Annotated in this window: 51 protein-coding genes and 1 tRNA gene (2 of these 52 running past the window's edge); 24 read left to right on the top strand and 28 right to left on the bottom strand. The window is 70.4% G+C overall.

All coding sequences use genetic code 11. The features are described from left to right. Positions 1-294: the final stretch of an ATP-binding protein gene (locus tag LWJ43_RS17520; protein ID WP_277333177.1), read on the top strand. The gene continues 702 nt to the left of window position 1, outside the view; the window shows 294 of its 996 coding nt (coding positions 703-996); its start codon lies off the left edge, out of view; it ends in the stop codon at positions 292-294. Positions 295-314: 20 nt separating this feature from the next. On the opposite strand, the gene LWJ43_RS17515 is transcribed toward LWJ43_RS17520, so the two are convergent. Further along, on the bottom strand, positions 315-1,628 hold the full coding sequence (locus LWJ43_RS17515; protein WP_277333176.1) for a polysaccharide deacetylase family protein: 1,314 nt from the start codon (positions 1,626-1,628) through the stop codon (positions 315-317). Between the two features lie 297 nt (positions 1,629-1,925). Between LWJ43_RS17515 and LWJ43_RS17510 the strand changes: the two genes are divergently transcribed. From LWJ43_RS17510 to LWJ43_RS17485, 6 genes are all read left to right on the top strand, one after another. After that, positions 1,926-4,442, top strand: coding sequence for a SulP family inorganic anion transporter (locus LWJ43_RS17510; RefSeq protein WP_277333175.1), 2,517 nt, complete (start codon positions 1,926-1,928; stop codon positions 4,440-4,442). A 242-nt stretch (positions 4,443-4,684) separates the two neighbouring features. Next, complete coding sequence (acs, locus tag LWJ43_RS17505) at positions 4,685-6,643, top strand: acetate--CoA ligase (protein ID WP_277333174.1); 1,959 nt, start codon at positions 4,685-4,687, stop codon at positions 6,641-6,643. Between the two features lie 440 nt (positions 6,644-7,083). Further along, on the top strand, positions 7,084-8,523 hold the full coding sequence (gene nhaA, locus LWJ43_RS17500) for a Na+/H+ antiporter NhaA (RefSeq protein ID WP_277333173.1): 1,440 nt from the start codon (positions 7,084-7,086) through the stop codon (positions 8,521-8,523). 39 nt (positions 8,524-8,562) lie between these two features. After that, the gene (locus tag LWJ43_RS17495; RefSeq protein WP_277333172.1) at positions 8,563-9,093 is read left to right on the top strand and encodes a phage holin family protein; all 531 of its coding nucleotides are present in this window, start codon (positions 8,563-8,565) and stop codon (positions 9,091-9,093) included. Continuing rightward, a complete protein-coding gene (locus LWJ43_RS17490) occupies positions 9,090-10,067 on the top strand; it encodes an alpha/beta fold hydrolase (protein WP_277333171.1) in 978 nt (325 codons plus the stop codon). Before LWJ43_RS17495 ends, LWJ43_RS17490 begins: the two co-directional genes overlap by 4 nt. 105 nt (positions 10,068-10,172) lie before the next feature. Continuing rightward, entirely contained in the window at positions 10,173-10,376 is a 204-nt protein-coding gene (locus tag LWJ43_RS17485) for a hypothetical protein (RefSeq protein WP_277333170.1), read from the top strand. 407 nt (positions 10,377-10,783) lie between these two features. On the opposite strand, the gene LWJ43_RS17480 is transcribed toward LWJ43_RS17485, so the two are convergent. The 3 genes from LWJ43_RS17480 to nth form a co-directional block, all read right to left on the bottom strand. Further along, positions 10,784-11,989: a MarP family serine protease gene (locus LWJ43_RS17480; RefSeq protein ID WP_277333169.1), complete on the bottom strand. Its 1,206-nt coding sequence runs from the start codon at positions 11,987-11,989 to the stop codon at positions 10,784-10,786. Between the two features lie 91 nt (positions 11,990-12,080). Next, on the bottom strand, positions 12,081-12,818 hold the full coding sequence (locus LWJ43_RS17475; RefSeq protein WP_277333168.1) for an NUDIX hydrolase: 738 nt from the start codon (positions 12,816-12,818) through the stop codon (positions 12,081-12,083). Positions 12,819-12,916: 98 nt separating this feature from the next. Then, on the bottom strand, positions 12,917-13,810 hold the full coding sequence (gene nth / locus LWJ43_RS17470) for an endonuclease III (protein ID WP_277335912.1): 894 nt from the start codon (positions 13,808-13,810) through the stop codon (positions 12,917-12,919). Between the two features lie 253 nt (positions 13,811-14,063). Between nth and LWJ43_RS17465 the strand changes: the two genes are divergently transcribed. Further along, complete coding sequence (locus LWJ43_RS17465; RefSeq protein WP_014046869.1) at positions 14,064-14,738, top strand: Crp/Fnr family transcriptional regulator; 675 nt, start codon at positions 14,064-14,066, stop codon at positions 14,736-14,738. Positions 14,739-14,846: 108 nt separating this feature from the next. Here LWJ43_RS17465 and LWJ43_RS17460 read toward each other — a convergent pair whose 3' ends face one another. The 4 genes from LWJ43_RS17460 to LWJ43_RS17445 all read right to left on the bottom strand — a co-directional run bounded on the left by LWJ43_RS17460 (position 14,847) and on the right by LWJ43_RS17445 (position 17,371). Then, positions 14,847-15,677 carry an MBL fold metallo-hydrolase gene (locus LWJ43_RS17460; protein WP_277333167.1) on the bottom strand — a complete coding sequence of 277 codons (831 nt, stop codon included), beginning with the start codon at positions 15,675-15,677 and terminating at the stop codon, positions 14,847-14,849. After that, entirely contained in the window at positions 15,674-16,624 is a 951-nt protein-coding gene (locus tag LWJ43_RS17455) for an NUDIX hydrolase (RefSeq protein WP_277333166.1), read from the bottom strand. Before LWJ43_RS17455 ends, LWJ43_RS17460 begins: the two co-directional genes overlap by 4 nt. A 118-nt stretch (positions 16,625-16,742) precedes the next feature. After that, positions 16,743-17,213, bottom strand: a complete 471-nt coding sequence (locus LWJ43_RS17450; protein ID WP_277333165.1) for a RidA family protein — start codon at positions 17,211-17,213, stop codon at positions 16,743-16,745. Continuing rightward, a complete protein-coding gene (locus tag LWJ43_RS17445; RefSeq protein ID WP_019992579.1) occupies positions 17,213-17,371 on the bottom strand; it encodes a DUF4177 domain-containing protein in 159 nt (52 codons plus the stop codon). The genes LWJ43_RS17450 and LWJ43_RS17445 overlap by 1 nt, the downstream gene beginning before the upstream one ends. Before the next feature lie 72 nt (positions 17,372-17,443). On the opposite strand from LWJ43_RS17445, the gene LWJ43_RS17440 reads away from it, so the two are divergent. Continuing rightward, entirely contained in the window at positions 17,444-18,469 is a 1,026-nt protein-coding gene (locus LWJ43_RS17440) for an ArsA family ATPase (protein WP_277333164.1), read from the top strand. After that, entirely contained in the window at positions 18,466-19,911 is a 1,446-nt protein-coding gene (locus LWJ43_RS17435; RefSeq protein WP_277333163.1) for an ArsA family ATPase, read from the top strand. Before LWJ43_RS17440 ends, LWJ43_RS17435 begins: the two co-directional genes overlap by 4 nt. Before the next feature lie 40 nt (positions 19,912-19,951). Here LWJ43_RS17435 and LWJ43_RS17430 read toward each other — a convergent pair whose 3' ends face one another. Then, a complete protein-coding gene (locus LWJ43_RS17430) occupies positions 19,952-20,317 on the bottom strand; it encodes a WhiB family transcriptional regulator (protein ID WP_277333162.1) in 366 nt (121 codons plus the stop codon). A gap of 397 nt (positions 20,318-20,714) precedes the next feature. Between LWJ43_RS17430 and LWJ43_RS17425 the strand changes: the two genes are divergently transcribed. Further along, on the top strand, positions 20,715-22,949 hold the full coding sequence (locus LWJ43_RS17425; protein ID WP_277333161.1) for a transglycosylase domain-containing protein: 2,235 nt from the start codon (positions 20,715-20,717) through the stop codon (positions 22,947-22,949). Between the two features lie 85 nt (positions 22,950-23,034). Here LWJ43_RS17425 and LWJ43_RS17420 read toward each other — a convergent pair whose 3' ends face one another. After that, a complete protein-coding gene (locus LWJ43_RS17420) occupies positions 23,035-23,499 on the bottom strand; it encodes a GatB/YqeY domain-containing protein (RefSeq protein ID WP_277333160.1) in 465 nt (154 codons plus the stop codon). A gap of 79 nt (positions 23,500-23,578) precedes the next feature. Between LWJ43_RS17420 and LWJ43_RS17415 the strand changes: the two genes are divergently transcribed. Continuing rightward, positions 23,579-24,517, top strand: a complete 939-nt coding sequence (locus tag LWJ43_RS17415) for a metallophosphoesterase (protein WP_277333159.1) — start codon at positions 23,579-23,581, stop codon at positions 24,515-24,517. Positions 24,518-24,637: 120 nt separating this feature from the next. Beyond that, positions 24,638-24,711: transfer RNA gene (locus tag LWJ43_RS17410), tRNA-Pro, on the top strand. A 320-nt stretch (positions 24,712-25,031) separates the two neighbouring features. On the opposite strand, the gene LWJ43_RS17405 is transcribed toward LWJ43_RS17410, so the two are convergent. Further along, a complete protein-coding gene (locus LWJ43_RS17405) occupies positions 25,032-25,589 on the bottom strand; it encodes an NAD(P)H-dependent oxidoreductase (RefSeq protein WP_277333158.1) in 558 nt (185 codons plus the stop codon). Between the two features lie 116 nt (positions 25,590-25,705). Between LWJ43_RS17405 and LWJ43_RS17400 the strand changes: the two genes are divergently transcribed. After that, the gene (locus LWJ43_RS17400; RefSeq protein WP_277333157.1) at positions 25,706-26,359 is read left to right on the top strand and encodes a TetR/AcrR family transcriptional regulator; all 654 of its coding nucleotides are present in this window, start codon (positions 25,706-25,708) and stop codon (positions 26,357-26,359) included. On the opposite strand, the gene LWJ43_RS17395 is transcribed toward LWJ43_RS17400, so the two are convergent. Next, a complete protein-coding gene (locus tag LWJ43_RS17395; RefSeq protein WP_277333156.1) occupies positions 26,334-27,644 on the bottom strand; it encodes a damage-control phosphatase ARMT1 family protein in 1,311 nt (436 codons plus the stop codon). The two genes, LWJ43_RS17400 and LWJ43_RS17395, sit on opposite strands and share 26 nt — an antisense overlap. 178 nt (positions 27,645-27,822) lie before the next feature. On the opposite strand from LWJ43_RS17395, the gene htpG reads away from it, so the two are divergent. Then, positions 27,823-29,736, top strand: coding sequence for a molecular chaperone HtpG (gene htpG, locus LWJ43_RS17390; RefSeq protein WP_277333155.1), 1,914 nt, complete (start codon positions 27,823-27,825; stop codon positions 29,734-29,736). Positions 29,737-30,095: 359 nt separating this feature from the next. Next, positions 30,096-30,890 (top strand): SGNH/GDSL hydrolase family protein, encoded by a 795-nt coding sequence (locus tag LWJ43_RS17385; RefSeq protein WP_277333154.1) that lies wholly within the window; start codon positions 30,096-30,098, stop codon positions 30,888-30,890. A gap of 159 nt (positions 30,891-31,049) precedes the next feature. Here LWJ43_RS17385 and LWJ43_RS17380 read toward each other — a convergent pair whose 3' ends face one another. Together LWJ43_RS17380 and LWJ43_RS17375 are read right to left on the bottom strand one after the other, a co-directional pair. Then, complete coding sequence (locus LWJ43_RS17380; protein ID WP_277333153.1) at positions 31,050-31,469, bottom strand: nuclear transport factor 2 family protein; 420 nt, start codon at positions 31,467-31,469, stop codon at positions 31,050-31,052. A 52-nt stretch (positions 31,470-31,521) separates the two neighbouring features. Then, positions 31,522-32,358 carry a class I SAM-dependent methyltransferase gene (locus tag LWJ43_RS17375; protein WP_277333152.1) on the bottom strand — a complete coding sequence of 279 codons (837 nt, stop codon included), beginning with the start codon at positions 32,356-32,358 and terminating at the stop codon, positions 31,522-31,524. Positions 32,359-32,447: 89 nt separating this feature from the next. On the opposite strand from LWJ43_RS17375, the gene LWJ43_RS17370 reads away from it, so the two are divergent. After that, positions 32,448-34,352 carry a S9 family peptidase gene (locus tag LWJ43_RS17370; RefSeq protein WP_277333151.1) on the top strand — a complete coding sequence of 635 codons (1,905 nt, stop codon included), beginning with the start codon at positions 32,448-32,450 and terminating at the stop codon, positions 34,350-34,352. 62 nt (positions 34,353-34,414) lie between these two features. Then, entirely contained in the window at positions 34,415-35,194 is a 780-nt protein-coding gene (locus LWJ43_RS17365) for an SURF1 family protein (RefSeq protein ID WP_277333150.1), read from the top strand. Positions 35,195-35,553: 359 nt separating this feature from the next. Here LWJ43_RS17365 and LWJ43_RS17360 read toward each other — a convergent pair whose 3' ends face one another. The 7 genes from LWJ43_RS17360 to LWJ43_RS17330 form a co-directional block, all read right to left on the bottom strand. Next, the gene (locus LWJ43_RS17360) at positions 35,554-37,053 is read right to left on the bottom strand and encodes a hypothetical protein (protein WP_277333149.1); all 1,500 of its coding nucleotides are present in this window, start codon (positions 37,051-37,053) and stop codon (positions 35,554-35,556) included. Next, on the bottom strand, positions 37,050-37,625 hold the full coding sequence (locus LWJ43_RS17355) for a SigE family RNA polymerase sigma factor (protein WP_277335911.1): 576 nt from the start codon (positions 37,623-37,625) through the stop codon (positions 37,050-37,052). The genes LWJ43_RS17360 and LWJ43_RS17355 overlap by 4 nt, the downstream gene beginning before the upstream one ends. A gap of 359 nt (positions 37,626-37,984) precedes the next feature. Continuing rightward, positions 37,985-39,049 (bottom strand): aspartate-semialdehyde dehydrogenase, encoded by a 1,065-nt coding sequence (locus tag LWJ43_RS17350; protein WP_277333148.1) that lies wholly within the window; start codon positions 39,047-39,049, stop codon positions 37,985-37,987. Continuing rightward, the gene (locus tag LWJ43_RS17345) at positions 39,046-40,317 is read right to left on the bottom strand and encodes an aspartate kinase (RefSeq protein WP_277333147.1); all 1,272 of its coding nucleotides are present in this window, start codon (positions 40,315-40,317) and stop codon (positions 39,046-39,048) included. Before LWJ43_RS17345 ends, LWJ43_RS17350 begins: the two co-directional genes overlap by 4 nt. A 370-nt stretch (positions 40,318-40,687) precedes the next feature. After that, on the bottom strand, positions 40,688-41,347 hold the full coding sequence (locus tag LWJ43_RS17340) for a DUF5063 domain-containing protein (protein ID WP_277333146.1): 660 nt from the start codon (positions 41,345-41,347) through the stop codon (positions 40,688-40,690). A gap of 83 nt (positions 41,348-41,430) precedes the next feature. After that, positions 41,431-42,030: a recombination mediator RecR gene (gene recR, locus LWJ43_RS17335; RefSeq protein WP_099173476.1), complete on the bottom strand. Its 600-nt coding sequence runs from the start codon at positions 42,028-42,030 to the stop codon at positions 41,431-41,433. Between the two features lie 61 nt (positions 42,031-42,091). After that, entirely contained in the window at positions 42,092-42,430 is a 339-nt protein-coding gene (locus LWJ43_RS17330; RefSeq protein ID WP_277333145.1) for a YbaB/EbfC family nucleoid-associated protein, read from the bottom strand. A gap of 359 nt (positions 42,431-42,789) precedes the next feature. On the opposite strand from LWJ43_RS17330, the gene LWJ43_RS17325 reads away from it, so the two are divergent. Further along, a complete protein-coding gene (locus tag LWJ43_RS17325; RefSeq protein WP_277333144.1) occupies positions 42,790-43,575 on the top strand; it encodes an SLATT domain-containing protein in 786 nt (261 codons plus the stop codon). Positions 43,576-43,693: 118 nt separating this feature from the next. On the opposite strand, the gene LWJ43_RS17320 is transcribed toward LWJ43_RS17325, so the two are convergent. From LWJ43_RS17320 to LWJ43_RS17310, 3 genes are all read right to left on the bottom strand, one after another. After that, positions 43,694-44,344 (bottom strand): hypothetical protein, encoded by a 651-nt coding sequence (locus LWJ43_RS17320; protein WP_277333143.1) that lies wholly within the window; start codon positions 44,342-44,344, stop codon positions 43,694-43,696. A gap of 100 nt (positions 44,345-44,444) precedes the next feature. Continuing rightward, positions 44,445-45,158, bottom strand: coding sequence for a GntR family transcriptional regulator (locus tag LWJ43_RS17315; RefSeq protein WP_277333142.1), 714 nt, complete (start codon positions 45,156-45,158; stop codon positions 44,445-44,447). A gap of 91 nt (positions 45,159-45,249) precedes the next feature. Then, complete coding sequence (locus tag LWJ43_RS17310; protein ID WP_277333141.1) at positions 45,250-46,623, bottom strand: aspartate aminotransferase family protein; 1,374 nt, start codon at positions 46,621-46,623, stop codon at positions 45,250-45,252. A 174-nt stretch (positions 46,624-46,797) separates the two neighbouring features. On the opposite strand from LWJ43_RS17310, the gene LWJ43_RS17305 reads away from it, so the two are divergent. From LWJ43_RS17305 to LWJ43_RS17295, 3 genes are all read left to right on the top strand, one after another. Beyond that, on the top strand, positions 46,798-47,421 hold the full coding sequence (locus tag LWJ43_RS17305) for a DJ-1/PfpI family protein (protein WP_277333140.1): 624 nt from the start codon (positions 46,798-46,800) through the stop codon (positions 47,419-47,421). After that, positions 47,418-47,894, top strand: coding sequence for a MarR family winged helix-turn-helix transcriptional regulator (locus LWJ43_RS17300; protein WP_277333139.1), 477 nt, complete (start codon positions 47,418-47,420; stop codon positions 47,892-47,894). Before LWJ43_RS17305 ends, LWJ43_RS17300 begins: the two co-directional genes overlap by 4 nt. 100 nt (positions 47,895-47,994) lie before the next feature. Beyond that, positions 47,995-49,755, top strand: coding sequence for a serine/threonine-protein kinase (locus LWJ43_RS17295; RefSeq protein ID WP_277333138.1), 1,761 nt, complete (start codon positions 47,995-47,997; stop codon positions 49,753-49,755). Between the two features lie 27 nt (positions 49,756-49,782). Here the strand turns inward: LWJ43_RS17295 and LWJ43_RS17290 are convergent, their stop codons facing one another. Continuing rightward, entirely contained in the window at positions 49,783-51,243 is a 1,461-nt protein-coding gene (locus LWJ43_RS17290) for a helix-turn-helix domain-containing protein (protein WP_277335910.1), read from the bottom strand. A gap of 365 nt (positions 51,244-51,608) precedes the next feature. Here LWJ43_RS17290 and dnaN point away from each other — a divergent pair, with 365 nt between their 5' ends. After that, positions 51,609-52,727: a DNA polymerase III subunit beta gene (gene dnaN / locus LWJ43_RS17285; protein WP_277333137.1), complete on the top strand. Its 1,119-nt coding sequence runs from the start codon at positions 51,609-51,611 to the stop codon at positions 52,725-52,727. A 25-nt stretch (positions 52,728-52,752) separates the two neighbouring features. On the opposite strand, the gene LWJ43_RS17280 is transcribed toward dnaN, so the two are convergent. Then, positions 52,753-53,244 carry a hypothetical protein gene (locus LWJ43_RS17280; RefSeq protein ID WP_277333136.1) on the bottom strand — a complete coding sequence of 164 codons (492 nt, stop codon included), beginning with the start codon at positions 53,242-53,244 and terminating at the stop codon, positions 52,753-52,755. Positions 53,245-53,394: 150 nt separating this feature from the next. Then, positions 53,395-54,279 (bottom strand): glycoside hydrolase family 19 protein, encoded by an 885-nt coding sequence (locus LWJ43_RS17275; protein ID WP_277333135.1) that lies wholly within the window; start codon positions 54,277-54,279, stop codon positions 53,395-53,397. Positions 54,280-54,544: 265 nt separating this feature from the next. On the opposite strand from LWJ43_RS17275, the gene LWJ43_RS17270 reads away from it, so the two are divergent. Next, complete coding sequence (locus LWJ43_RS17270) at positions 54,545-56,077, top strand: substrate-binding domain-containing protein (RefSeq protein ID WP_277333134.1); 1,533 nt, start codon at positions 54,545-54,547, stop codon at positions 56,075-56,077. Positions 56,078-56,231: 154 nt separating this feature from the next. Here LWJ43_RS17270 and LWJ43_RS17265 read toward each other — a convergent pair whose 3' ends face one another. After that, positions 56,232-56,262, bottom strand: the final stretch of a protein-coding gene (locus LWJ43_RS17265) for an adenylosuccinate synthase (RefSeq protein ID WP_277333133.1). It continues 1,253 nt past the right edge of the window; only the last 31 of its 1,284 coding nucleotides appear in the window; the start codon falls outside the window, past its right edge; the stop codon is at positions 56,232-56,234.

Here is a 56,262-nt window from a genome sequence, read left to right as displayed (position 1 = left end):
GTCGGAGTCGGCCAGTCCGACTGGGTCAGGACGATGGAGAAGGGCCGTCCGGCTCCGTTCGAGCTGCTCGAGGCGGACAACCGGATGGCACTGCAAGCTCTGCAGAACGCCGCGGAGGATTCGTACGAGATGCGCGACTGGGAGCGTTACACCCGGCAGATGGTCCACTTCCATCTGAAGAACGCGGAGAGCTGGGGCAACGAGAAGACGGGCGCCGACCTGGCTGCCCAGGTCGACCCCGCCTTCGTCCTCCATGAACACCTCTCGGAGTCGAGCACCACGCAGCCGGCCTGAGCGATGCCGCAGGCCTGCCCCTAGTCCGCGTTCCCGCCGGCCGGCTGGTCCGCCGGCTTGGCGGGCACGGGGCTGCCCGCAGGCGTCTCAGCCGGGGCGGGACCCGCCAGGAACGCGGGCCAGCCCGGCTTCGGCGCCTGCCCCACCTTCAGCGTCCCGAGCTTGTCGAGGGTCGCGGGGTCCTGGGCGTCCAGCCAGTCGGCCAGGCGGCGGAAGGAGACGCATTGCACGTCCCGCTGGGTGCAGACCGTCTTGATCGTCTCCTCGATCGCGCGCATGTAAGTGCCACCGTTCCAGGATTCGAAGTGGTTGCCGATGATCAGCGGGGCTCGGTTCCCGTTGTAGGCACGGCTGAACGCCTGAAGCAGACCGTCCCGCATCTGGTTGCCCCAGTACTCGTGCTTGCCCGGGTCGCCCTGCGTCGTACCGGACTGGTTGAACATGAAGTTGTAGTCCATCGAGAGCGTCTCGAAGGCTCGTCCTGGTACCGGGACGAGTTGCAGGGGGAGATCCCAGATCCCGTCCTTCTTCATAGGCCAGACCTGATTGCCGACGCCACTGGAGTCATAGCGGAACCCCATGGTCCGCGCTGCCGCGACCATGTTCTTCTGCCCCTCCAGGCACGGGGTGCGGGCCCCGATCAGCTCCTTGTCGTAGTCGAAGGGGAGAGGCGCCTCACCCTTGAGGGCCGGGGCGTTGGTCTTCCAGCCCTTCACGAACGACTTCGCCTGGCTGATCTCGCTCTTCCACTCCTCCACCGACCAGGTGCCGACGCCCCCGTCCGGTCCGCAGAAGTGCCCGTTGAAGTGGGTGCCGATCTCGTTACCGTCCTGCCACGCGGAACGTAGCTCCGTGAGCGTGTGGCGGATTCCCTCGGTGTCGTTGAAACCGATGTCGGAGCGACCCGCCGAATGCTGGGGCGGTTCGTAGAGCCCCTTCTTCTCCTCGGGAAGGAGGTACACGCCACTGAGGAAGTACGTCATCGTGGCGTCGTACTTCTTCGCGACCGCACGGAAGTGCGAGAACAGCTTCTGACTGTCCTCGCCCGCGCCGTCCCACGAGAACACGACGAACTGCGGGGGCTTCTGGCCGGGCTTGAGGCGCTTGGCCACAGGAAGTTTCGGCTGTGCCCCAGTGAAGGCGGTGGAGCCGTCACCGATGAGGTTGACCGGCCCCTTCGGCGCCGCGGCAGGAGAGTTTCCCTCCGCGCCGGGCGCCGACTTCTCGCCGGCTCCGGGTGTGGCCCCGGTACCGGAGCCCGAGCAACCGGCCAGGCCGGCGACCAGAGCCGCGACCGCGGCACCCAGTGCGATCCGTTTCGTGGCGGCCATCATCCGTCCACCCTCTTCCTTGCAGGATTCGTGCGTTGAAGTGCCGACGCGGCGCCGTCAACCTCACACGCAGCCCGACGGATTCAGCACGACAAGCCGAATGAAAAGCTGATTATTCACTTGAAGGGGTGACGAGCTGGGCCATTTGCTCGAAAGCATGGACACCTTTCTTTACTCTCCATTACGATTCATTTACGGAGAGTTGGAAATCCCGCCGCTGTACCCCACCGCTGCACGCCGTACTGAACGGCCGCCGTCACTCACATTCCGCGACCGCGCTGCCCCGGAGGAGACGGGAACATGTCTGCCTGCGTCCCTACTCGCAACAACCACTCGTCCCGTAGTTCGCGCCCTTCGCGCGCCTCGGGAATCAAGCGTCCTCACAGTCCGCCACCACCGCCCCGCCACGGGCGCTTCCGCGTCTCGGGCGCGGATCTGTCCGCATCGATCACGGTCTTCCTGATCGCTGTTCCCATGTCGCTGGGTCTCGCCGTCGCCATGGACGCCCCGCTCGCCGCCGGCCTCGTCTCCGCGGCCATCGGCGGAATCGTCGCAGGGCTATTGGGCGGAACGCCGCTCCAGGTCAGCGGCCCGTCCGCCGGACTGACCGTAGTCACAGCCGAGTTGATCCAGATCTACGGCTGGCGCACCACGTGCGCGATCACCGTCGGGGCCGGACTTCTGCAGATTCTGCTGGGTTCACTGAGAGCAGCCCGTAGCGCACTCGCCGTCAGTCCGGCCATCGTGCACGGCACACTCGCGGGTATCGGCGTGGCCATCGCCCTCGCCCAGCTGCACATCGTGCTCGGCGGGGCACCGCAGAGCTCAGCCCTCGACAACGCCCTCTCGCTGCCCTCGCACCTGGCGCAGTCCGAGCCCGCTGCCCTCTTCATCGGGGCACTCACGATCCTCCTTCTCATCGTGTGGCCACGCCTGCCCGGACGGATCGGAAGATCGCTGGGCAGAATTCCCGCCGCGCTCGCCGCAGTGGTCATCGCCACGGCTGTGGCAGCTGCGGCGACACCCGGAATCGCCCGCGTGGACCTTCCTTCATGGCGCGCGCACGCACTGCCCGAGCTGCCACAGGGCCCGGTGACCGCACTGGCGACAGCGGTCTTCACGGTCATGCTCGTCGCCAGCCTCGAATCACTGCTCGCCGCGGTCTCCGTGGACAAGCTCGCTGCGGACCGGTCGACGGCAACACCCAAGGACGGAGCGCCACCTCCCGCACCGGTCAGACGATCCGACCTCGACCGGGAGCTACGGGCCCAGGGTGTCGCGAACGCGGTGTCGGGGCTGGCCGGAGGACTTGCCGTGTCCGGCGGCGCCGTGCGCAGTTCGGCGAACGTGCGGGCGGGCGCGGAGACCCGGGCCTCGACCGTGCTGCACGGAGTCTGGGTGCTGCTGGCTGCCTTGTTGCTGGTCACGGCCCTTGAGTGGATTCCCCTGGCCGCGCTCGCCGCCCTGGTGATGGTGGTCGGCATACAGATGGTCAGCTTCGCCCACATCCGCAAGGTCCACAGACACCGGGAGTTCCTGGTGTACGGCGCGACCATCAGCGGCGTGATCCTCGCCGGGGTGCTCGAGGGCGTGGCGATCGGCATCGTCGTGGCGGTCGCCGTCGCCCTGCACCGGCTGGCCCGCACCAGGATCACCGTGACGGAAGACGACGGCCGCTACCTGGTGACCGCTCGGGGGCAGCTGACCTTCCTGGCCGTCCCCCGGCTCAGCCGTCTGCTCGGAAGGCTCCCCCACGGAGTGGACGCCGTGGTCGAGTTGGACGGCTTCTTCATGGACCACGCGGCGTACGAGACCATCCAGGACTGGTGCACGGCGCAGACCGCGATGGGGGGCCACATCGAGTTCACCGGGCGCTCCGGCGGCCGGATCGCCGAACCGGCGTCGGCGGCCCATTCCTGCTGCCGTCCGTGGACACCATGGCGTAACCATCACTGCCACGACGGCGGACAGGGCGCCACGACAACCGCGGTCGCGGCCGCCGCCACCACGCATATCGTCTCGATGACCTCCCCCGCCGCTCCCCCCACAGGCTCGTCGAGCCGCCGGCACGGGGCCCACCGGCTTCTCAACGGACTCAGTTCCTTCCAGCGCACCACCGCCCCGCTCGTCCGTGAGGAGCTGGCCCGGCTGGCCGTCGAAGGGCAACGGCCCTCCCAGCTTTTCCTCACCTGCGCCGACTCCCGTCTGGTCACCAGCATGATCACCGCGAGCGGCCCGGGCGATCTCTTCACCGTGCGCAATGTCGGCAATCTGGTGCCACCGCCGGACGCCGAGGGCTCCACGGGCAAGGACGATTCCGTGGCCGCCGCGATCGAGTACGCGGTGGACGTGCTGGAAGTCGAATCCATCACCATCTGTGGGCACTCCGGATGCGGTGCCATGCAGGCCCTGTTGGGGGCAGGACCGGAGATGCCCCGGACGCCTCTGTGGCGCTGGCTGCGGCACGGGCTGCCGAGTCTGGAGCGCATGCGTTCCCGGCACCACTCCTGGGCGCGCATCGCCGGCCGTCTGCCCACCGACGCGGTGGAGCAGCTCTGTCTGACCAATGTGGTCCAGCAGTTGGAACACCTGCGTGCTCATGAGGCGGTCGCACGCAGACTGGCGGCAGGCACCCTGCAACTGCACGGCATGTACTTCCATGTCGGCGAGGCTCAGGCCTACCTGATGACTGAGGGCGCCAGTTCAGGAACGGGGCCCGATGAGGTCTTCGCTCGAGTCGCACCCGGCGCGGTGTGGGGTGCGGAGTCCGACGCGGGCGCACGGGAAACCGCACACGGCACCACGGTAGGTGCCTGAACCACTCACTCATTCAGTCCGTGAGACCTTGTGGTCCCGCCTTCGCACCGCGTAGCGCTGCTCGCGGAAGCGGGACCCGCCAGCCCCTGCGGGGCACAGGTCTAAACCAATTCCCGGCAGACACTTGTCACCTGGCCCGCAGCCTGATGAGCTGTCCTCCGGGACACAACGGACACCCTGGGAATGGGAGATGTCGTGAGCAACGAAAGTCTGGCCAATCTGCTCAAGGAGGAGACCGCAGCATGAGCGAGCCTTCCTCTCTCTCCAATCTGCTCAAGGAGGAGCGGCGGTTCGCACCGCCTGCCGATCTGGCCGCGAACGCCAACGTGACAGTGGAGGCGTACGAGCAGGCCGAGGCGGACAGGCTGGGCTTCTGGGCCGAGCAGGCCCGCCGCCTCACCTGGGTCACCGAGCCGACGGAGACGCTCGACTGGAGCAATCCGCCCTTCGCGAAGTGGTTCGCCGACGGCAAACTCAACGTCGCGTACAACTGCGTGGACCGTCACGTCGAGGCGGGCAACGGCGACCGGGTCGCGATCCATTTCGAGGGCGAGCCCGGCGACAGCCGCGCGATCACTTACGCGGAGCTGAAGGACGAGGTCTCCCGCGCGGCGAACGCGCTCACCGAACTCGGTGTGGGCAAGGGTGACCGGGTCGCGGTCTACCTGCCGATGATCCCTGAGGCCGCCGTGGCCATGCTGGCCTGCGCCCGCATCGGCGCAGCTCATTCGGTGGTCTTCGGCGGCTTCTCCGCGGATGCCATCGCCGCCCGTATCCAGGACGCCGACGCCAAGGTCGTCATCACGGCCGACGGCGGTTACCGCCGAGGGAAGCCCTCGGCGCTGAAGCCCGCCGTGGACGACGCCGTCTCCCGCATCGACACCGTCGAACATGTCCTCGTGGTCCGGCGCACCGGTCAGGACACCGCGTGGTCCGAGGGTCGGGACGTCTGGTGGCACGAGATCACCGGCAGGCAGTCGGCCGAGCACACTCCCGAGGCCTTCGACGCGGAGCAGCCCCTCTTCATCCTGTACACCTCGGGGACGACGGGTAAGCCCAAGGGAATCCTGCACACCTCCGGGGGTTACCTCACCCAGGCGGCGTACACCCACCACGCGGTCTTCGACCTCAAGCCCGAGACCGACGTGTACTGGTGCACCGCCGACATCGGCTGGGTGACCGGACACTCGTACATCGTCTACGGCCCGCTGGCCAACGGCGCGACGCAGGTCATGTACGAGGGCACGCCGGACACGCCCCACCAGGGACGCTTCTGGGAGATCGTCCAGAAGTACGGCGTCACGATCCTCTACACCGCGCCGACCGCGATCCGTACGTTCATGAAGTGGGGGGACGACATCCCCGCGAAGTTCGACCTGTCGTCCCTGCGTGTCCTGGGTTCGGTCGGCGAGCCGATCAATCCGGAGGCCTGGATCTGGTACCGCAAGAACATCGGTGCCGACGCCTGTCCGATCGTGGACACCTGGTGGCAGACCGAGACCGGCGCCATGATGATCTCGCCCCTCCCCGGTGTCACGGCGACCAAGCCCGGTTCGGCCCAGCGGGCCCTGCCCGGCATCTCCGCCACCGTGGTCGACGACGAGGCCAACGAGGTGCCGAACGGCGGGGGCGGCTATCTCGTCCTGACGGAGCCGTGGCCGTCGATGCTCCGCACCATCTGGGGGGACGACCAGCGCTTCATCGACACCTACTGGTCCCGCTTCGAGGGCAAGTACTTCGCGGGTGACGGTGCCAAGAAGGACGAGGACGGTGACATCTGGCTGCTCGGCCGGGTCGACGACGTCATGCTCGTGTCCGGGCACAACATCTCGACCACCGAGGTGGAGTCGGCGCTCGTGTCGCACCCCTCGGTCGCCGAGGCTGCCGTGGTCGGCGCCAACGACGAGACCACAGGTCAGGCCATCGTGGCCTTCGTGATCCTGCGTGGCACCGCCACAGCGTCCGAGGAACTGGTCGCCGAGCTGCGTAATCACGTCGGCACCACGCTCGGGCCGATCGCAAAGCCCAGGCGCGTCCTGCCGGTGGCCGAACTGCCGAAAACCCGGTCCGGCAAGATCATGCGCCGCCTGCTGCGGGACGTCGCCGAGAACCGCGAGCTGGGCGATGTCACGACGCTCACCGATTCCTCGGTCATGGCCCTCATCCAGACACAGCTGCCCTCCGCTTCGTCCGAGGACTAGAGCGGGAGAAGCGGGCAGGGCCGGCGAGAACGGTCCGGCCGGAAGGGCCGGCACAACAACGGTCGGGCCGGAAGTGCCGGCCCGGACGGTCGGGCAGAGCGTCCGCCCGCCCGTACGTCTTTGAGGGGCACCCGGAGCAATCCGGGTGCCCCTTCCCGGCCCTCATGGGCCGGGTACCCCTGGAACCGTTCGGAGGGCGGGTCGTCCGGGGAGGGGCAGAGGCAGACGATCTCCCGGAGTTCACCGCCGGGCGGTGGACAGCGGATCCGGATACGTTTCGGTACCCCGGGTACAGTGGTGATCTCGTCAGGCTGCGTGCGTCGGCAGGAAAACGTGCGCGCGGGTGCGTAAGCGCCGGTATACCGGGCGAGGACTCAGCGACAACGACATAGAAGTCTCCACAGGGGCGCCGGGAAGTCTGGTCGGCATGTGTATCCGCCATGCCGCCACTGCCGTCATCCCACCCGGAGGTCTCCCTCGTGGCCCCGCCCGTCACCCCTTCCGGCCGCCGCACCCTGCTCGGCCGTCTCTCTCTCCCCGAACGCAACTACGTCGCCGATGCCCTGCGCACGGAGACGGTGGGCGGCGTCATCCTGCTGGTGGCTGCAGTCGCCGCACTGGTCTGGGCCAACACCTTCGGCGCCGCGTACACCTCCGTCAGCGATCTCCACTTCGGCCCCGAGGCGCTGGGACTGCATCTCTCGGTGTCCCACTGGGCGGCGGACGGACTGCTCGCCGTGTTCTTCTTCGTGGCGGGCGTCGAGCTCAAGCGTGAACTGGTCGCCGGGGAACTCCGTGACCCTCGGGCCGCTGCCCTGCCCGTCGCGGCGGCGCTCTGCGGAATGGCCGTCCCCGCCGTCGTCTACACGGTGACCACGGTGCTGGGTGACGGGGCCCTGGCCGGCTGGGCCGTGCCCACCGCCACGGACATCGCGTTCGCGCTCGCCGTCCTCGCGGTCATCGGGACCTCGCTTCCTGCGGCGCTGCGCGCCTTCCTGCTGACGCTCGCAGTCGTCGACGACCTCTTCGCCATCCTCGTCATCGCGGTCTTCTTCACCGAGAGCATCGACTTCCTGGCGCTCGGCGGTGCGTTCCTCGGCCTGGCCGTGTTCTACGTGCTGCTGCGCACCGGCGTGCGGGGTTGGTGGATCTACCTACCGCTCGCCCTGGCCATCTGGGCGCTGATGTACAACAGCGGGGTCCACGCGACGATCGCGGGGGTCGCGATGGGACTCATGCTGCGCTGCACCCGGCGCGAGGGAGAGGCACGATCCCCCGGGGAACACATCGAGCACCTGGTGCGCCCGCTGTCGGCAGGTGTCGCCGTTCCGCTGTTCGCCCTCTTCTCCGCCGGTGTCACCCTCAAGGGCGATGCCCTGGCAGGCGTCTTCACCAGGCCCGAAACGCTCGGGGTGGTCCTCGGTCTGGTCGTGGGCAAGACTGTCGGCGTCTTCGGCGGTACCTGGCTCGTCACCCGCTTCACCAAGGCCGAGCTGAACAAGGACCTCGCCTGGGCGGATGTCTTCGCGGTGGCCACACTGGCCGGTATCGGCTTCACCGTTTCGCTGCTCATCGGGGAGCTGGCTTTCGCCGGCGACGAGGACATGATCAACGAGGTCAAGGCCGCGGTCCTCATCGGATCCCTGATTGCGGCCGTACTCTCCGGTGTACTACTCAAACTGCGGGTACGCAGATACAGAGCGCTGTACGAAGCCGAGGAACTCGACGCGGACGAATCGGGAGTACCCGACGTCTACGAACAGGACGACCCGGAGTACCACCTACGCATGGCCGCGATCCACGAACGCAAGGCGGCCGAGCACCGCCGCCTTGCCGAACGGGCGGGGGCAGCGAGCAGCAAGCCGGACAGTCCGGCATGATCTGACATCGGATGTACGGAAGAGGAGAGGGAGTCAGGGATGAGCGACCCCGGCAACTACGCGGGCAGCACCGACCGTAGTCTCGGACAGCTGTTCGCTTCGGCAACCGCTGAGATGTCCGCGCTGGTGCACGACGAGATCGCGCTGGCCAAGGCCGAGGTGCGTCAGGACGTCAAGCGCGGCGTGATCGGCAGCGTGGCGTTCATCGTCACGGGTGTGCTGATCCTGTTCGCGATCCCCGTGCTGAGTTTCGCCGCAGCTTACGGAATCCACAATCTCGGGCTCGGTCTCGCCTGGTCGTTCCTGATCGTGGGGGGTGCGTTCATCCTGCTGGGCGTACTGCTCGCCCTCTTCGGGCTCGCCAAGTTCAAGAAGGTCAAGCCGCCGGAGAAGTCCATCGCCTCGGCCAAGCAGACCGCGGCGGTCCTGCAGGGCGTCAAGCCGCACCCCCGCCCCGCCGTCGGCGCGCGCGCGATCGAGCAGGCACAGGGCAGCACCCTCTCCGACCGGGCCATCGAGAACCGTCCTGCCCAGGACAAGGCGCTCCCTGTGACACGCTCGTCCGCATGACCGACCCCGATTTCAGCACATCCGGTCCGGTGGGGCCGCTGGGACCGGCCGCCGGCTCCGGCGGTCCCGTCCGCATCGACGGACCCTGGACCCACCGCGATGTGGCGGCCAACGGCGCGCGTTTCCACATCGCCGAGATGGGCGACGGGCCTCTGGTGCTGTTGCTGCACGGTTTCCCACAGTTCTGGTGGACCTGGCGCCACCAGCTGACCGCTCTGGCCGACGCCGGTTACCGCGCGGTCGCGATGGACCTCCGCGGAGTCGGCGGCAGCGACCGTACGCCCCGGGGTTACGACCCCGCGAACCTGGCGCTCGACGTCACCGGCGTGATCCGCTCGCTCGGCGAGCCGGACGCGGCACTCGTGGGGCACGACATGGGCGGCTATCTCGCCTGGACGGCTGCCGTGATGCGGCCGAAGCTGGTGCGCCGGCTCGTGGTGTCGTCGATGCCGCATCCGCGCCGCTGGCGTTCCTCGATGCTCTCCGACCTCGCCCAGTCCCGGGCGGGCTCGCACATCTGGGGCTTCCAACGCCCCTGGGTCCCGGAGCGTCAGCTCGTCGCGGACGACGCGGCATCGGTCGCCCGGATGATCCGTGACTGGTCGGGACCACGCACGCAGGAGTTCCCCGACGACGCGACGGTGGACGTCTACCGCCGCGCGATGTGCATCCCGTCGACGGCGCACTGCTCGATCGAGCCGTACCGGTGGATGGTGCGTTCCCTGGCCCGTCCCGACGGCGTCCAGTTCAACCGGCGGATGAAACGCCCCGTGCGCGTACCGACGCTGCATCTCCACGGCTCGCTCGACCCGGCCGTCCGGACCCGCAGTTCCGCGGGGTCCGGCGAGTACGTCGAAGCACCGTACCGATGGCGACTTTTCGACGGTCTGGGGCACTTCCCCCACGAGGAGGATCCGGTCGGCTTCTCGACCGAACTCATCAACTGGCTCAAGGACCCTGAGCCCGACCGGTAGTCGAGCGGCACACGCGTCTGACGAACAGCCAATTGCCTGCCGCATAAGCCAATTGGCTGACTCACGCACGATTACCGACCTTGGGTCGGGGGCAGACGTCGGGGTATGGGCTGGACGCGCGACTTCAATGACGCAGCACGCAACCGCCGCTCGACCGCTCCTGCCGGTCCGAGCATTCACGAGGGGGGCGGCTCCCTGAGCCGGGTGCACGATGTGAGCGAATTCCATGATCTCCGGCTGGGCATCCCGCGCATTCTCCACCGCCGGGCCCGCTGGGTCTCGGCGCGCCTGCGCCATCCCCGTGGATGACACAGGGGCGGGCGGACGACACTCCACACGCCGGGAACCGGACCTTCGAGGCCCGGGGCCCGGCTCCTACACTCCGTGAACCTGCCTGCACGCGACACGGGTACGGCAGCGGCGGGCGGTGGCCCGGTGCCACTGGTCCCCGCCTGACAGCCACTTCGCACCACAGCCGCGCCGCACGGCAGTTGCGGCCCTCCGGCATCGCGGCCACCTGACAGTCAACGCCACAGGGCAGCCTCGCGCCTCACCCAGCGGACGTCACAACCGCTGCCCGCCGACGGCATTCCGCCGGCCCGCCCACGCCGTGCGCGGCCGCCCACGCCGTGCGCGGCCGTGCGCGGCCGTGCGCGGCCGTGCGCGGCCGTCGGCAAGAGCCTGGGTCACCGCCGGGAGGGGCCGGACGCAGGGCCTCAGAGAGCGCAGCCCTGGCTGTCGACCTCCTGCACCGAGGACTTGCCCAGGTCGATGTCCTCGCGGATCTCGTCGGCCGTCAGCGCGTAACCCGTGTCGGGGTCGTCGAGCGACTTGGCGAACACCACTCCGTAGACCTTTCCGTCCGGAGTGAGCAGCGGGCCACCGGAGTTGCCCTGCCGGACGGTAGCGAACAGCGAGTACACGTCACGCCGCACGGTGCCCCGGTGGTAGATGTCCGGGCCGTTGGCATCGATGCGGCCCCGGATGCGCGCGGAGCGGACGTCGTAGGCGCCGTTCTCCGGGAAACCCGCGACGATGGCGCTGTCGCCGCTCTCCGCGTCCTTGTCGGCGTCGGTGAACCGCAGCGGCTGGGCGTCCAGATCCGGCACGTCCAGTACGGCGATGTCCCGCTGCCAGTCGTAGAGGACGACCTTGGCGTCGTACAGCCGGCCCTCGCCGCCGATCTGGACGGTGGGCTCGTCGACGCCGCCGACCACGTGGGCATTGGTCATCACCCGACGGTCGGAGAAGACGAAGCCGGTTCCTTCGAGGACCTTGCCGCAGCCCGGAGCCATGCCGACGACCTTGACGATGGACTTCTTGGCACGGGTGGCGACGGGGCTTCCGGCCAGCGCCGGGTCAGGGGGGTCGACCTCGGTGATGGGCTCGTTGGCGAAGGGGCTGAAGACCTGCGGAAAGCCGTTCTGGGCCAGGACGGAGGAGAAGTCCGTGAACCAGTTGGAGGCCTGGGCGGGCATCACCCGGGACACCCCGAGGAGTACGGAGGAACTGCGGACCTCCTTGCCCAGCGTCGGCAGCGACGTACCGGCCAGCGCCGAGCCGATCAGCCAGGCGACCAGGAGCATGGCCACCACGTTGACCAGGGAGCCGCCCGTGGCGTCCAGCGCACGCGCCGGCGACCACGTGATGTACCGGCGGAGCTTGTTGCCTAGGTGGGTGGTGAACGCCTGGCCCACGGAGGCGCACACGATCACGATCACGACCGCGACGATGGCGGCGGTGGAGGAGACTTCGGATCCGTCGGTCGCCTGGTCCCAGATGGTCGGCAGCAGGTAGACGGCGACGAGGCCACCGCCCACGAAGCCGATCACGGACAGGATGCCGACGACGAAGCCCTGGCGGTACCCGATGACCGCGAACCACACAGCGCCGACGAGCAGCAGGATGTCCAGCACGTTCACCGTCTATAGCCTCGCAGATTCGTCACCTGGCCCGTCCGGTTCGACGGGGTCCGGGCCAGGCCCGGAACAGCGCAGCACGGGAGTCAGCCTGTCATGCGCGCCAGTCGAGCGGCACCTGCCTGGTCCTGTCCCAGGGGCGTTCCCACCCGGCGTAGTGCACAATCCTGTCGATCACACCGGCTGTGAATCCCCAGACCAGTGCGGATTCGACCAGGAACGCGGGGCCTTGGTGGCCGCTCGGATGGACTGCCGTGGCGCGGTTGGCCGGATTCGTGAGATCCGCCACGGGGGCGGTGAAGACCCGGGCCGTCTCGGCAGGGTCGACGGCGCCCACCGGGCTCGGCGTCCGCCACCAGCCGAGGACGGGTGTGACCACGAAGCCGCTCACCGGGATGTAGAGCCTGGGCAGCACCCCGAACAGCTGGACTCCGCTCGGGTCGAGTCCCGTCTCCTCCTCGGCCTCCCGCAGGGCGGCCCTGAGCGGTCCGGTGGTCCTGTGGTCGCCGTCCTCGGGGTCGAGGGAGCCCCCGGGGAAGGACGGCTGGCCGGCATGGGAGCGCAGGGAACCGGAACGCTCCATCAGGAGCAGCTCGGGACCGCGCTCGCCCTCACCGAAGAGGATCAGGACGGCGGACTGGCGCCCGGCACCGCTCTCGGGCGGCAGGAACCGGCTGAGCTGCTGCGCCTTCACGGTCCGCGACGCCCGGGCGACTGGCTCGAGCCAGCCGGGCAGGCCGTCGGCGGACACGGTGAGCGCGCTGTCGTGGGGCTCGCCCGTCCCGTTGGTGGCCGCGTCCGCCGCGGCCCGTGTGCTCTGTGCGTGCGTCATGGGCACCCCCGTCGTTCCAACGCCTGTCGTCGTCCATTTCGTTCCGCAGGGTCCCGCCCTCCTCGCCGGGAAGGGCGACACCCTCGCGGAACGGTCCCTCACCCGGCCAGCGGCGGGGCGGGACTGCCCGGGTAGTCCGGGGGCGGGCTGAGACGCTGCCCCGGGTAACCGCCCATCTCGTACTTCAGGAGCTTCTTCGCCTTCTCGGGGTCCGTCTCGCCCTCCCCGTAGGAGGGGCAGAGGGCGGCGATCGGACAGGCGCCGCAGGCGGGCTTGCGGGAGTGACAGATGCGGCGTCCGTGGAAGACGACGCGGTGGGAGAGCATCGTCCACTCACTCTTCGGGAAGATCGCGGCGATCTCGGCCTCGACCTTCTCCGGGTCCTCCTGCTCGGTCCACTTCCAGCGGCGGACCAGACGTCCGAAGTGCGTGTCCACCGTGATGCCGGGCACGCCGAACGCGTTACCGAGGACGACGTTGGCCGTCTTGCGCCCTACACCCGGCAGTTTCACGAGGTCCTCCAGCCTGCCGGGGACCTCCCCGCCGAAGTCGTCCCTCAGCGCGGCCGACAGCCCCATGAGGGACCGCGCCTTGGCCCGGAAGAAGCCGGTCGGCCGGATGATCTCCTCGATCTCCTCGGGGACGGCGGCGGCCATGTCCTCGGGCGTCGGACAGACGGCGAAGAGCGCCGGGGTGGTCTGGTTGACCCTCAGATCGGTGGTCTGCGCGGAAAGGACGGTGGCCACCAGGAGTTCGAAGGGATTGCGGAAATCCAGCTCGGGGTGGGCGTACGGATAGACCTCGGCGAGCTCACGGTTGATCCTGCGGGCGCGGCGGACCATCGCGAGGTGCGACTCCTGCTTCGCGGGTCTGCCCGACTGCTTCGTCGGCTCGGCCGACTGCTTGGAGCGTTTGCCCGCCGCTGCTCCTGACACTGCCACTGGCGAGCGTTTTGCGGCTTTTTTCTTACTACGTGCACCCTGTTCGCCCATAGCGGAATTCCCGTCTTCCGACACCCCATCAGCCCCCTCGGCCTGCACTCTCACCGGCGTTCCGGACACCCGGCCAGCCTAGAGCCAGGGGCTGACATCCGCCCCGGTCACCGTGCATCCACGCCCGATCGGCCCCCTGCCGTAGGGTCCGGCACGCCCGTGCGTCAAACTGGTTTGTGATCGATCGCACTGTTTTACCGTCCGGCATCATGGAAACGACGCTTCCCTGAACAGGCCGACAAGGAGAGAACTCGTGGACGACGTTCTGCGGCGCGCCCCGCTTTTCGCGGCGCTCGATGACGAGCAGGCCGCGGAGCTCCGCGCCTCGATGAGTGAGGTGACCCTCGCACGCGGCGACGCGCTGTTCCACGAGGGGGACCCGGGCGACCGCCTGTACGTGGTCACCGAGGGCAAGGTGAAGCTCCACCGCACGTCCCCCGACGGGCGGGAGAACATGCTGGCCGTCCTCGGCCCCGGCGAGCTGATCGGGGAGCTGTCGCTCTTCGACCCGGGCCCGCGCACCGCGACCGCGACCGCGCTGACCGAGGTCAAGCTCCTCGGCCTCGGTCACGGAGACCTGCAGCCCTGGCTGAACGCGCGCCCCGAGGTCGCCACCGCGCTGCTGCGCGCCGTCGCCCGGCGCCTGCGCAAGACGAACGACCAGATGTCCGACCTGGTCTTCTCCGATGTGCCGGGCCGTGTCGCCCGGGCGCTCCTCGACCTGTCGCGCCGCTTCGGTGTGCAGTCGGAGGAGGGAATCCACGTCGTGCACGACCTGACCCAGGAAGAGCTGGCCCAGCTGGTCGGCGCCTCCCGCGAAACGGTCAACAAGGCGCTCGCGGACTTCGCCGGCCGGGGTTGGCTGCGGCTCGAGGCGCGTGCCGTGATCCTGCTGGACGTGGAGCGGCTGGCCAAGCGCTCCCGCTGACCCCTGCACCGAGCGACCTCGACCGGCCGCCCGGCGGGCTCAGTCGTCGAAGAGGCCCCACCGTCCGGTGGGGCCTCTCGCGTGTGCCCCGGGCCGTACGGGACCGGATCAGATCAAGCCGTGCTCGGTCAGGTACTCCATCTGGGCCCTCACCGACAGCTCCGCCGCAGGCCAGAGGGAGCGGTCCACATCGGCGTACACCGCCGCCACGACCTCGGCGGGCGTCCGGTGTCCCGCCTCCACCGCGGTCTCGACCTGGGCCAGGCGGTTGGCGCGGTGGGCGAGGTAGAACTCGACGGCGCCCTGTGCGTCCTCCAGCACCGGTCCGTGCCCCGGGAGCACTGTGTGGACCCCGTCGTCGACCGTCAGCGAACGCAGTCGCCGCAGGGTGTCCAGGTAGTCACCGAGGCGGCCGTCCGGATGGGCGACGACGGTGGTGCCGCGCCCCAGGATCGTGTCGCCCGTCAGCACGGCCCGGTCGGCGGGCAGGTGGAAGGAGAGCGAGTCAGCGGTGTGCCCCGGGGTGGGGACGACCCGGAGTTCGAGCCCGCCCGTGGTGATCACGTCGCCGGCCGTGAGCCCCTCGTCGCCCAGGCGCAGCGCCACGTCCAGGGCGCGCACCTTCGTACGCGTGAGCTCGGCGAAGCGTGACGCGCCCTCCGCGTGGTCGGGGTGCCCGTGCGTAAGCAGGGTGAGGCCGACCCGCCGGCCCGTCTTCTCCACGGTCTCGACGACGGCCCGCAGATGTGAGTCGTCGAGCGGCCCCGGGTCGATCACGACCGCGAGGCCGGAGCCCGGTTCCGCGACGATCCAGGTGTTCGTGCCGTCCAGCGTCATCGCCGAGGCGTTGGGCGCCAGGACGTTGCACGTACGGGCGGTGGCCGGCCCGGAGAGGACCCCGCCGCGGGGCTGTCCGGGCAGTGCGGCCGCGTCGCTCATGCGTGGCTCCCGTCCGTGCCGTCACCCGCGGGAGGAACGGTGCCGTCACCCGCGGGGGGACCGGTGCCGTCACCGGCCGTGGGGACGTGTTTGGTGAACTCGTCGTGCCCGGGCCAGCTCAGCACCAGCTCGTCACCCTCCATACGGGCCTCTGCCAGCACGGGGGCGAGGCTCTGGGAATCCGCCGCCTTCAACGCCTCCGCGGCCGTCCCGTACGGCCTCAGCGCCCGCAGGGTGGCAACGGTGGGCGGCATCATCAGCAGTTCGCCCCTGTCATAGCCGTCGGCGGCGTCGCCGGGCCGGATCCACACCGTCCGGTCGGCCTCGGTGGACACGTTCCGGGTGCGCTGCCCCTCAGGGAGCACGGCCACGAAGAACCAGGTGTCGTAGCGCCGTGGTTCGAACGCCGGGGTGATCCAGCGCGCCCAGGCGGCCAGCAGATCGGAGCGCAGCACCAGGCCCCGGCGGTCCAGGAAACCCGCGAAGGACAGGTCACGGGCGACGAGCGCCTCCCGGTCGGCCTCCCAGTCGGCGCCCGTGGTGTCGCTCACGACGCTGTCGGCGCTCGGCCCGGCCAGCAGGACGCCGGCCTCCTCGTACGTCTCACGGACCGCGGCACAGACGACGGCCTGCGCCTCGGCGGGCGTACCGACTCCGAGGCGGCCGGCCCAGGTCTCCAGGGACGGACCGGCCCAGCCCACCAGGTGGTCGTCGTCGCGCGGGTCCACCCCGCCACCCGGATAGGCGTACGCGCCGCCGGCAAAGGCCATGGAGGTCCGCCGACGCAGCATGTGGACGGCGGGGCCCCCGGTTCCCGGCTCCGACGGGTCGTCCCGGAGCAGCATCACCGTGGCCGCGCGCCTGGGGGTCACGGCCGTCAGCTCGCCGCTGTCGAGGGCCCGGATCCGGGCGGGCCATTCCGGTGGGTACCACTGACCGTTGGGCATGGCCGGAGGCTATCCGGAACCGCGCCGATGTTCGAGGGTCCCCTCCGGGCGATGCCTGCCCCTTACACGCATGATCCCGCCCGGTCGCGGGACCAGGCGGGATCGGGAAGGGACGGGATCAGGCGTCGACGAGCTCCACCTGGACCTCGATCTCCACCGGTGCGTCGAGCGGCAGCACCGCGACGCCCACGGCGCTGCGCGCGTGCACACCCTTGTCGCCCAGGACGGCACCCAGCAGCTCGCTCGCACCGTTGACGACACCGGGCTGCCCGGTGAAGTCGGAGGCGGAGGCGACGAAGCCCACGACCTTCACGACGCGGGCGATCCGGTCCAGGTCACCGGCGACCGACTTCACCGCCGCCAGTGCGTTCAGCGCGCAGGTCCTGGCGAGCTCCTTGGCCTCGTCCGCCGTCACCTCCGCACCGACCTTGCCGGTCACCGCGAGTTTGCCGTCCACCATCGGGAGCTGGCCGGAGGTGTAGACGTACACCCCGGACCGCACAGCCGGCTGGTACGAGGCCAGCGGCGGCACGACGTCCGGGAGCGTCAGGCCGAGCTCGGCGAGCTTCGCCTCGACGGCGCCCGCCACTACGGCTTCTCCCGCTTCAGGTAGGCCACGAGCTGCTCGGGGTTGTTCGGGCCGGGAACGACCTGGACCAGCTCCCAGCCGTCCTCGCCCCAGGTGTCCAGAATCTGCTTGGTCGCGTGCACGAGAAGGGGCACGGTCGCGTATTCCCACTTGGTCATGCAGCCGACTGTAATGCCTGGCACACACGGCCTCGTGCGTAGCCTGCCTGCCGACTGGTTAGGCTCGAAGACGTGAGCAGGTTCCAGGTCGTCAGCGGCAAGGGCGGGACCGGTAAGACCACGGTCGCCGCCGCACTCGCGCTCGCCCTCGCGACCGAGGGCAGGCGCACACTCCTCGTGGAGGTCGAGGGCAGGCAGGGCATCGCCCAGCTCTTCGAGTCCGATCCCCTCCCCTACGAGGAACGCAGGATCGCCGTGGCCCCCGGCGGCGGCGAGGTCCACGCCCTGGCGATCGACGCCGAGCGCGCCCTCCTGGACTACCTCCAGATGTTCTACAAGCTGGGCAGTGCGGGCCGGGCGCTGAAGAAGCTCGGCGCGATCGACTTCGCGACCACCATCGCCCCTGGTGTCCGGGACGTCCTGCTGACCGGCAAGGCGTGCGAGGCCGTACGCCGCAAGGACAAGCAGGGCAGGTTCGTCTACGACTACGTGATCATGGACGCGCCCCCCACCGGCCGCATCACCCGCTTCCTCAACGTGAACGACGAGGTGGCGGGCCTGGCCCGGATCGGCCCGATACACAATCAGGCGCAGGCCGTGATGCGGGTGCTCAAGTCCCCCGAGACCGCGGTCCACCTGGTGACGCTGCTGGAGGAGATGCCGGTCCAGGAGACCGCCGACGGCATCGCCGAGCTGCGCGCCGCCGAACTGCCCGTGGGCCGGGTCGTGGTGAACATGGTCCGGCCCCACCTGCTGGACGAGGACGCGTTGCGTACCGCGTCGGGGGGCCGCCGCAAGGAAATCGCGAAGACGCTCACCCGGGCCGGGGTGACGGGTTCCGCGGCGCTGGTGCGCCCGCTGGTCGAGCAGGCCGCCGAGCACGCCCAGCGGGTCGGCCTCGAGCGTGAGCAGCGCGCGGTGCTGACGGGACTGGGCCTGCCCCTCGCCGAGCTCCCCCTGATCAGCGAGGGCGTGACTCCGGCAGCGCTGAACGATCTGGCGGAGGAGTTCCGCAAACAGGGTGTCGGCGACGAGACCGCGGACGCGGCAGGGCAGAGCGGGAAGCGACGCGGCTCCGGACGAAGGGTGGGTCCATGACACCGATCACTGGCGTCGCGCCGGGGCTGGAGACCGACGCGCTCCTGGACGACCCCGGGATCCGCATCGTCGTGTGCTGCGGATCCGGTGGCGTGGGCAAGACCACGACCGCGGCGGCCCTCGGGGTACGGGCGGCCGAGCGGGGCCGCAAGGTCGTCGTCCTGACCATCGACCCTGCCCGCCGGCTCGCCCAGTCCATGGGCATCGACCGGTTGGACAACGTCCCGCGGCGGGTCGACGGCATCGCGGGCGAGGGTGAGCTGCACGCCATGATGCTCGACATGAAGCGCACCTTCGACGAGACCGTCGAGGCGCACACGGATGCGGAGCGCGCCCGCGCGATCCTGGAGAACCCCTTCTACCAGTCGCTGTCGGCCGGGTTCGCGGGCACGCAGGAATACATGGCGATGGAGAAGCTCGGGCAGCTGCGGGCCCGCGACGAGTGGGACCTGATCGTGGTCGACACCCCGCCGTCCCGCTCCGCACTGGACTTCCTGGACGCGCCAAAACGTCTCGGCTCCTTCCTGGACGGGAAGTTCATCCGGCTGCTGATCGCCCCGGCGAAGATCGGCGGGCGGGCCGGGATGAAGTTCCTGAACGTCGGGATGTCGATGATGACGGGGACGCTCGGGAAGCTGCTCGGCGGTCAGTTCCTGCGCGACGTGCAGACCTTCGTCGCCGCGATGGACTCCATGTTCGGCGGATTCCGCACCCGGGCCGACGCCACGTACAAGCTGCTGCAGGCGCCCGGCACGGCGTTCCTCGTGGTGGCGACGCCGGAGCGGGACGCACTGCGCGAAGCCGCGTACTTCGTGGAGCGGCTGGCCGCCGAGGAGATGCCGCTGGCCGGTCTGGTCCTCAACCGGGTGCACGGCAGTGAGGCCTCACGGCTCTCCGAGGAGCGGGCGCTGGCGGCAGCAGAAAATCTTGAAGCCGTCGGCATTGTGGATCAGGCCGCAGGGAAGGCTGGCCTTGGTGACCCGGCGGGCCCGGTGACCGCCACCCCCTCCGAAGCCCCGGAGTCGCGGCTCTCCCCCGAGCGCGGCAACGATCCCGCACCGCACGAACCCCCACAGCAGGAGCCGCCCTCGCACGACCGGACGTCGCGCAGCCCCGAGCCGCAGAGCCGTGGCCGGAGGTCGACCACCCCTTCCGCGCCACTCACGCACACGGAGGCGGACAGGCTCGACACACCCACCGCGGACGACGTGTCCGCCGAAGTGTCCGTCGAGCAGCTGACCGCAGGTCTGTTGCGACTGCACGCCGAGCGTATGCAGGTCGTCGCGCGCGAGCAGCACACGCGCGACCGCTTCACCGCGCACCACCCGGAGGTCCCGGTGACCGAGGTGGCCGCGCTGCCCGGTGACGTGCACGACCTCTCAGGCCTCAGGGCCATCGGGGAGCTGCTCGCGACCGGTTCCGCCCCGGCCGGAGCTGCGTAGGGCCGCGCCGGGGCGTCCCCTACGGGCCGCCCACGAGGCATCACCCCACGGCGGCGAACGTCTCGTGCAGTTCGTCGTCGTGCAGACCGCCGCCGTCCAGGCCCACTGCTGCGGGCAGCATGCCCGTGGACCGCTCGTACTCACTTCGCGCGGTCTCCAGCAGGCGACGCCAGGACGTCACGGTGGGCCGTCGACGCAGCAGCGCCCGGCGTTCCCGCTCCGTCATCCCGCCCCACACGCCGAACTCGACGCGGTTGTCCAGCGCGTCTGCCAGGCACTCGGTACGCACCGGGCATCCGGTGCACACCGCCTTGGCCCTGTTCTGCGCTGCCCCTTGTACGAACAATTCATCCGGATCGGTAGTGCGGCAGGCTGCCTGCGCACTCCAGTCGGTTACCCAGCCCATGCCGGCGCCGTCCTCTCCCGAATCGAGGCTCCCCCACGGCGGCAGCGGCATATTCACCGTTGCCAGTTGAGGACGTTACGGAAGGTGGCGACAGCACAACACCCCCTTCGGGCCCAATCTTGAATGGCCCGAACGGACTATGCGTACGCGGCAGATCACCCAGAGGAGTGACGCAGGGACATGCGTGATCATCCCGACGGAATCCGGGCAGAAACCCCAAGTCGCAACGGACATTCAATGACACATGAGGCGAATTCGGGGCGCCTCGACGCTTGGCTGAATTCCATTGAGGGCCATGCAGGGGGGTTGATGCACAAACGGACTGCTGTGACAGTTGAGAGCAGCTTAGGCCAAGGCCTGTACGTGTGTCCGGCGAATGAGAACGTAGGCTGCCCCCATGCCAAAGAAGCGCTCAGGCGGGGGTCTGACGACGACCCAGCAGGCCGCCAAGTTCCTCGGTGTCGCCGCGCTCTCCGGAGCTGTGCTGGCAGGCATCGCGCTGCCGGCCGCCGGCGCACTCGGGCTCGCGGCCAAGGGGACCGTCGAGGGATTCGACGAGATCCCCTCCAACCTCAAGACTCCGCCGCTGAGCCAGCGGACCACGATCCTGGACAACGAGGGCGGCGCGATCGCCACGGTGTACTCGCGTGACCGCACCGTCGTACCGCTCAAGGACATCTCGCCGTACATGCAGGACGCGATCGTCGCGATCGAGGACTCGCGCTTCTACGAGCACGGCGCGGTCGACCTCAAGGGCATCCTGCGCGCGATGAACCGCAACGTGCAGGAGGGCGGCGCCGCTCAGGGCGCGTCGACGCTCACCCAGCAGTATGTGAAGAACGTCTTCGTCGAGGAGGCGGGCGACGACCCGGAAAAGGTCGCCGAGGCCACCCAGCAGACCATCGGCCGCAAGGTCCGGGAGCTGAAGTACGCGATCCAGGTCGAGGAAGAGCTCGGCAAGAAGAAGATCCTGGAGAACTACCTCAACATCACTTTCTTCGGACAGCAGGCCTACGGTGTCGAGGCGGCCTCGCAGCGCTACTTCTCCAAGCACGCCAAGGACCTGAAGCTGGAGGAGGCCGCCATGCTGGCCGGCCTCGTCCAGTCGCCGACCCGCTACGACCCGGTCAACGACGCGGAGGAGGCGACCAAGCGCCGCAACACCGTGCTGACCCGCATGGCCGCCGTCGGCACCATCTCCCAGGGGGAGGCCGACAAGGCCATCGCCGCCCCCATCGAGCTGAAGGTCAGCAAGCCGAAGAACGGCTGCATCACGGCCGTCAGCGGTGCCGGGTTCTTCTGCGACTACGTGCGCAAGACCATCCTGTCCGACACCGCCTTCGGGAAGACCGCGGAGGACCGGACCAAGCTGTGGAACCTCGGCGGTCTGACCATCAAGACCACCCTGTCGCCGCGCGCCCAGAAGGCCGCCAACGAGGCGGCCACCTCGAAGGTCGACAAGGACGACAAGGTCGCCGCGTCGGTGGTCCAGGTCGAGCCCGGCACCGGCAAGATCCTCTCGATGGGCCAGTCCCGCCCGTACGGCCTCGACCAGACGCAGCACGAGACGGTGCTCAACCTCGCCGTCAGCAACAAGTTGGGTGGCAGCACCTACGGCTTCCAGGTCGGTTCGACCTTCAAGCCGATCACGGCCGCGGCGGCACTGGAGAAGGGCATCAACCCGGCGCAGAGCTACAGCTCCGACTGGAAGATCTCGGTGCCGATGAACTCCTACCGCAACTGCGCGGGATCGCCCGTCGGGAGCGGGAACTGGGACCTCCAGAACGAGCTGGAGTCCGAGAAGGGCGCCTTCGACATGACGGGCGCGCTCGGCAAGTCGATCAACACCTACTTCGCCAAACTGGAGCAGCAGGCCGGTCTGTGCGAGACGGTCACCATGGCGAAGAAGCTCGGCTACGAGCGCGGTGACGGCAAGCCTCTCTCGGACAGCCACCCGTCGATCACCCTGGGCGGCACGGAGAGCACCCCGCTCGGCATGGCCTCCACGTACGCGGCGTTCGCCAACCGCGGCACGTTCTGCACGCCGATCGCCATCGAGGCCATCAAGGACGCGAACGGCAAGAAGGTCGACGTACCCGAGTCCTCGTGCTCGCGGGCGATGAGCGAGAAGACGGCCGACACGATCAACCAGATGCTCAAGGGCGTCGTCGAGGACGGCACCGGCACCCAGGCCGGCCTGACGGACCGCGACAACGCGGGCAAGACCGGTACGACCAACGACCGCGTGGACGCCTGGTTCGTCGGCTACACGCCGAACCTGTCCACGGCCGTGTGGGTGGGTGCTGACGTCGGCAAGAAGGTGCCGATGTACAACATCACCATCGGTGGCCAGTACTACGACAAGGTCTGCGGCGGCTGTCTCCCCGGTCCGATCTGGAAGACCGCGATGACCGGCGCGCTGGACGCCTCGGAGACCCCCTCCTTCAACCCCGTCTCGGTGCCGCGCGCCAAGGAGAAGGAGAAGGAGAAGGACAAGGGCCGCGGGGGCGACAACGGTGGCGGCAACGGTGGCGGCAACGACTCCGGCGCCGACCCCGCCGGCGGCATCACCATCCCGCCCGGCTTCATCGGCGGGAACGACGGCGGCAGGAACGGCCGCAACGGTCCCTGACGGTCCGGCGCGTACGACCACGTCATGAAAAGGAGGAGGGGCACCCCGGTCCGGGGCGCCCCTCCTCCTTCGTGTGTGCGGTCCCTCAGCCGGCGAGCAGCTTCTTCACCGTGGCGGCCACCCGGCCGCCGTCGGCGAGGCCGGCCACCTTCGGGTTGACGATCTTCATGACGGCGCCCATCGCACGCGGCCCCTCGGCACCCGCGCTCCTCGCCTCCTGGACGGCCTGCGCGACGATCACGTCCAGCTCGTCGTCGGTGAGCTGCTTGGGCAGGTACGCGTCCAGCAGTTCGCCCTCGGCCCGCTCGCGCTCGGCCTGCTCCGTCCGGCCGCCCTGCGAGAAGGCCTCGGCCGCCTCGCGGCGCTTCTTCGCCTCCTTGGCGATCACCTTCTGGACCTCGTCGTCGGAGAGCTCGCGCGACGTCTTGCCGCTGACCTCTTCCTTGGTGATCGCGGTCAGGGTGAGCCGGAGGGTGGACGAGGTGAGCTCGTCACGCGCCTTCATGGCCGTGGTGAGGTCTTCCTTGAGCTTGGACTTGAGCGTGGTCATGCGGAGATTGTGACAGGTACGGGGTACCCGCCGCTTTCCTGTTTTCGTCCCACCGCACCGTTTCTGCGACGATGGGGCCATGCGCGCACGCTACGGAGTACCCCTGAAAGTCACGGCAGTCGGCGCAGCGGTCGGTGCCGCCGGCCTCGTGTACGCGGCCGGATTCGAAGCACGCTCGTTCCGCCTCCGCCGGATCACGATTCCTGTACTCCCGCACGGGGCACGCCCGTTGCGCGTTCTCCAGGTCTCGGACATCCACATGGTGAGCGGCCAGCGCAAGAAGCGCGCCTGGCTGCAGTCGCTGGCGGGCCTGCGCCCGGACTTCGTGGTGAACACGGGCGACAACCTCTCCGACCCGGAGGCCGTGCCGGAGCTGCTCGACGCGCTCGGCCCGCTGATGGGGTTCCCCGGGGTCTACGTCTTCGGTTCGAACGACTACTACGGGCCGAAGCTCCGCAACCCGGTCCGCTACCTCCTGGAGAAGACGCAGGGCAAGCACGGGCTCAACGGGAACGCCCCGGCTGTCGACGTCGTCCACAACCCGTGGGAGCCGATGCGGGACGCGTTCGACGAAGCCGGCTGGCTCAACCTCTCCAACACCCGGGGCCAGCTCAAGGCGGACGGACTCGAGATCGCCTTCACCGGCCTGGACGACCCCCACATCAAGCGGGACCGCTACACCGAGGTCGCCGGCGGGCCCGAGACCGGTGCGGACCTTTCCATCGGCGTGGTCCACGCCCCGTACCTGCGCTCCCTGGACGCCTTCACGGCGGACGGTTACCCGCTGATCCTGGCCGGTCACACCCACGGCGGCCAGCTCTGCATCCCCTTCTACGGCGCTCTGGTCACCAACTGCGACCTGGACACGGACCGTGTGAAGGGCCTCTCCGGCCACACGGTCGGCGAGCGGCGCTCCTACCTCCACGTCTCGGCGGGCTGCGGCACCAACCGCTACACCCCGGTCCGCTTCGCCTGCCCGCCCGAGGCGACGCTGCTGACGCTGACGCCGCGGGACTGAGTCATCCACTCCGCGCCCGCCCCAGGTCTGCCACGGCTCCGCCCCGGAACGAAATCCGGATTTCGCCTCCGGGCGCGGGTGGGCTAAAGTAATCGATGTCGCCGGGAGACCGGTGGGCATCGGGGTGTAGCGCAGCTTGGCAGCGCGCTTCGTTCGGGACGAAGAGGTCGTGGGTTCAAATCCCGCCACCCCGACAGCTGAAACACCAGGTCAGAGGCCAGGTCCTAAATTCAGGACCTGGCCTCTGTCGTGCTCGGGGCCGAACCGGGGGCGAAGGCCTTCGATCAAGCCTCACTGTCGCCGCGCCTGGCGCGGCGCCCAGGCCGTCGATCCGGCGCGCTCGGGTCTGCCCGTGATCCGCAGCAGCAGACCTGACGGGCCACAGGGTCCCGCGGCAGGTCGTCTCCCGCTGTGAACGCACGTGTGCCCGGCCACTCTCCGAGAAGAGGGGCCGGGCACGCGGAATTCTCGGGCAGCGGCGCGGAATCCTCGGCGCAACACCGCCGGAGGTCGATCAGGCGGCCACCGTGGTGCCCTCGGCGACCTGGCGGAGCACCTCGGTCAGCGAGGTGACGACCTCGGCGTCGTCCGCCGGGTGGAGCTCGGCGAAGCGGGTCACGGAGCCGGGGATGGAGAGCTTGGCGTCCGCGAGGACCGCTCCACCGGCGATGCCCGCGGCCTTACGCGCCTCGTCCTGGGCCCACACGCCACCGAACTGGCCGAAGGCGGTACCGACCACGGCGACCGGCTTCGCGGTGAGCGCGCCGGCACCGTACGGGCGGGACAGCCAGTCGATGGCGTTCTTCAGCACGGCCGGCATGGTGCCGTTGTACTCGGGCGAGAACAGCAGGAACGCGTCGGACCGGCCGGCCACGGCACGCAGCTCGGCGGCCGCAGCCGGGACGCCACCCTCGACGTCGATGTCCTCGTTGTAGAACGGGACGTCGGCGAGGCCCTCGTACAGCTCGACCTCGACGCCCTCGGGCGCGTGCTTGACGGCGGCCTCGGCGAGCTGACGGTTGTGGGAGCCGGCGCGGAGGCTGCCGACGAGGGCGAGGATGCGTACAGACATGGGGGAAGCTCCCGGGAGACGGAGACTGCAGAAGTAAGCGGACCATGGTCCGTTTAAAGTTGTACCACCTAACCGGACCGCGGTCCACTTATGCCGTCCGGGGCTACCCTGAAGCCATGACCGACCCCCTTTCCCCGCCGCCCGGGCCCCCCGACCCGGGCGAGGCGCGAACGAGTCTCACGCTCGCCGCCGCCGGCGGACCGGAGATGCTGCGAGCGGATGCGGCGCGCAATCGAGCGCTCCTGCTGGACGCCGCCTCCCGCCTTCTGGCGGACTGCGGGGCGTCGGATCTGACCATGGAATCGGTGGCCGCCGCCGCCGGGGTCGGCAAGGGCACCGTCTTCCGACGCTTCAAGGACCGCACCGGCCTGCTCATCGCCCTGCTCGACCACCGCGAGTCCCTGCTGCAGGCCGCTTTCCTCTCCGGGCCGCCTCCCTTGGGCCCGGACGCCCCCGCAGCCGAGCGGCTGCATGCCTTCGGCCCCGCCGTGATGCGCCACGAACGCGATCACCACGAGCTGATCCTGGCCTCCCGCACCGATCCGTTGCGCACCTACACCGTCCCCGCACAACGGCTGAGGATCAGTCACGTCACCCTGCTGCTGCGTCAGGCGCGTGCGACCGGTGAGCCGGACCTGCTCGCGCACACGCTGCTCGGATCGATCGACGCCCCCCTCGTCCACCACCTGACGTGCGAACGCGGTACGCCGGTCGATCGGCTGGAGCGGGGCTGGCACGACCTTCTCACCCGGTACGGGGTGGAGTGCTGAGGGCGGACTCCCGGGGCCGCACCTGGATCAGTGCGTGCGTGCCGCTGGTGCGCCACGCACGGCCGGAACGCTCCAGCCCGTCCAGGGTCCGCGTGTCCAGGCCCACGACGACATCGGACTTCAGCGTCCGCAGCGCCGCGACGGCTCCCGGGAAGTAGGCCGTGAGGGCCTCGAACGACGCGGTCCCGGGCCACTGCCGGTCACCCACCAGGCGCCGGTAGTTGAGGTCGCCCTTCAGGATGGTCAACGCTGCCGATCCGAGCTCCGCCCGGAGGTCGTCGGGCATCCGCTCGTACGGAAACGGGGCGCAGAAGAACGCGTGGGCGCGCACGTCGAGCCGTCCGGCGCCCATGGCCTCCCGGATCCGCCCGCCGATCGCGCCCGCCTCCCCGGGAGCCCTGCCCAGCCGTCGCACGCAGTCGACGACATCGGCCGTCATCGCGTCGGAGACGTAGTACGGGCCGGGTTTCACGTGGAGCACCACCCGGTCGGCCTGGTCGTGCTCGAGCAGGTGGTCGATGAGGACGAGATCGGGGATCAGCTCGCGTCCGGTGTTGTCGGCGATGACGGCGACGGTGGCGTGGGCCCCCGGCGGCAGGAGTGACCACAGCAGCGCGCTGTCGTCGGCGACGACACCGGCATCGGACTCGCCGGGCGCGGTGCCGCCCGCCGGACCGCCCTCGCCCGGCGGGCCACTGTCACTCGTCGGCTTGGCTTCCTCCGCCGGGCCGCCTTCAGCCGTCGGGCCGCGGAAGCCGAGGTCGGCGCGGTTGCCCCAGAGCGAGGCCCGGAGAAGCGCCGTCGCCCTCTCTGCCGCGGGTACGGCGACGAGATCGTCCAGGGCCCGGAGCTCCTCCTCGACAGTGCCACCGCCCAGTTCGGCACGCTTGAACGGGGCGAAGGGGTCGATTCCCCGCCACGCGCCCTCTCCGAAGTAGCCCACGGCACCCAGGAGCCGGCGGTAGAAGTAGCTCTCGGACCAGAGGAACGGGGCCTCGAACCACGGGCGTCCGACGTGTTCACGACCCCACCGCAGCCACAGGTCGCGGTCAGGGCACCCGTGCTCGAGCGGTTCGACGACACCGTGCTCGATCTCGTGCAACAGGGCGTCCAGGGCCCGGAGCTGCCGCGGGCCGTACGGAAACGCCTCACGCACCCGCTCGATCAACGCCGGATGGCGCTCCGCCATGACGCCCCGGGCGAAGCTGCCCGGCTCCCGGCACGTGATCACAGGAGGAAGGCCGGGGCCCCGCCCGGTCCCCGAAGCCGCTGGTGTATCGCCCATGCGTCCCAGTCTGCCCGCCGGAGAGGCCGCGCGTCGCGCGACGGTGCGCGTGTCCGCACGCCCGCGGGCGACCGGGTCGGTCAACGGCCGTGGCCGAACCGGCACATGAACGGCCCGGGCCCTGGCTACGATATACAGCGACTCAGATGACTTACCCCAGGAAAGGGAACCCGTACCCATGCCGGCCGAGACATTCGAGTTTCAGGTAGAAGCGCGCCAGCTCCTGCAGATGATGATCCATTCGATTTATTCGAACAAGGATGTATTCCTGCGTGAGCTCATTTCCAATTCTTCTGACGCGTTGGACAAGCTGCGACTTGAGACTCTCCGCGGCGACTCTCTCCAGGCGGACTCGTCCGACCTCCATATCGCCATCGAGGCCGATCAGGAGAAGCGCACACTGACCGTGCGCGACAACGGCATCGGAATGTCGCACGACGAGGTCGTGCAGCTGATCGGGACGATCGCGAATTCCGGTACGGCGAAATTCCTCCAGGAACTGAAGGAGGCCAAGGACGCCACCGCTTCCGAGGAGCTCATCGGACAGTTCGGTGTCGGGTTCTATTCGAGCTTCATGGTCGCCGACGAGGTCACCCTGCTGACCCGGCGGGCGGGCGAGGACACCGGCACGCGCTGGCAGTCCAGCGGCGAGGGCACCTACACCGTCGAATCCGTCGACGACGCGCCGCAGGGCACCTCGGTCACACTGCGACTGAAGCCCGAGGACACCGAGGACAAGCTCTTCGACTACACCTCGCCCTGGAAGATCAGGGAGATCGTCAAGCGGTACTCGGACTTCATCACCTGGCCCATCCGCATGGCGGCGGTGGCGGGCGAGGAAGGCGCCGAGCCCGAGACCGAGACTGTCAACTCGATGAAGGCCCTCTGGGCGCGGTCGAAGGACTCCGTGACCGATGAGGAGTACAGCGAGCTGTACAAGCACATCAGTCACGACTGGACCGACCCGCTCGAAACCATCCGCATGCAGGCGGAGGGGACGTTTGAATACCAGGCACTGCTGTTCCTGCCGTCCCACGCACCGCAGGACCTGTTCATGCAGGACCACAAGCGCGGAGTGCAGCTCTACGTGAAGCGCGTATTCATCATGGATGACTGCGAAGCGCTCATGCCGACGTATCTCCGCTTCGTCAAGGGAGTGGTCGACGCCCAGGACCTCTCACTGAACGTGTCGCGCGAGATCCTGCAGCAGGACCGGCAGATCGAGATGATGCGGCGCCGCCTGGTCAAGAAGGTGCTCTCGACGGTGAAGGACCTCAGGTCCAACACACCTGAGAAGTACGACACGTTCTGGAAGGAGTTCGGCCGGGTCCTCAAGGAGGGCCTGTTCCAGGACTTCGAGAACCGTGACGCGATCCTGGAGATCTCCTCCTTCGCCTCCACCCAGGACGAGGAGGGACTGACCACCCTGCGCTCGTACGTGGAGCGGATGAAGGAGGGCCAGGAGCAGATCTACTACATGACGGGCGAGTCGCGCGCGGCCATGGAGAGCTCCCCCCACATGGAGGCCTTCCGCGCCAAGGGTTTCGAGGTCCTCCTGCTGACCGACCCCGTCGACGAGGTATGGGTCCAGTCCGTCCCCGAGTTCGACGGCAAGCCGCTCCAGTCCATCTCCAAGGGCGAGGTCGACCTGGACACCGACGAGGAGAAGAAGGAGGTCGAGGCCGAGCGCGAGAAGCAGCAACAGGACTACGCCGGTCTGCTGACCTGGATGACGGAGCAGCTCGGTGACACCGTGAAGGAGGTGCGTCTCTCCTCGCGGCTCACCGTCTCGCCCGCCTGCATCGTCTCGGACACGCACGATGTCACCCCGGCCCTGGAGAACATGTACCGCGCCATGGGCCAGGAGGTGCCGCACATCAAGCGCATCCTCGAACTCAACCCCTCGCACGCGCTCATCAGCGGCCTGAAGAAGGCGTACACCGAGCGGAGCGGCGAGGAGGGCGCCGGCACCGAACTCGCTGAGACCGCCGAGCTCGTCCACGGGCTGGCACTGCTCTCGGACGGCGGCGAGCTGAGCGACCCCTCGCGCTTCAGCAGGCTGATGGCGGACCGCCTGGAGCGCACGCTCTGACGTCTCACGCCCTCGACGCACCGCGGCCGCCAGGCTTCCTGGCGGCCGCGGTCGCATGTGGCGCAGGGGAATGCGAACACGGGACGAGAACGGACGGCATCCGCACGTTCGCACAGGCGGCGCCCCCTCGAAAGTGACGCAGAGGAGTCGCGCCGGGCACGTAGGTACCCCGTAACTTCACCGTTTCGGGGGCCTGTCGGAGGTTTATCTACGCGCGGAGCATCGTCTACCGAACGATCCTTCGGGCATATCAGACGACTTTCTCCGCAGCCATTACCGCCGGGTACCGGAAGCTGCTAAAAACGTGCTCGCCCCACGAACTCCCCACTCGTCCCCCACATTTCGAAGGGCTGGCAGCCGTGTCAGTACGAACCTTCCGGGCGTCCCTCTTCACCCTCGCGATCGCCGCCGTGGCCGCACTCGGCGTCGCACAACCAGCATCCGCCGCCGGCGAGAACTACGTCGCTCTCGGTGACTCCTACTCCTCCGGAGTGGGCGCCGGGAGCTACACGTCGGAGAGCGGCGACTGCAAGCGCAGCACGAACGCCTACCCCTACCTCTGGAAGAACGCGAACGCCCCGTCGTCGTTCGCGTTCGTCGCCTGCTCGGGTGCGACGACGTCCTCCGTGTCCAGCGGCCAGCTGGGCGCCCTGAGTTCGTCGACGTCGCTCGTCAGCGTCACGGCCGGCGGCAACGACGTCGGGTTCGCGGACGTCATGCAGACATGTGTCCTGCAGAGTGAGGCCACCTGCGTCAGCCGCGTGAACACGGCGGTGTCCGCAGTCCAGAACACGCTGCCCGGAAAGCTCGATTCCCTCTACTCGGGCATCCGTTCCCGGGCCCCGCAGGCCCATGTGGTGGTACTCGGATACCCCCGCTTCTACCAGCTGTCGGGGAGCTGCATCGCCGGCCTCACCGAGACGGAACGCGGAGCGATCAACAACGCCTCGGACGTGCTGAACGGGGTGCTGGCCAAGCGGGCGGCCGACGCGGGGTTCACGTACTCCAGCGTCGTGGACGAGTTCACCGGGCACGAGCTCTGCTCGGGTGACGCGTGGATCCACAGCGTGTCCATCCCGGTCACCAACTCGTACCACCCCAAGGCCATCGGGCAGTCGAACGGCTACCTGCCGGCCTTCCGCTCCGCGGCATAACGCGCATAGAGCCGGCCCGCCCCGGCGCACACCGCGGTACCACCGGCCCCGCCGGTGGTACCGCCGTACGACGGGCCGGTCACCCACTCTGCCGGGAGGGCGGACAGGCCGGCGGGCGCGCGACGAGCGGGCGCACGGGAAGAGGGCCGGACCCCGGGCTCAGTACCGCTCGACCAGGTGCTCGCGGCCTGCGGGAGGCTCATAGGGTTCGGGCCAGAAGTCCGTCACTCCGACGATCCTGCCGTCCGCGTCGAACGTGAAGAAGTGGATGGCGTGCGTCTCCTCCGGTCCGAGGGTGACGAGCGTTCTGGCGGCAGCCTGACGTCCCTCTCCGTCGGCCACGATCCGTTCGGCCCGGACCTGCCAGTCCCCCGGATACTCCCGGTTGAACCGGACGTAGCGCTCCTTGCCGAGGATGCGCTCCCGGCTCTGCGGCAGGTCGTACACCACGTCGTCCGCGAGGGTGGCGGCGAAGGCGCTCCAGTCCCGCGCCCCGGCCGCGGCCCAGTAGGCCTCCACGGCGGCCCGCACCTGGGCCGCCCCCCACACCACGCCCGTACCGCCGGTCGTCTCAGTCATGCGGTCGAGTGTGGCGCCCGCCACTGACATTCGCGCCGGTGCCGGCCGCCGGTCAGCCCCTGACCGGCTGCGACGCCTTGACCGAGTACATCATCGGGAAACGTGGACGGTCCGCCGGGAACCGGTAGTACCCGTCGTCGCCCCGCTTCAGCACCTGGTACCGCGGGAAGAGAGACGCGTCGTGCTCGTGCAGGAACTCGATCCGGAGTCCCGCCGCCGCCAGCGCCGAGACCACCTCTCCCACCGGGTGCTGCCACTCGACGCTGCGGTTGTGGACGGTCACGGCGTCCAGGTCCGCGTAGGTGCCGGGTGACTCGTCCACCCAGGCCTCCCGGCTGAAGTAGTCGTACGTGACCGTCGACCCGGTTTCGTCGTCCAGGCAGTCGGTGAACGGGTGGAACTCCGCGAGGTAGAGAAATCCTCCCGGTGCCACCAGCGAAGCGGCGACCTCTGCCCAACGTGACACGTCAGGGAGCCAGTTGAGCGCCCCGAGTCCGGTGTAGACGATGTCGTACGCGGGGTCCGGGACCGCCTGGGCCGCGTCGTACACATCGGCTGCGACGAAGGCCGCCCGCTCCGGCGGCAGCTCCAGCGAGCGGGCCAGGCCACGAGCCGTCTCGACGGCCGGCCGGGAGAAGTCGAGGCCCACGACGTGGGCCGCTCCGTGCCGGGCCCAGGACAGGGTGTCCAGGCCGATGTGGCACTGGAGGTGCAGAAGTGTCCGGCCGGTCACGTCCCCGACCTCCGCCAGCTCGAAGTCACGCAGGGCGTCCCGGCCGGCCAGGAAGGCGTCCAGACCGTAGAAGTCACCGGCAGCGTGGATGGGTACGCGCTCGTCCCAGCGTGCGCGGTTGAGCTCGTGCCAGTCGTCAGGCGTCCGTGCGTACATGCGGGAAAGTTACCCACAGGCTGGGGGTGGGCGCGAACAGTTATCCACAGACCGCACGGCGTTGTGACCACATCGGGTTGGATGGGGGCATGAGCGACACACAGAACGACGCGTCCGTACCGGAGCGGGAGCAGGAGCCGCCGCAGTGGGAGCAGCGTTTCCGCGCTGCGCGCGTGTCCCTGCCCGACTGGGCCGAGGACGCTCCCGACCGCGCGCTCTTCGTCTCCAACGCCACCGGGACGTACGAGCTGTACGCCTGGGACCGGGCGACCGGGAAGCAGCGGCAGGTCACGGACCGGCCCAACGGGACGACCGACGGCGTGCTGACGCCGGACGGCCGGACCGTCTGGTGGTTCGCCGACACCGACGGCGACGAGTTCGGCGTGTGGATGCGGCAGCCCTTCGACGGCGGTGCGGACGAGGCGGCCGCGCCCGGCCTGGAGCCGTCCTATCCGGCGGGCCTCGCGATCGGCCGTGACGGCACGGCTGTGGTCGGCCGGTCGACCGACGAGGACGGCACGACCGTGCACCTGGTGTCCCCGGGGGCGGAACCCGTCGAGATCTACCAGCACCGTGAGTCCGCCGGGGTCGGTGACCTCTCCCACGACGGAACACTGATCGCCCTGGAACACACGGAGCACGGCGACGCGATGCACTCCGCGCTGCGGGTGGTGCGCCCCGACGGTTCGACGGTCGCCGAGCTGGACGACACCGAGGGCGGAACGAAGGAGCTGGGCCTGTCGGTGCTCGGCTTCGCACCTGTGGCGGGTGACACCCGGCTGCTGGTGGGGCATCAGCGGCGCGGACGGTGGGAGCCGATGATCTGGGACCCGGTGGCGGGGACGCAGACGGACCTGCCGGTCGATCTGCCCGGTGACGCGGGAGCGGAGTGGTATCCGGACGGCTCCGCGCTGCTGATCGAGCACAGCTTCGAGGCCCGCAGCGAGCTGTGGCGCTACGAGCCGGGCACCGCGGGGCCCGTCAGGGTCGAGACCCCCGCCGGGACGGTGTCGGGCGCCACGGCCCGTCCGGACGGCACGGTGGAGTACCTGTGGTCGTCGGCCGCGCAGCCGCCCGCCGTGCGCTCCACCGCGGGCTCCGTCGTGCTCGACCCGCCGGGTGCGAAGGCTCCGGCGTCGGTGCCGGTCCGGGACGCCTGGGTGGACGGCCCCGGAGGCCGCGTCCACGCCCTGGTGCAGACCCCGGCCACCGGCGACGGCCCGTTCCCCACGGTCTTCGAGATACACGGTGGGCCCACCTGGCACGACAGCGACGCCTTCGCGTCGGGTCCCGCCGCGTGGGTGGACCATGGCTTCGCCGTCGTGCGGGTCAACTACCGCGGCTCGACGGGGTACGGCCGCGCCTGGACCGACGCGCTCAAGCACCGGGTCGGGCTGATCGAGCTCGAGGACATCGCGGCCGTCCGGGACTGGGCGGTGAAGTCCGGGCTCGCGGACCCGGAGCGGCTGGTGCTGGCCGGTGGCTCATGGGGTGGCTATCTGACACTGCTCGGCCTGGGTACGCAGCCGGAGGCCTGGGCCCTCGGACTGGCGGCGGTCCCGGTCGCCGACTACGTCACCGCCTATCACGACGAGATGGAGGCGCTGAAGGCGATGGACCGCACGTTGCTGGGCGGTACCCCGGAGGAGGTGCCCGAGCGCTTCGAGGCCTCGTCCCCGCTGACCTACGTGGACGCCGTGCGCGCCCCGGTCTACATCTCCGCCGGCGTCAACGACCCACGCTGCCCCATCCGTCAGGTGGAGAACTACGTGGACCGCCTCGCCGCCCGTGACGCCGTCCACGAGGTGTACCGCTACGACGCGGGGCACGGCTCGCTCGTCGTGGAGGAGCGGATCAAGCAGGTACGGCTGGAGCTGGACTTCGCGCTGCGCCACCTCGGGCAGGCGCCGGTCGGCGGCCGGGACGAAGGCCGCGGTGACGGCCCGGGAAAGACCGGCAGGAAGGGCGGGGAGGAAGCGAGGCCGACGGCGTAAGGCCTGGATAAATGGTGCACCCCGCTCCGGGGGCCCGGAGCGGGGAACCGTACCGTGGAGGGGTGTACCGGTTCCTGCTGACTCCGCGATGGTGGGGGATCAACCTCTTCGTCGTGCTGGCCATCCCGTTCTGCGTGCTCATGGGCACCTGGCAGCTCGGTCGTTTCGAGGACCGCGTGCAGACGCACGAGAAGGCCGAGGAGCGCCCCGATCCGGGCACCCGCTCCCCGAAGCCCCTCGCCGACCTGCTCCCCGTGAGCACGGATACCTCCGGCCGCCCGGCCGTGGCGACGGGGACGTACGCCGACCAGTTCCTGGTCCCCGGCCGCGAGCTCGACGACCGTGACGGCTTCTACGTGCTGAATCTGCTGCGTACGGACAGCGGCAAGGCGCTGCCCGTCGTGCGGGGCTGGCTGGCCGGTGCCCCGGGCAGCACCCGGGTGCCGGCCGCGCCGGCCGGCGAGGTCACCGTGACCGGCGATCTGCAGGCCTCCGAGAACAGCGGCACCACCGGCGTCGACGTCAGTGGCGGACTCCCCGAGGGGCAGCTGGGCATGATCAGCGCGGCCTCCCTCGTCAACCTCGTTCCGTACGACGTCTACGACGCCTGGGTGACTCTGCCCGAGCCGGAGGCCGGGGGCACGGGCGGCGGCTTGAAGCCGGTGCCCGCGGCGGCCGCGCAGGGCAGCGGGCTCGACCTGAAGGCCTTCCAGAACCTCGGCTACACCGGCGAGTGGTTCGTCTTCGGCGGGTTCGTGCTCTTCATGTGGTTCCGCCTCGTGCGCCGTGAGGCGGAGGCGGCTCGCGACGTACAGCTGGGACTCGCGGCCGACGCCGACTGACGGAGCTCCCCGAGGGGCACGGGCGGACACGAACACACGGTCCACATCCACGGACGCGGGCAGGGGCCCGCCGGAACCCGGAAGTTCCCGGCGGGCCCTTGCCGTATCCGCGGTCCGGCACCAGTCGGCCGCGGCAACCCGTCCGCGCCCGTGTCCTCGCCCCGGCCTCGCCCCGTCGGCGCCCGTGTCCTCGCCCCGCCCGGTCGCCGTGGCCACGATCCGTCCGTCGCCGCGCCCCGTCCGTCGCCGCGCCCCGTCCGTCGCCGCGCCCCGTCCGTGGCCGGAGATCCGTCCGGGTCCGTCGTCGCGGCCGCATCCGCGGCCAAGTACGCACACGAGGCTGCGAGTAGCTATGGAGGCTACGAGGCGTTCAGTACGCCTGTGCGGTAGATCGTGCCCGCGCACGCGTTGGCGATCGTGGTCTCCGCCGTCGGCGCACCCGCCTCCGGAGTGTGGGTGACCGCGATGCTGCCGTCAGCCGGGCCCTCGTCCGCACTGCCGAACTGCGTCGTCACGTCCGTCGTCCCCGCGTCGCCCCCCGTGCCCTCGCTACCGCCTCCGGCACCGCTCCCGACGCCGTCGGTGGGCGTCGGACTCGGAGAACCGCCGGTGGTCGGGCAGGTGGCGGACGGCACCCACGCGAAGCGCACCTCGTACGTCATCGTCGGCTTCAGGAACACGGCTCCCGGCTCCGTCGACGGGTCGGGCAGCCCGCCCGCGGGATCGCCGGCGGTGTGCTGCACGACGGTGATCTTCAGCGGGTCGGCAGCGCCCGCCGCCTGGAAGCCCACGGTGCCGTTGCTGGTCACCGAGCAGGCGTTGCCGGAGACATTCGCGATCCTGAAGGTTCCGTACACCGTGCCGTCCGCACCGGCCGCGCCGGCCTGGGCGGAGGCGATCCCGAGCTGGTCGGGTTCGCAGGCCGTGCTGACGGCCTTGTCGGAGCCCGGGGGGTCGTCCTGGCCCGTGTTCCCGCTGCTCCCGGCACCGGGTTCCGATCCTCGTGACGGAGAGGCGGAGTCGCCCGCCTCGCCCTCGGATCCCTCGCTCCGGGGGTCCGCGGGCCCGGCCGTCCTTCCGCCGTCGGCTTCACCACCCGCTTCCTCGCCGCTGCCTCCCTGGGCCTGCTGGCCGTGGCCGGCGATGGCCGGGTTGGCCGCGACGGAACCGTCCGAGTTCGCCACATGGACGAACGCGGGGACGGCCGTCCCGATCAGCAGAGCCGCTGCGGCGGCCCCCACCACGCCCTGTCGCCGCCTGGCGCGCCTGGCGGGCACCGCGCGGTGCAGATGGTCGAGGGTGCCGTCCGAGGGCTCGAGACCCCCTACAGCGCCGCGCAGCAGGGCGCGCAGCGCGACCTCGTCCATGTCCTCATCGCCGGAGCCCGCAGAATTCGCGGAGCCCCCGAAGCCCCCGAAGGAGTTTGTGGAGTTCGCGGACGCACCGCCGGCCTGACCCGCCCCCCCGCCGCCGAAGAGCTCGGTCAGCGTGCCGCCACCGGACACAGCGGCAGCACCGTCCGCCGGGTCACGAGCATCGAAGTCGTGCGCCCCCGACTCACGATCACCCGAGTCGTGACCGTGCGGCTCGTACGTGCCCGGGTCGTGCGTGCCCTGGTCATGCGCGCCCGGGTCATGCGTGCCCCCGTCGTCACCGTCCGACCTGTCGGCACCCAGCTCAGAGGTGTCCGAGACCGCCCGTGGGGCGGTGGGCCCTGAGGCGGCCTCCGCTCCGTCGACCGCGTCCTGCGTCCTTTCACCGTCCTGCTCCGGATCGGTGTTCGGGGTGTGCTCCGGCCCGTGGTTCACAATTCCGTTTCCAGTCCGGTCATCGTCGTGCCTGTGCTCGGGACCGCTCATGCCTGCGCCTCCATCACGACGCGCAGAGCGGCGATACCCCGGGAGCCGTACGCCTTCACCGAACCGAGCGATATCCCCAGCGTCTCCGCGACCTGGGCCTCCGTCATGTCCGAGAAGTAACGCAGCACCAGCACCTCGCGCTGGCGTCGCTGCAGCCCCTTCATCGCCTTGATCAGCGCGTCCCGTTCCAACTGGTCGTACGCGCCCTCCTCCGCGCTCGCCATGTCGGGCATCGGCTTGGAGAGGAGCTTCAGTCCGAGGATGCGCCGACGCAGCGCGGAACGGGACAGGTTGACCACGGTCTGGCGGAGGTAGGCGAGCGTCTTCTCCGGATCGCGCACCCGGTTTCGCGCCGAGTGCACACGGATGAACGCCTCCTGCACCACGTCCTCGCAGGACGCGGTGTCATCCAGCAGGAGCGCCGCGAGGCCCAGCAGCGAGCGGTAGTGCGCGCGGTAGGTCTCGGTGAGATGGTCGATCGTCGTTCCTGCCGCCACCGCCTCCTCAGCGCCCTCGCGCTGCGACGGCAGCCGGGTCGGCCGAGCGGCGGGCATGGGCGCGATCACCGGCATACCGCCGGCTGCGCGGGGCCGCCGGAGCGGACGCACCGAAGCGCCTCGCAACGGGCCCACCACTGTGATGTCGAGAACCTCTGCCACGCCAGTTGGACACTCGTCCCCCCGTCAGGGTTGTACGCGTACGGCACCGCGATCGATGCTGTGCGACATGCCCTCATTCGTACCTGCTCTTCCCCAAACGCCCCGAAAACGCATCCAGCCATGCAAGAAGTGACGACATAGACGCGTCGCATCCGCCGAGCGGTTGCGGAGGGCCAGGAGATCATCGTCGGATATGCCAACGCCCCAGCTCAAGGGGTTCCGACCGGCAAGTTACCCACAGGGCGCACACAGATCCTACAAAACAGGTTCGATCAGGTACGAGTAAATTCCCCGGCCACCGATTCGGCGATCTGAGCGACATTGAGAGCCGCGCCTTTTCGGAGATTATCGCCGCAGATGAACATTTCGACGGCATGTGGATCATCCATCGACTGCCGCACCCGGCCCACCCAGGTCGGGTCGGTGCCCACGACGTCGGCCGGTGTGGGGAAGTCCCCTGCGGCCGGGCTGTCGAAGAGCACCACCCCGGGCGCGGTCGCCAGGACCTCGTGCGCCCGGGCCACGTCCACCTCGTTCTCGAAGCGGGCGTGCACGGACATGGAGTGCGTCGCGACCACGGGCACGTACACGCAGGTCGCCGTCACCTTCAGGTCCGGCAGGCCGAGCACCTTCCGGCACTCCGCGCGGATGGCCAGCTCCTCGGAGGACCAGCCGTCACCGGCGTCGGTCCCGGCCCACGGCACCACGTTCAACGCAACGGGGGCGGCGAAGGGGCTCCTGTCGCCGTCACCCAGCGCCCGGCGCACGTCCCCCGGCCGTGTGCCCAGCTCCGTACCCGCCACCAGGGCGAGCTGCTCGCGGAGCGCGGCGACACCGTCATGCCCCTCGCCGCTCACCGCCTGGTACGACGAGACGATCAGCTCCCGCAGCCCGAACTCGGCGTGCAGGGCACCGACCGCGACGATCAGCGAAAGCGTCGTGCAGTTCGGCGACGCGACGATGCCGCGCGGCCTCCGCCGCACGGCATGGGGATTGATCTCGGGGACGACGAGGGGAACGTCGTCGTCGAGCCGGAAGGCCGCCGAGTCGTCCACGACCACGGCGCCCCGGGCGGCGGCGACCGGTCCCCACTGCGCGGACACCTCGTCCGGCACCAGGAACAGGGCCACGTCCACCCCGTCGAACACGTCCTCGGAGAGCGCGAGGACCTCGGCCTCCTCACCGCGCACGACCAGCTTGGCGCCGGCCGCGCACGGGGAGGCGATGAGTCTGACCTCGCCCCAGACATCCGCGTGCTGCGAGAGGATCTGGAGCATGACGCCACCGATCGCTCCGGTCGCACCGACGACCGCGAGCGAAGGGCGGCGTCCTGTCATCGGCCGGTGCCCCCGTAGACGACGGCCTCGTCCGAGTCGCTGTCGAGGCCGAAGGCGGTGTGCACGGCGCGCACGGCCTCGTTGACGTCGTCGACACGCGTGACCACCGAGATGCGGATCTCCGACGTCGAGATCAGCTCGATGTTCACCCCGACGTCGGACAGCGCCTCGAAGAAGCCGGCGGTGACCCCGGGGTTGGTCTTCATGCCCGCGCCGACGAGGGAGATCTTCGCGATCTGGTCGTCGTAACGCAGGGACTCGAACCCTATGCCGGCACGGTTCCGCTCCAGGGCGTCGATGGCCTTGCGGCCCTCGGCCTTGGGCAGCGTGAACGTGATGTCCGTCAGGCCGGTCGACGCGGCGGAGACGTTCTGCACCACCATGTCCATGTTGATCTCCGCGTCCGCGATGGCGCGGAAGATCGCGGCGGCCTCGCCCGGCTTGTCGGGAACGCCGACGACCGTGACCTTGGCTTCGGAGACGTCGTGGGCGACTCCGGAGATGATGGCGTGCTCCACCTGCTGGTCCCCTTGCGGCTCGTTGCTGACCCAGGTGCCGCGCAGTCCGGAGAAGGACGAGCGGACGTGGATCGGGATGTTGTAACGGCGTGCGTACTCGACGCAGCGGTGCAGCAGCACCTTGGAGCCGGACGCCGCCAGCTCCAGCATGTCCTCGAAGGAGATCCAGTCGATCTTCCGGGCCTTCTTCACGACCCGGGGGTCGGCGGTGAAGACACCGTCCACATCGGTGTAGATCTCACAGACCTCGGCGTCGAGCGCGGCGGCCAGCGCGACAGCGGTCGTGTCGGAGCCACCGCGACCGAGGGTCGTGATGTTCTTGCCCTCCTGGCTCACACCCTGGAACCCGGCGACGATGGCGATGTTGCCCTCGTCGATCGAGGTCCGGATGCGCCCGGGCGTGACATCGATGATGCGCGCTTTGTTGTGGACCGAGTCGGTGATGACACCGGCCTGGCTGCCCGTGAACGACTGGGCCGCGTGGCCCAGGTTTTTGATCGCCATCGCCAGGAGGGCCATGGAGATCCGCTCTCCGGCGGTCAGCAGCATGTCGAACTCACGCCCGGCAGGCATCGGGGATACCTGCTCGGCGAGATCGATCAACTCGTCCGTCGTGTCGCCCATCGCGGACACCACGACAACCACCTGGTTGCCGTTCCTCTTGGCGTCGACGACTCGCTTGGCGACACGCTTGATGCCTTCGGCATCGGCTACGGAGGAGCCTCCGTACTTCTGCACGACAAGGCCCACGTGCGCTCCTCGCTCAATAATGGTGCGGTCGGCTCAGTTTAACGAGCAGTCCGGAATCGACCCGTCGGTACCGGATGGTGAGATGTCCCGCCCACCGCCCGGTACGAGCGTCGTCCCGAACTGCTCGTACCTGGCTGCTGCCCCTTCCTCCCACACCGCACGCCTGTTTGTGGCCCAGGACACAACGGTCGCGGGCGCCACGGCGGGCACGTACGGCACGGGTGGCACAGAGGCACCGGGCAGCCGTACGGACGCGACAACCCGCGTCACGGAAGCTTGGCGGCACACAGCCGTTCGTGGGACCGAAGGCCCCGGAACGGGGCGCAGGAGCTGTCGCGGGCCCGGGTGCGAGGGCGGTCGAAGGAGTCTGTCAGCGGACCGGGCGCAGGCCCAGCGGCCCGGCGATCTCCTCGGCCATCACACGCCCGGCCTCCTCGGCCAGGTCCCCGTCACCCGGGTCCTGGTCCGTGTCCAGGCCGTCGAGCTCCTGGAGCGGCTGGTTCAGCCGGATGTGGGCGATCAGCGACTGGAGCGCGCGCAGGGACGCCGACGCGGTGGAGCCCCAGTTGGAGAAGTACGAGAACTGCCACCACCACATGGCCTCCGCCGTGCGGTCCGCCTCGTAGTGCGCGAGGCCGTGCCCGAGGTCCGTGACCAGGTCGGCCAGGTCGTCGGAGATGCGGTGGGGCACGGGGGCCTTGCGCGGCTCGTACGGGTCGAAGACCTCGGAGTAGACGTCGATGGGCTCCAGGAGCTCCGCGAAGCGCTCACGCAGCCCGTCGGCGTCGGGTTCGGCGCCCAGGTCCGGCTCGTAGCGCTCGTCCGGGAGGATGTCCTCGTAGGCGCCGAGCCTTCCGCCGGCCAGCAGGAGCTGGGAGACCTGGAGGAGCAGGACCGGAACGGCCTCTTCGGGCTCCTCCGCCTTCGACACCTCGGTCACCGCGACGATGAACGTCTTGATCTGGTCCGCGATCTGGACGGCGAAGTCGTCCGGATCCTGCGTGACGGAGTTCAGCGTGGCGTCAGACATCGAGGGGACCTCCCGTGGGCACGGTCGCGAACGGTGGGTAGAACATAACGCCACCACGTGTAAAGCCGCGGTGAGATGCCGGGTCACACATCGAGCAGCCGCCTTCCCTCGAAGGCGCGGCCGAGGGTGACCTCGTCGGCGTACTCCAGGTCGCCGCCGACGGGCAGCCCGCTGGCCAGCCGCGTGACCCGCAGGCCCATCGGCTTGACCATCCGGGCGAGGTACGTCGCCGTGGCCTCGCCCTCCAGGTTGGGGTCCGTCGCCAGGATCAGCTCCGTGATGGAGCCGTCCGCGAGCCTGGCAAGCAGCTCCCGGATGCGCAGATCGTCGGGGCCGACGCCCTCGATCGGGCTGATCGCGCCGCCCAGCACGTGGTAACGGCCGCGGAACTCACGGGTCCGCTCGATCGCGACGACGTCCTTGGGCTCCTCGACCACGCAGATGACCGAGCGGTCCCGGCGCGCGTCCCGGCAGATCCCGCACTGCTCCTGCTGCGCGACGTTCCCGCAGATCTCGCAGAACCGGACCTTGTCCTTGACCTCGAGCAGGGCGTGGGCCAGCCGGCGGACGTCGGTGGGCTCGGCCTGCAGGATGTGGAAGGCGATCCGCTGCGCGCTCTTGGGACCGACGCCCGGCAGTCTGCCCAGCTCGTCGATCAGCTCCTGAACAACGCCTTCGTACAACGGAACGCCTTTCCTTTTTCCTGCTCGTACCGTAGCCGGTACGCCCGGGTAGCTACAGGGGTCAGAACGGGAGACCCGGCATGCCGCCGCCCAGGCCCTGGGCCAGCGGGCCCAGCTTCTCCTGCTGGAGCTGCTGCGCGTTCTCGTTCGCCGCCTGTACCGCGGCGACCACGAGGTCGGCCAGCGTCTCGGTGTCCTCCGGGTCCACCGCGCCCGGGTCGATCACCAGGGCGCGGAGCTCGCCGGACCCGGTCACGGTGGCCTTCACGAGACCACCGCCCGCCTGTCCCTCGACCTCGGTCCTGGCCAGCTCCTCCTGGGCCACGGCAAGATCCTGCTGCATCTTCTGGGCCTGCTGGAGCAGCTGCTGCATGTTGGGCTGGCCACCACCGGGAATCACGGTCACTCCTGGCATTTCGACGACGGATTGTTTCGGTACGCCGAGCCTACGTGTTCGCCGGACGCCGTGCCCCACCCGCAGGCGACCAACTCTTTCGGGTGAGTTCTGAAAAGCATCTGCCGTGCTCCTATACCTGACCAGAGGCCGTACCCACCCGGGAATCCCGCGATTTCGACCCCGCGGCCCACCATTCGGCGGTAGGAAGAGCATGCGTATCCGTACCCGTACGCATGCTGAAGGTAACGCAGAGTTACACGGTGGGGGCGCCGGTCATATGCCGGAATCCGCCCCCTCCATGACCGAGACCGTGCCGATCCGCGTCGACACGCGCCGAGCGCAGAGTGCAGAGGAGTGCCCCGGTGAGTCAGCCGGAGATGCAGCCCGAGGGGCCGCCCCGCAAGGAGTCAGGCGCGGGATCCGGTGCAGGCACCGGAACCGATCCTTCCGGTTCGCGCTACGTTTCGAGCCCCCGGGATCTGACCGGCCGCGCCTTCCCTCTCGGCGACTGGGGCGAACCGGCCGAACGGCTCGACGAGCTGTACCGCTGGGTCGAGACCGGTGCCATCGAGACCGCCGACTGGTATCTGCGCGACCGCATCCGCAAGCGGCGCACGGCCAGACTGCTCCGGCTGGGCACCGCGGCAGGGGTGGTGGCCGGCGCGGCCCTCCCCCTCCTCGATCTGACCGGGGAACTGCACGGGTCGGCCGGCTGGGGCTACCTGTCGCTCCTGCTGGGCGCCGCCTGCATGGCGTGCGACCGGTACTTCGGGCTGACCTCGGGCTGGATAAGGAACCTCGCGACGGCACAGGCCGTGCAGCGACGCCTCCAGGTGCTCCAGTTCGACTGGTCCTCGGAATGCGTCCGCGAGGTGCTCGGACCGACGGAGGGCACCGCCAGCGAGGCAGCCGAGCGGTGCCTGGGGGTGCTGCGCCGGTTCTCGGAGGACATCACCGAGCTGGTCCGGATGGAGACGGCGGACTGGATGGTGGAGTTCCGGGCCGGGCCCGCGCCCATGGGGATGCAGTCGCTGGTGTCGGGCGGGCCGGGCGGCCGCCCGGAGCCGGGAGCCGCGCCCGGTCGGCTCACCATGCCCGTGGCGCGCCCGAACATGCCGCGCCAGCGCCCCCCGGAGCCGCCCCGCTGAAGCCTCAGCGGCCGCGTCGAAGCCCCGGACCGCCCCGCCTGCGCCGGGCGCTCTCCGCCCCCACGACCGGATCGGCCGCACCACCGCCGAAGGGGCGGTGCGGTGCGGCGGCCCGGCCTCAGCTGAAGATGATCATCGAGCCCTGCGCGAGGCTGCGGGTGGCCGCCGCGTGCAGGCCCAGCCAGACGTGCCGCTCCCGGGCGAAGGGACTGTCGTCGTACGGGACCGGGGCGGCCGGCTCCTCCAGCGTGGTCGGTCCGGCCGGCGGCACGGGGGCGGCGGGCGGGTTGGCCGGGTCGATGCCGATCGAGGGGGCGACGAACTCCAGCTCACGCAGCAGGCCGTGGGAGGAGCCCAGCGGGCCGCCGCCCTCCAGGAGCTGGTCGCCGGAGAGCGGACGGGGGAAGTCCACCGGGACGTACGCCCCGGCGTGGTCGTAGTGCCACACCAGGTGCGACTCCTGCGCGCTCTGCTCGAACATCTCCAGCAACTGCTCGTAGTCCCCGCCGAGTTCGTCGACGGGCGTGACCGCGAGGCCACTCAGCTGGAGCAGGTAGGCGCGGCGCAGGAAGTGCAGGGCGTCGTAGTCGAAGCCCGCGACCGGGGCGACGTCCCCGGTGAGTCCCGGCATGTAGGCGTAGACGGGCACGGGCGGCAGCCCCGCCTCGGTCAACGCCTTGTCGTAGACGGCGATCTCTTCGGCGAACGGGTTGTCGGGGCTGTGGCACAGCACATCGACGAGGGGGACCAGCCACAGGTCACAGGCCACGAAGTCTCGCTCTCCAACGGGTTCGTGCGATGGTCGGGCAAGCGTAATGCGGCCGGGACCGCGCGCACAGGGTGCGGGGTGCCCCGGGGCCTGCCGGCACTCAGCCGTGGCCCGGGTGCGGGGGGTTGTCGGCGGCCAGACGGTCCGCCCAGTCCGTGCCGTGCGCGTGGTAGGCGTCCAGCACCGCGCGCACGGCGGGCCCGTCCGCGGCCGTGATCGCCTCCACGAGTTCGCGGTGGCCGTTCCACAGCCAGTCGCGGACATCGGCGTCCCCCCGGAGGTACGGGACGGCGAAGATCCACGCCTGCATCCGGAGCCGCTGCAGGAAGTCGTTGATGTAGGTGTTGCCGATGACGGCGCCGAGTTCCCGCCAGAACCTCAGGTCGTAGCCGATGAGGATGTCGAGGTCGCCGCTGAGCGCCGCCCGGGTGGCCTCCTCGGCCCGGCGGCGTACGGACACGAGAGCGGGCAGGTGGGCGGCCGGCACGGCGGGCGCCGAGCCGGTGCCGTCGAAGATCCCGCGGAACACCCCGTCTATGACCAGGGCGCGGGCCTCGACCATCGACCGGTAGTCGGCGACGGTGAACTCACGGACCCGGAAGCCGCGGTGCTGGTCGGATTCGAGCAGGCCCTGCGCGCTGAGGTCGAAGAGCGCCTCACGCACGGGGGTCGCGGACACCCCGTACTGCTCGGCGATCTGCTTGACGGTGAATTCCACCCGTGGCCGCATACGCCCCGCGAGGACCTCGTCACGCAACGCGTCGGCGATCTGCTGCCGCAGCGTACTGCGGGTCACGCCTCCGCCCGCACCCATGACGCCCCCTCCCGTTCTCGGCTTGGGTCACCATAAGCCAGGGCAAGTGCCCGGTTCCGGGCACGGGGGAGGGCGTCGCGTCCAAGGGCGTCTACACGGTGTACTCGTCGGCGACCGAGAGCGCCGTGTCCAGGGCCGCGAGACCCTCCTCGGCCTCGGTCTCGGTGATGTTGCAGGCGGGGACGACGTGGGTGCGGTTCATGTTGATGAAGGGCCAGAGGCCGTTCTTCCTGCAGGCCGCGCCGAAGGCCGCCATCGGGGCGTTGGCCTCGCCGGTCGCGTTGTACGGGACCAGGGGCTCCCGGGTCTCCCTGTCGCGGACCAGCTCCAGCGCCCAGAACGCGCCGAGCCCCCGCACCTCGCCGACGGACGGGTGGTGCTCGGCGAGCTCGCGCAGGCCGGGACCGAGGACGTGCTCGCCGAGGTGCGCGGCGCCCTCGACGATCTTCTCGTCCTCCATCACCTTGATCGTGGCGACGGCCGCGGCACAGGCCAGCGGGTGGCCGGAGTACGTGAGCCCGCCGGGGTAGGGGCGGGTGTCGAAGGTGGCGGCGATCTCGGCGCTGATGGCGACGCCGCCGAGCGGTACGTAACCGGAGTTGACGCCCTTCGCGAAGGTCATCAGGTCCGGCACGACGTCGTGGTGGTCGGCGGCGAACCACTTCCCGGTGCGCCCGAAGCCGGCCATCACCTCGTCCAGGACGAAGACGATGCCGTACCGGTCGCAGATCTCACGGACACCCGCGAGATAGCCCGGCGGCGGCGTCATGATGCCCGCCGTGCCGGGGATCGTCTCCAGGACGACGGCGGCGACGGTCGCCGGACCCTCGAAGGCCAGCGTGTCCTCGAGGTGCTGGAGCGCGCGGGCACACTCCTCGGCCTCGGTCTCCGCGTGGAACGGCGACCGGTAGAGGAACGGCGCCCAGAAGCGGACGACGCCCGCCGAACCGGTGTCGGAGGCCCAGCGGCGCGGGTCACCGGTGAGGTTGATCGCGGTGGCGGTGGCCCCGTGGTACGAGCGGTAGGCGGAGAGCACCTTCTGGCGTCCGGTGTGCAGCCGGGCCATGCGGACGGCGTTCTCGACGGCCTCGGCACCACCGTTGGTGAAGAAGATCTTGTCCAGGTCGCCCGGGGTGCGCTCGGCGATGAGACGGGCCGCCTCGGAGCGCGCCTCGACGGCGAAGGCGGGGGCGAACGTGGCCAGCTTCCCCGCCTGTTCCTGGATCGCGGCGACCACGACGGGGTGCTGGTAGCCGATGTTGGTGAAGACGAGACCGCTGGTGAGGTCCAGGTAGCGGTTGCCGTCGTAATCCCAGAAGTACGCCCCCTCGGCGCCGGCGACGGCGAGCGGGTCGATCAGGCCCTGGGCGGACCAGGAGTGGAACACGTGCGCGCGGTCGGCGGCCTTCACGGCCGCGCCCGCTGCGGGGTCGGTGTACGGGGCGCGAGGGGCATCGGGGCTCATGCGGCGAGCGTATGCGGCCACCGCGGCCGTTCTCCATGGCCACTGTGTACGGCGCGGGCCGCCCGGCTCGGCAGGGTGTCGGGTCGCGTCCGGAACAGACCGACCAATTGACAGCATCCTGCCAGAATGACAGCCTACTGTCATACGTCCCGTGCTTCGCCACCGGAGGTCACCATGACCGGCACGACCGTCCACCTGGCCGTCTACGACACCTTCGCCGACTGGGAACCGGGCTTCGCCACGGCCCAGCTCACCGGACTCGGCTACACCGTGCGGACCGTCGGCCTCACAGCCGAGCCCGTCACCACCATGGGCGGGGTGCGCGTACAGCCGGACCTGACGCTCGGTGGACTGGCCCCCGGGGACAGCGCCCTGCTCCTCCTCACCGGGGCCTCCCTCTGGGACTCCGGTGACACCCTCACCCCGTTCGCCCGTGCGGCGCGGACCTTCCTGGAGGCCGGTGTGCCCGTGGCGGCCATCTGCGGGGCGACCGCGGGGCTGGCCCGCGAAGGACTGCTCGACGACCGCCCCCACACGAGTGCCGTGTCGTACTACCTCGCCGCCACGGGGTACGCGGGCGGTGCGCACTACGTCGACGCCGACGCGGTGACGGATCCCGGCACGGACTCCGGCGGAGCGTCCCGTGGCGCTCTCGTCACCGCGGGACCGACCGAGCCGGTCGCCTTCGCCCGCGAGATCTTCGGACTGCTCGGGGTGTTCACGCCGGAGAAGCTGGACGCCTGGTACCGGCTCTTCCACGACTCGGACGCGAGCGCCTACGAGGTGCTCGAAGGATGAGCGCCGACGACCCTGACCTGTTCAGCCGCACCGCGCTCGCGGTGTTCCGCCTCAACGGCCGTTTCCTCTCCGTCGCCGGGGAACTGGCCTCTCCCGCCGGCCTCACCGCGGCACGGTGGCAGGTCCTCGGCGCGGTCCTGAGCGGCCCGCTCCCCGTGGCGGGGATCGCCCGCGCGATGGGAATCACCCGGCAGAGCGTGCAGCGGATCGCCGATCTGCTGGTGGACCAGGGTCTGGCGGAGTACGTCGCGAACCCGGCCCACCGGCGCGCGAAACTACTCCGTCCCACCCCGGAGGGCCGGGCTGCGGTGGGCCGGATCGACCCCGCCCACGCGGAGTTCGCGGAGCGGCTGGCCGACGCGCTGGGCGCGGAGGAGTTCGCGCGTACCGTCCAGGTGCTGGAACGCCTCTCGGCCGCCATGGACACCCTGGCGCCCACGGCAGGGCCACCACCGGCATCCTCCCGGAGCTGATCCGCCCGGTCCGGTCTCCCGGCCACGGGCGGCCCGCGGGCTGGACCGCCGCTATCCTCGACCCACGGCCCGACACGGCCGTTCGGGGAGGAAGCGCACCATGGAGAAGCTGGGCTCCGGCGATCCGCAACGCATCGGCAGCTACCGGCTGTTGGGGCGGCTCGGAGCCGGCGGGATGGGTCAGGTGTTCCTGGCCCGCTCGGACCGGGGCCGCACCGTCGCCATCAAGCTGGTCCGTGCCGAGCTCGCCGAACAGCAGCAGTTCCGCGACCGTTTCCGGGCGGAGGTGCAGGCCGCCCGGAAGGTCGGCGGCTCCTGGACCGCTCCGGTGCTCGACGCCGGGGTGGACGCGGCGGTGCCGTGGGTGGCCACCGGTTACGTCGCCGGCCCCTCCCTCCACAGGATCGTCTCGGGCCGCTCCGGCGCCCCGGTGGCCGAGTCCGGGGCGTACGGTCCGCTCCCCGAACGCTCCGTCCGGATCCTGGGCGCCGGACTCGCGGGGGCGCTCACGGACATCCACCGCGCCGGGCTGATCCACCGCGACCTGAAACCGTCCAACGTCCTGGTGACGATCGACGGCCCCCGGGTCATCGACTTCGGCATCGCCCGGGCTCTGGACACCGTCGCCGACGGAGGGCTCACGCGCACCGGCGCGATGATCGGGTCACCCGGCTTCATGGCGCCCGAGCAGGTACGGGGCGAACGCGTGACGACCGCGTGCGACGTGTTCTGCCTGGGCTCCGTACTGGCGTACGCGGCGACCGGACGGCTGCCCTTCGGTGCCTCGGACAGCAGGATCCACGCCTTGATGTACCGGATCGCGCAGGAGGACCCGGACCTCACCGGTGTGCCCGCCGACCTGGTCGGACTGATCCGGGACTGCCTCGAGAAGGACCCGGCCGCGCGGCCCTCCACGGAGACCGTCCTGGAGCGGCTGGGCGACACGGACACGGCGGAACCGTGGCTGCCCGGTGCGCTGATCGCCCAACTGGGCAGGCACGCCGTGGAACTGCTGGACTCCGAGGACCCGGAGGAGGACGCCCCGGCCCCTCGCGTCCCGGAGGTACGCGTCCCCGAGCAGGCCCCTCGCACGGCGCCGCCCACGCCTCCCGCACCGGTCCGGCAGCCCGCGGCCCCGCACGAGGCCCCGCACCAGGCCCCCACCCGGGTCGGCCCGCCCGGGCCGGCGCCGCACCCGGCCCAGCCGCAGCACTCGTACGGGTACCCCCAGCAGCAGGCTCCCGCATACGGCTACGGCCCCACCTCCCCGCACGGTCCGGCAGCCGTCTTCGCCCCGCCCGTGCCCGAACGCCGCCGCGGAGCGGGCTCCACCGTGCTGCTGGTCGCGGTGGCGGTGCTCGTCGCGGCGGGGGCGGGCTGGGGCGTCTACGCCTTCACCCGGAGCGGGGACGGCGGCTCGACGGCGTCCCCCACCGCCGGCTCCTCCTCCGGCGCCGGATCGTCCGAAGGCGGCACGAAGACCGACGGCAAGGACTCCGGCGGCACGGTCCCTTCCGGACTCCTGGGGACCTGGACCGCGGACGTCGGCGGCGGGGACGGCACGTCCACCCGTCAACTCGTCGTCCGGCAGGGCGGAGAGGGCGACACCGTGCTGTCCCTCACCGCCAAGGGCCCGCTCGACACGGGGGGCTCCTACCGCTGCGTGTTCGAGGCCGACCTGACGAGCGTTTCCGCCTCCGGGGACTCCGTACGCGTCGGGGCCTCCCGCGTCACCGAGGGCGAGCCGATGTCGTCGTGCAGCCCTGGCAAGCCCACCGACCTGACGCTGCTGCCCGACGGAGACCTGCGCCGGGAGATCGTGTCCACCGGCCAGAGCCTGACGTACACGAAGACGGGCTGAGGCGGGCACGGCCACGGGCCGGGCGGCTCAGGCCGCGAGGTCCACCGCCCGGAAGGCGAGCCACAGGTCGTACCGCGCGCTCGGTGTCTGCAGCAGCGACCGGCACAGCAGTGCCTCGAGCCGCGTGAGGCGCTTGCGCGCGCCGGGCACGGAGATGCCCAGTTCGGCTGCGGCCGGGCTCAGTCGGGCCTCGCACCGCAGCCAGGTCCGCAGGGTCTCCTCCCCCGTGGGCCCGGCCCCGGCGAGGAGCCGCAACTGCTGGACGGCCCAGTCCTGGACGCCGGGGGCGCGCAGCACGGTGTCGAGGTCCCCGGACACCGCCGGGGTCCCGGAGCGGGGGCGCAGTGAGGGGGTGGCCCTGATCCTGAGGGCCAGGTCGACCGCCGCCTGGTCCGCGACCCGGTTCAGGTCCAGGCCGAGGAGTTCGCCGACGAACCTCAGCCGGGCGGCCAGCGTGTTGCGGTGGATCTTCAGGTGCTGGGTGGCGTGGGAGGAGAACGCCAGCCAGGACGCGACCGTCGCCGACAGTTCCTGGCTGCCCGGGTCCTGCGAGCGGCGCGGGAGATGGGCGAGGAGGGGCGCGAGCAGGGTGTCGGCCCAGCGAGCCCCGGCGGCTCCGACGACCAGCGCGGGTTCCGGGGCCGAGCCGAATCCGGCGTGGCGGCCGGGGAGTCCACGGGCGACGGCGAGGGCATGGAACGCCTGCTGGTAGGCGGTCGCCGTGTCGGGCAGCCGCACCTCCTCGCTGACGCCGACGACGCAGTCGTCCACCCGCGCGGCGACGGCGAGGCCGAGCGGGCGCCGGCTTCCCGGTTCGTCCGCTCCCGCGTCCGTCTCGTCGTCCGCCGGCGCGATCAGGATCAGGTGGCGGGCGTAGACCGGGCAGCGCACGATCCACGTCCGGCCGCCGGAGACGTCCGCGCAGATCCGGGCCACCTCGTCCCGCTGTCCGCCGGAGCACTCGACGACACAGACGCGTACGGGGTCGGGCAGCTTCGGCCGGAGGGCGCCCGCCACTTGATGGGCGATGGAGAGCTGACCCGTCATCAGCAGATGCAGCACGGCCTCGCGGCCGCGGGACTCCGCGAGGTCCACCCGCCGCCGCCTGCGCTCCAGGCTCTCCGCCGCCCACGCCAGGGCGAGCGGCATCGCCGCGTCGGCCATCAGTGTGCTCAGCCCGGCGGGCAGCGGCCTGGGGGCGACCAGGGCGAGGACCGGACCGTGGTCCCCTGGTGTCCGGTCGAGGGGCAGCAGCAGCGCGGTGCACCCCTCGGTGTCGAGGGAGCAGGAGCCGGCGCCCCGGGCCGTCAGTTCACGTGCGGCCCGGGCGGCGATCCCGGCCGCCTCGTGCCCCGGCCACCGGGCGTTCCCGGCCGCGGCCTGGAGCACCGTGCCGTCGCCGCCGAGGATCCCGGCCCAGCCCTCCGCCCGCCGGGCCAGCCTGCGCAGCAGTTCCGGCGAGCCACCGGTCCGTGCGAGCCGGTACATCAGCAGTACCTCGTCGGCCCGTTCCCGCGCTCGCACACGACCTCCGATCCTCCCTGAAACCGGAGTGCAGAGTACCGGTACGGCTGTGCGGATCGATACCCGTCACGGGCCACACGGTGCGGATTGAATCTCCCGGTCCGCCGCCCCGTCCCCCTAGAGTCCCCAGCGTGTTCCGGGGCGTCCGGGGGCGTCGGGGGACGTCATGACGTCCCGGACCCGGGGCCCGAGCACGTCGGGGGAAGCCCCGGTGGTACGGCGGCAGCGGCTCACGGGGGTGGTCGCTGTCGTCGGCCCGCACCGACTGTCAGTGGCCCCGCCTAGCGTGGATCTCGACCGTGTCGTACGCCGGACGAGAGGCCCCTGCCGTGGAATTCCGCATGGAACGTGGCGCACTGACCGATGCCGTCTCGCGGGCAGCCCGGGTGCTGCCCGCGCGCTCGCCCGTTCCCGTCCTCGGCGGACTCCTCCTCGACGCGGACACGGGCCGGCTCCGGGTCTCCGGGCTGGACTTCGAGGCCTCCGCGCGCGTCGAGGCGGAGGCGCACACCGTCCGGCCCGGGAGGGTTCTGGTGATGGGCCGGCGGCTGCTCGACATCTGCAAGGTGCTGCCCGAGGGGCCCGTGGAGTGCGCGGTGGAGGGCTCACGCTTCACGGTCACGGGAGACGGCTCCCGCTTCGGTCTCTCGGTCCTGCCCCTCGACGACTACCCCGCGCTGCCACCGCTGCCGGACGTGTGCGGCGCGGTGGACGCCGGGGAGTTCGGCTCGGCCGTCGCCCAGGTGGCGGTGGCCGCGGGGCGGGACGACACCCTGCCGACGCTCACCGGCATCCGCCTCGGCCTCGACGGCTCCACGATGACGCTGGCGGCCACGGACCGGTACCGCTTCGCGGTGCGCACCCTGCGGTTCGAGGCGGCGGCGCCGGACGTGGTGGCCGACGTCGTCGTGTCGGCCCGCCGGCTGACCGAGATCGCCCGTTCGCTCGGCCGGTCCGGACAGGTCGCCGTCTCCGTGGACGGCGGGTCGGCCGGGTTCGAGCACGCCGGGACGCGCACGACGGTGCGTCTGCTGGACGGCAGGCTGCCGCGTCACGACAAGCTGTTCGCGCTGGCGGATCCCGCGGCCGCGGTGATGGACCGGGCGCGTCTGACGGAGGCCGTCAAGCGGGTCTCCGTGGTCGCGGACGGCGGGAGCCCGCTGCAGATCACGTTCTCCCCCGGGCCGGACGGATCGGCCCTGCTGCAGGCGGGGTTCGAGGACGACGTGGCCTCGCAGCGGCTGCCCGCGGCCTTCGACGGTGCCGAGGAGACGACGGTGGCCTTCAACCCGGCGTATCTGATGGACGCCCTGTCCTCCTTCGAGGACACGACGGTCAGGATGAGGCTGATGGGTCCGGGACAGCGCGCGATGATCACCGGCGGGGAGGACACGGGCACGCCCGCCCACCAGCACCTGCTGATGTCGGTGAAGCCGTCACTGCTCTGACCACAACCCGTCCAGGGCTCCGGGCTCACCCCGGAAGCGCCGCCGCCTCGCCGACCGCGGCCAGCAGCCAGATGGGGAATTCGGGATCGGCCTGCCCGACCGCGAGACCGAGCCACCGCGTGCCCCCGGGCACACGCCAGACCTGCATGCTGCCCGCCAGGTTGCAGAGCTGACCGATCGGTTCCGGGGCGACGCCCGCGCCGTCGTCGTCCCGATCCAGGAACGGCCAGAGGTCGACGGTCTCCGGCTCGCCCCACCGCTCGCTCAACGCGGTCGCCAGGGCGCTGAACTCGACCTCGATCTCCTGCTCCGCGGGCTCGACGACCTCGGGGGAACGGTCGTCCCAGAAGTCCTGGCTCGCCCGCAGGATCAGCAGGTGGTGTCCGGGGCCGCTGCTGCGCGCACCGCTGTCCTCGCTCTCCTCCCCGGCGGGGAAGGGCAGAGCGAGGACGTCGTCGATCCGGGCGAGGCGGTCCGCGGTGGTCGTGGGCGGGATTCCGTTGCTGTCCGTGTTCATGGTGGGTGATCCTGCCAACGCCCGTGCCGGAGAACGAATCGGGGGCCCTCCCCCGACCCGGCGGAGAGGGAGCGTCGTGTGCCGGGGACGCGAAACGGGGGCGCGCCCGGCCGTTGCGGACGCGCCCCCTCTCCCGGGGTGGGACCGGGTTCAGCAGCCCAGGTTCGACCCGGGCGTGGTGCCCAGGATCTGGACGAACGCCCGGTACTTGTCGATGCGGCTCTGCACCTGGGCGGGGTTGCCGCCGTTGCACTCGATGCTGCCGTTGATGGACCGGATGGTCTCACCGAAACCGGCGCCGTTGACCATGGCGTTGTGCGGCGTCATGGTGCCGGGGCCGGACTGGGTGTTCCAGTACCAGAGGCCGGTCTTCCATGCCACGGCCGCGTTCTGCTCCACCTGCCAGGGGTTGCCCAGCAGGTCGATGCCGAGCGCGTCACCAGCGGCCTTGTAGTTGAAGTTCCAGCTCAGCTGGATCGGGCCGCGGCCGTAGTAGGCGGCCTGGCCGGCCGGGCAGCCGTACGACTGGCTGGTGTCGCAGTAGTGCGGGTAGTTCGCGGTGTTCTGCTCGACGATGTGCACGAGACCGCCGGTCTCATGGCTGACGTTGGCGAGGAACGCCGCCGCCTCCTGCTTCTTGACCGTGTCACTGCCGGTGTTGGCGAAGCCGGGGTAGGCGCTCAGCGCGGCGGTCAGTCCGCTGTAGGTGTAGAAGGAGTTCCGGCTCGGGAACATCTGGTTGAACTGGGACTCGCTCACGACGAAGCCCGTGGGGTTGGGCTCCTCCGTGCCACCGGACCCGCAGCTGCCCTGGTCGGCCCAGACATCGGCCGTGCCGGGCCGCTCGTTCTGCGTCCACCACTTCGCGGACCAGTTGTGCCCGTTGTACGAGGCCGAGCCGCCGCCCCAGTAGACGGAGGAGGCGTTCCAGGCCGGGGCGCAGGTGGCGGCCGACGCGGTGGAGGCGGGGAGGAAGACGAACGTAGCGATGACCGCGCCCAGCGCGGCGATCAGGCTCATGACACGTTTGGCCACGTGATCACTCCTTCGTCGCGGCGCCCGCACCGAGCGTGCGCCGCCATGGGGGGTACGGCCAACTCAAGCGTCGATGGTCTGGACCTGTCAAGGTCTAGACCAGAACTCGGCACCGTCGGCAACTCTTCAACTCCGCGCCCGGAGCGGCATGTTGAACGCGAGACGAACTTCGCCGGAAGGAAACCGGAGGCTCCCCCACCTCGCACTTCCCGCCCGTACCGTGACGCCGACCGGCCCACCTCACCCACGGGGGAGCGCGAGGAACATGGAGTGGTTCAGCCCGGAGAACGTCGTCGCCCTCCTCACCGCCGTCCTGGGTGTCATGACCTCGGCGGGCGTGCTCTGGTACGAGCGCCGGGTCCCCCGCCGCAAGCGCATCGGCTACCGCGTGCAGATGGACACCCCCATCGGCAGCGAGGTCAGCCAGGGCCGGGCCAACGTGCGGCTGGGACTCTTCGACGAGACCCCGGACATGGCCGACGCCACGCTCGTCCTGCTGCGCATCGAGAACGACGGCTCGCAGTCGATCGGCGACGAGGACTACACGGGGCGCGGAGAACTCCAGGGACTCACCGCCGAGTTCACCGGGCGGACGGTCCGCGGGATAGCCGTGACCCATTCACCGGACGCCGAACACCTGATGGATCACTTCACCCCGGCCGCCGGGCTGCGGCACCACGGCTCGGTCATCCGGCTGCCACGCGTGCCGCTCAACCGCAACGAGCACTTCAAGCTCCTGGTCCTGCTCACCGGTTCGCGGGTGGGCGGCCCCATCAAGGTCACCGGAGGCATCCGGGACGGGGTCGTCGCGCGGAACACGGCCGCCCGCCCCGACGAGAAGCCCCCGCTCTTCGGCCCACCGGCCAGGATCGTCACCGTGGCGCTCACCGTCTGCGTCGTCGCCCTCGCCGGCATCATCGTCGTGCGGGACGACTCCCCGCCCCCGCTGGACTGCGCGGCCGGCACGCTCACGGTCACCGGCTCCACGGCGTTCAAGCCGGTGCTGGAGGAGCTGAAGGAGACGTACGAGGACGAGTGCGAGGGCGCCACGATCCGTCTGGACGTCCACGGCAGCAACGCCGGGGTGCGGAAACTCGACGCACTGGGCGGCCGGGCCGGCTCCGCCGGTTCCCCGTCCATGATCGCCCTGTCCGACGGCCCCAGACCCGCCGCTCTGAAGGACCTGCGCGAGAAGCTGGTCGCGATCTCGCTGTTCTCCCTCGTCGTCAACGACACGGTGCCGGTGACCGATCTCTCCCTGGACCAGATCAGAGGCGTCCACCGCGGCGAGATCCGCAACTGGAACCAGATCCCCGGTGGCCCCGACCTGGAGATCCGGCTCGTCAGCAGGGACGCCAACTCCGGGACCCGCGAGGTCTTCCAGCGCCGTGTCCTCGACGCCAACGAGCTCGCCACCTCCTCCCGCGACTGCGTCACCAAGGACGACGCCGACGCCCCGGTGCTCCGCTGCGAACTCGACGGCACGGACCAGGTCCTGTCCGAGGTCGCCGAGCTGGACGGGGCGATCGGCTACACCGAGCTGCGGGGCGGCGACGTACCCGACGGGGCGCACCGCGTGTCCATCGACGGCGTCACCCCGTCCGTGGACACGATCGCCACCAGCAGCTACCCGTACCGGGAGATCGAGTACGCGTACACCTACGGGTCGCCTCCCGCGGACTCGCTGGTCGCCGGCTTCCTGAACTACCTGGACGACTACGGCGAGGAGATCATGCGCACCAACGGCCACCTGCCCTGCGCGACCCCGAAGGGCATGCGGCTCTGCGGGGAGGACTGAGCGGCGAGCGGCGCCTTTCCCCGACAGGGGATCGAGCCCGATTCCCTGACCGGATCCGCGACCGCGCACAGCACGGCGGCCGGACCCTCCGGGGAGAGTCCGGCCGCCGTCGCGCCGTGCCCGCGGAAACGCTCCTGCGGGACTGTGCGGTGTTCTACAGGAACGAGTTGATCTCGATGGTCTCG

Origin of the sequence: Streptomyces sp. JH34, from assembly GCF_029428875.1 — a bacterium.
Taxonomy (GTDB): Bacteria; Actinomycetota; Actinomycetes; order Streptomycetales; family Streptomycetaceae; genus Streptomyces.
Note: the sequence above shows the minus strand (reverse complement) of the source record. Positions and strands in the feature narration are given on the sequence as shown.

Bases quoted from the DNA above. Each gene is read 5' to 3' on its own strand.
- nth (WP_277335912.1), bottom strand. From the start codon at position 13,810: ATGGGCGAACAGGGTGCACGTAGTAAGAAAAAAGCCGCAAAACGCTCG.
- LWJ43_RS17445 (WP_019992579.1), bottom strand. From the start codon at position 17,371: ATGACCAAGTGGGAATACGCGACCGTGCCCCTTCTCGTGCACGCGACC.
- LWJ43_RS17475 (WP_277333168.1), bottom strand. From the start codon at position 12,818: ATGACGCACGCACAGAGCACACGGGCCGCGGCGGACGCGGCCACCAAC.
- LWJ43_RS17430 (WP_277333162.1), bottom strand. From the start codon at position 20,317: ATGGGCTGGGTAACCGACTGGAGTGCGCAGGCAGCCTGCCGCACTACC.
- LWJ43_RS17295 (WP_277333138.1), top strand. From the start codon at position 47,995: ATGGAGAAGCTGGGCTCCGGCGATCCGCAACGCATCGGCAGCTACCGG.
- LWJ43_RS17395 (WP_277333156.1), bottom strand. From the start codon at position 27,644: ATGGGCGATACACCAGCGGCTTCGGGGACCGGGCGGGGCCCCGGCCTT.
- LWJ43_RS17340 (WP_277333146.1), bottom strand. From the start codon at position 41,347: ATGTCTGACGCCACGCTGAACTCCGTCACGCAGGATCCGGACGACTTC.
- acs (WP_277333174.1), top strand. From the start codon at position 4,685: ATGAGCGAGCCTTCCTCTCTCTCCAATCTGCTCAAGGAGGAGCGGCGG.
- LWJ43_RS17515 (WP_277333176.1), bottom strand. From the start codon at position 1,628: ATGATGGCCGCCACGAAACGGATCGCACTGGGTGCCGCGGTCGCGGCT.
- LWJ43_RS17305 (WP_277333140.1), top strand. From the start codon at position 46,798: ATGACCGGCACGACCGTCCACCTGGCCGTCTACGACACCTTCGCCGAC.
- LWJ43_RS17400 (WP_277333157.1), top strand. From the start codon at position 25,706: ATGACCGACCCCCTTTCCCCGCCGCCCGGGCCCCCCGACCCGGGCGAG.
- LWJ43_RS17405 (WP_277333158.1), bottom strand. From the start codon at position 25,589: ATGTCTGTACGCATCCTCGCCCTCGTCGGCAGCCTCCGCGCCGGCTCC.
- LWJ43_RS17415 (WP_277333159.1), top strand. From the start codon at position 23,579: ATGCGCGCACGCTACGGAGTACCCCTGAAAGTCACGGCAGTCGGCGCA.
- LWJ43_RS17485 (WP_277333170.1), top strand. From the start codon at position 10,173: ATGGGCTGGACGCGCGACTTCAATGACGCAGCACGCAACCGCCGCTCG.
- LWJ43_RS17360 (WP_277333149.1), bottom strand. From the start codon at position 37,053: ATGAGCGGTCCCGAGCACAGGCACGACGATGACCGGACTGGAAACGGA.
- LWJ43_RS17310 (WP_277333141.1), bottom strand. From the start codon at position 46,623: ATGAGCCCCGATGCCCCTCGCGCCCCGTACACCGACCCCGCAGCGGGC.
- LWJ43_RS17270 (WP_277333134.1), top strand. From the start codon at position 54,545: ATGGAGTGGTTCAGCCCGGAGAACGTCGTCGCCCTCCTCACCGCCGTC.
- LWJ43_RS17510 (WP_277333175.1), top strand. From the start codon at position 1,926: ATGTCTGCCTGCGTCCCTACTCGCAACAACCACTCGTCCCGTAGTTCG.
- LWJ43_RS17290 (WP_277335910.1), bottom strand. From the start codon at position 51,243: ATGTACCGGCTCGCACGGACCGGTGGCTCGCCGGAACTGCTGCGCAGG.
- htpG (WP_277333155.1), top strand. From the start codon at position 27,823: ATGCCGGCCGAGACATTCGAGTTTCAGGTAGAAGCGCGCCAGCTCCTG.
- LWJ43_RS17435 (WP_277333163.1), top strand. From the start codon at position 18,466: ATGACACCGATCACTGGCGTCGCGCCGGGGCTGGAGACCGACGCGCTC.
- LWJ43_RS17370 (WP_277333151.1), top strand. From the start codon at position 32,448: ATGAGCGACACACAGAACGACGCGTCCGTACCGGAGCGGGAGCAGGAG.
- LWJ43_RS17350 (WP_277333148.1), bottom strand. From the start codon at position 39,049: ATGACAGGACGCCGCCCTTCGCTCGCGGTCGTCGGTGCGACCGGAGCG.
- LWJ43_RS17375 (WP_277333152.1), bottom strand. From the start codon at position 32,358: ATGTACGCACGGACGCCTGACGACTGGCACGAGCTCAACCGCGCACGC.
- LWJ43_RS17455 (WP_277333166.1), bottom strand. From the start codon at position 16,624: ATGCCCAACGGTCAGTGGTACCCACCGGAATGGCCCGCCCGGATCCGG.
- LWJ43_RS17425 (WP_277333161.1), top strand. From the start codon at position 20,715: ATGCCAAAGAAGCGCTCAGGCGGGGGTCTGACGACGACCCAGCAGGCC.
- LWJ43_RS17495 (WP_277333172.1), top strand. From the start codon at position 8,563: ATGAGCGACCCCGGCAACTACGCGGGCAGCACCGACCGTAGTCTCGGA.
- LWJ43_RS17490 (WP_277333171.1), top strand. From the start codon at position 9,090: ATGACCGACCCCGATTTCAGCACATCCGGTCCGGTGGGGCCGCTGGGA.
- LWJ43_RS17380 (WP_277333153.1), bottom strand. From the start codon at position 31,469: ATGACTGAGACGACCGGCGGTACGGGCGTGGTGTGGGGGGCGGCCCAG.
- LWJ43_RS17355 (WP_277335911.1), bottom strand. From the start codon at position 37,625: ATGCCGGTGATCGCGCCCATGCCCGCCGCTCGGCCGACCCGGCTGCCG.
- LWJ43_RS17315 (WP_277333142.1), bottom strand. From the start codon at position 45,158: ATGGGTGCGGGCGGAGGCGTGACCCGCAGTACGCTGCGGCAGCAGATC.
- LWJ43_RS17420 (WP_277333160.1), bottom strand. From the start codon at position 23,499: ATGACCACGCTCAAGTCCAAGCTCAAGGAAGACCTCACCACGGCCATG.
- LWJ43_RS17280 (WP_277333136.1), bottom strand. From the start codon at position 53,244: ATGAACACGGACAGCAACGGAATCCCGCCCACGACCACCGCGGACCGC.
- nhaA (WP_277333173.1), top strand. From the start codon at position 7,084: ATGCCGCCACTGCCGTCATCCCACCCGGAGGTCTCCCTCGTGGCCCCG.
- LWJ43_RS17460 (WP_277333167.1), bottom strand. From the start codon at position 15,677: ATGAGCGACGCGGCCGCACTGCCCGGACAGCCCCGCGGCGGGGTCCTC.
- LWJ43_RS17300 (WP_277333139.1), top strand. From the start codon at position 47,418: ATGAGCGCCGACGACCCTGACCTGTTCAGCCGCACCGCGCTCGCGGTG.